Origin of the sequence: Methanoculleus caldifontis (genome assembly GCF_032842345.1) — an archaeon.
GTDB classification, from domain to species: domain Archaea; phylum Halobacteriota; class Methanomicrobia; order Methanomicrobiales; family Methanoculleaceae; genus Methanoculleus; species Methanoculleus caldifontis.
Genome location: NZ_WBKO01000001.1, coordinates 1224121 through 1281567, shown reverse-complemented (window position 1 = coordinate 1281567; position 57447 = coordinate 1224121). Strand labels below are relative to the sequence as shown.

General features: G+C 61.9%; 50 protein-coding genes, 1 tRNA gene and 1 CRISPR repeat array (2 of these 52 cut by a window edge). Of the genes, 27 read left to right on the top strand and 24 right to left on the bottom strand.

The features are described from left to right. Both F8E02_RS06530 and F8E02_RS06525 read left to right on the top strand, forming a co-directional pair. Positions 1-1031: the 3' portion of a CapA family protein gene (locus F8E02_RS06530; protein WP_317064682.1), read on the top strand. Its footprint begins 52 nt before the window's first position; 1031 of the gene's 1083 nt are visible here — the last part of the coding sequence; its start codon lies off the left edge, out of view; it ends in the stop codon at positions 1029-1031. Then, on the top strand, positions 1028-2233 hold the full coding sequence (locus F8E02_RS06525) for a glycosyltransferase (protein WP_317064681.1): 1206 nt from the start codon (positions 1028-1030) through the stop codon (positions 2231-2233). The genes F8E02_RS06530 and F8E02_RS06525 overlap by 4 nt, the downstream gene beginning before the upstream one ends. A 106-nt stretch (positions 2234-2339) precedes the next feature. On the opposite strand, the gene F8E02_RS06520 is transcribed toward F8E02_RS06525, so the two are convergent. After that, positions 2340-3800, bottom strand: a complete 1461-nt coding sequence (locus F8E02_RS06520) for a right-handed parallel beta-helix repeat-containing protein (protein ID WP_317064680.1) — start codon at positions 3798-3800, stop codon at positions 2340-2342. Positions 3801-4341: 541 nt separating this feature from the next. Between F8E02_RS06520 and F8E02_RS06515 the strand changes: the two genes are divergently transcribed. Beyond that, the gene (locus F8E02_RS06515) at positions 4342-5499 is read left to right on the top strand and encodes a glycosyltransferase family 4 protein (RefSeq protein ID WP_317064679.1); all 1158 of its coding nucleotides are present in this window, start codon (positions 4342-4344) and stop codon (positions 5497-5499) included. Between the two features lie 241 nt (positions 5500-5740). Beyond that, positions 5741-7954, top strand: a complete 2214-nt coding sequence (locus F8E02_RS06510; RefSeq protein ID WP_317064678.1) for a DUF2206 domain-containing protein — start codon at positions 5741-5743, stop codon at positions 7952-7954. Between the two features lie 124 nt (positions 7955-8078). Here the strand turns inward: F8E02_RS06510 and F8E02_RS06505 are convergent, their stop codons facing one another. The 4 genes from F8E02_RS06505 to F8E02_RS06490 all read right to left on the bottom strand — a co-directional run bounded on the left by F8E02_RS06505 (position 8079) and on the right by F8E02_RS06490 (position 15590). After that, complete coding sequence (locus F8E02_RS06505) at positions 8079-9320, bottom strand: MATE family efflux transporter (protein ID WP_317064677.1); 1242 nt, start codon at positions 9318-9320, stop codon at positions 8079-8081. A gap of 240 nt (positions 9321-9560) precedes the next feature. After that, entirely contained in the window at positions 9561-11729 is a 2169-nt protein-coding gene (locus tag F8E02_RS06500) for a CARDB domain-containing protein (RefSeq protein ID WP_317064676.1), read from the bottom strand. 421 nt (positions 11730-12150) lie between these two features. Then, positions 12151-13806: a hypothetical protein gene (locus F8E02_RS06495; RefSeq protein ID WP_317064675.1), complete on the bottom strand. Its 1656-nt coding sequence runs from the start codon at positions 13804-13806 to the stop codon at positions 12151-12153. Between the two features lie 230 nt (positions 13807-14036). Beyond that, on the bottom strand, positions 14037-15590 hold the full coding sequence (locus F8E02_RS06490) for a right-handed parallel beta-helix repeat-containing protein (protein WP_317064674.1): 1554 nt from the start codon (positions 15588-15590) through the stop codon (positions 14037-14039). 421 nt (positions 15591-16011) lie between these two features. Here F8E02_RS06490 and F8E02_RS06485 point away from each other — a divergent pair, with 421 nt between their 5' ends. From F8E02_RS06485 to F8E02_RS06470, 4 genes are all read left to right on the top strand, one after another. Continuing rightward, entirely contained in the window at positions 16012-16662 is a 651-nt protein-coding gene (locus F8E02_RS06485) for a hypothetical protein (protein WP_317064673.1), read from the top strand. Between the two features lie 74 nt (positions 16663-16736). Continuing rightward, complete coding sequence (locus tag F8E02_RS06480) at positions 16737-17885, top strand: ORC1-type DNA replication protein (RefSeq protein WP_317064672.1); 1149 nt, start codon at positions 16737-16739, stop codon at positions 17883-17885. A 46-nt stretch (positions 17886-17931) separates the two neighbouring features. Further along, the gene (gene mch / locus F8E02_RS06475) at positions 17932-18879 is read left to right on the top strand and encodes a methenyltetrahydromethanopterin cyclohydrolase (protein ID WP_317064671.1); all 948 of its coding nucleotides are present in this window, start codon (positions 17932-17934) and stop codon (positions 18877-18879) included. A 358-nt stretch (positions 18880-19237) separates the two neighbouring features. Continuing rightward, positions 19238-19311, top strand: a tRNA-Val gene (locus F8E02_RS06470). Between the two features lie 375 nt (positions 19312-19686). On the opposite strand, the gene F8E02_RS06465 is transcribed toward F8E02_RS06470, so the two are convergent. From F8E02_RS06465 to F8E02_RS06425, 9 genes are all read right to left on the bottom strand, one after another. After that, the gene (locus tag F8E02_RS06465; protein WP_317064670.1) at positions 19687-20106 is read right to left on the bottom strand and encodes a HEPN domain-containing protein; all 420 of its coding nucleotides are present in this window, start codon (positions 20104-20106) and stop codon (positions 19687-19689) included. Further along, complete coding sequence (locus F8E02_RS06460) at positions 20103-20648, bottom strand: nucleotidyltransferase domain-containing protein (RefSeq protein ID WP_317064669.1); 546 nt, start codon at positions 20646-20648, stop codon at positions 20103-20105. The genes F8E02_RS06465 and F8E02_RS06460 overlap by 4 nt, the downstream gene beginning before the upstream one ends. Before the next feature lie 365 nt (positions 20649-21013). Next, a complete protein-coding gene (locus F8E02_RS06455; protein WP_317064668.1) occupies positions 21014-21379 on the bottom strand; it encodes a HepT-like ribonuclease domain-containing protein in 366 nt (121 codons plus the stop codon). Further along, complete coding sequence (locus F8E02_RS06450) at positions 21376-21693, bottom strand: nucleotidyltransferase family protein (protein ID WP_317064667.1); 318 nt, start codon at positions 21691-21693, stop codon at positions 21376-21378. Before F8E02_RS06450 ends, F8E02_RS06455 begins: the two co-directional genes overlap by 4 nt. Positions 21694-21786: 93 nt before the next feature. Then, positions 21787-21948 (bottom strand): hypothetical protein, encoded by a 162-nt coding sequence (locus F8E02_RS06445; RefSeq protein ID WP_317064666.1) that lies wholly within the window; start codon positions 21946-21948, stop codon positions 21787-21789. Then, entirely contained in the window at positions 21948-22187 is a 240-nt protein-coding gene (locus tag F8E02_RS06440; protein ID WP_317064665.1) for a hypothetical protein, read from the bottom strand. Before F8E02_RS06440 ends, F8E02_RS06445 begins: the two co-directional genes overlap by 1 nt. 26 nt (positions 22188-22213) lie before the next feature. Beyond that, on the bottom strand, positions 22214-22561 hold the full coding sequence (locus F8E02_RS06435; protein WP_317064664.1) for a HepT-like ribonuclease domain-containing protein: 348 nt from the start codon (positions 22559-22561) through the stop codon (positions 22214-22216). Then, positions 22521-22850 carry a type VII toxin-antitoxin system MntA family adenylyltransferase antitoxin gene (gene mntA, locus F8E02_RS06430; RefSeq protein WP_317064663.1) on the bottom strand — a complete coding sequence of 110 codons (330 nt, stop codon included), beginning with the start codon at positions 22848-22850 and terminating at the stop codon, positions 22521-22523. The genes F8E02_RS06435 and mntA overlap by 41 nt, the downstream gene beginning before the upstream one ends. 274 nt (positions 22851-23124) lie before the next feature. After that, on the bottom strand, positions 23125-23427 hold the full coding sequence (locus F8E02_RS06425) for a nucleotidyltransferase family protein (protein WP_317064662.1): 303 nt from the start codon (positions 23425-23427) through the stop codon (positions 23125-23127). A 79-nt stretch (positions 23428-23506) separates the two neighbouring features. On the opposite strand from F8E02_RS06425, the gene F8E02_RS06420 reads away from it, so the two are divergent. The 8 genes from F8E02_RS06420 (at position 23507) to cas2 (ending at position 31711) form a co-directional block, all read left to right on the top strand. Continuing rightward, positions 23507-23917: a Cdc6/Cdc18 family protein gene (locus F8E02_RS06420; protein WP_317064661.1), complete on the top strand. Its 411-nt coding sequence runs from the start codon at positions 23507-23509 to the stop codon at positions 23915-23917. Between the two features lie 94 nt (positions 23918-24011). Further along, entirely contained in the window at positions 24012-26204 is a 2193-nt protein-coding gene (gene cas3 / locus F8E02_RS06415) for a CRISPR-associated helicase Cas3' (protein WP_317064660.1), read from the top strand. Next, complete coding sequence (gene cas5c / locus F8E02_RS06410) at positions 26197-26877, top strand: type I-C CRISPR-associated protein Cas5c (protein WP_317064659.1); 681 nt, start codon at positions 26197-26199, stop codon at positions 26875-26877. The genes cas3 and cas5c overlap by 8 nt, the downstream gene beginning before the upstream one ends. Then, complete coding sequence (gene cas8c, locus F8E02_RS06405) at positions 26874-28772, top strand: type I-C CRISPR-associated protein Cas8c/Csd1 (protein WP_317064658.1); 1899 nt, start codon at positions 26874-26876, stop codon at positions 28770-28772. Before cas5c ends, cas8c begins: the two co-directional genes overlap by 4 nt. A gap of 2 nt (positions 28773-28774) precedes the next feature. Next, positions 28775-29626, top strand: a complete 852-nt coding sequence (cas7c, locus tag F8E02_RS06400; RefSeq protein ID WP_317064657.1) for a type I-C CRISPR-associated protein Cas7/Csd2 — start codon at positions 28775-28777, stop codon at positions 29624-29626. Beyond that, positions 29623-30309, top strand: a complete 687-nt coding sequence (cas4, locus tag F8E02_RS06395; RefSeq protein WP_317064656.1) for a CRISPR-associated protein Cas4 — start codon at positions 29623-29625, stop codon at positions 30307-30309. Before cas7c ends, cas4 begins: the two co-directional genes overlap by 4 nt. A 68-nt stretch (positions 30310-30377) precedes the next feature. Next, on the top strand, positions 30378-31409 hold the full coding sequence (gene cas1c / locus F8E02_RS06390) for a type I-C CRISPR-associated endonuclease Cas1c (protein WP_317064655.1): 1032 nt from the start codon (positions 30378-30380) through the stop codon (positions 31407-31409). Positions 31410-31420: 11 nt separating this feature from the next. Beyond that, positions 31421-31711, top strand: coding sequence for a CRISPR-associated endonuclease Cas2 (cas2, locus tag F8E02_RS06385; protein WP_317064654.1), 291 nt, complete (start codon positions 31421-31423; stop codon positions 31709-31711). 292 nt (positions 31712-32003) lie between these two features. Then, positions 32004-34624: direct repeats of the CRISPR family, unit length 32 nt; unit sequence GTCACACCCTTCACGGGTGTGTGGATTGAAAT. Between the two features lie 299 nt (positions 34625-34923). On the opposite strand, the gene F8E02_RS06380 is transcribed toward cas2, so the two are convergent. Next, positions 34924-36513 carry a PGF-CTERM sorting domain-containing protein gene (locus F8E02_RS06380; protein WP_317064653.1) on the bottom strand — a complete coding sequence of 530 codons (1590 nt, stop codon included), beginning with the start codon at positions 36511-36513 and terminating at the stop codon, positions 34924-34926. A 320-nt stretch (positions 36514-36833) separates the two neighbouring features. Between F8E02_RS06380 and F8E02_RS06375 the strand changes: the two genes are divergently transcribed. The 3 genes from F8E02_RS06375 (at position 36834) to F8E02_RS06365 (ending at position 38853) form a co-directional block, all read left to right on the top strand. After that, complete coding sequence (locus F8E02_RS06375) at positions 36834-37814, top strand: proline iminopeptidase-family hydrolase (protein WP_317064652.1); 981 nt, start codon at positions 36834-36836, stop codon at positions 37812-37814. Then, positions 37762-38172 (top strand): TOBE domain-containing protein, encoded by a 411-nt coding sequence (locus F8E02_RS06370; protein WP_317064651.1) that lies wholly within the window; start codon positions 37762-37764, stop codon positions 38170-38172. Before F8E02_RS06375 ends, F8E02_RS06370 begins: the two co-directional genes overlap by 53 nt. 183 nt (positions 38173-38355) lie before the next feature. Beyond that, entirely contained in the window at positions 38356-38853 is a 498-nt protein-coding gene (locus F8E02_RS06365) for a hypothetical protein (protein ID WP_317064650.1), read from the top strand. Positions 38854-39210: 357 nt separating this feature from the next. On the opposite strand, the gene F8E02_RS06360 is transcribed toward F8E02_RS06365, so the two are convergent. Next, positions 39211-39654 (bottom strand): SET domain-containing protein, encoded by a 444-nt coding sequence (locus F8E02_RS06360; RefSeq protein WP_317064649.1) that lies wholly within the window; start codon positions 39652-39654, stop codon positions 39211-39213. A 199-nt stretch (positions 39655-39853) separates the two neighbouring features. Between F8E02_RS06360 and F8E02_RS06355 the strand changes: the two genes are divergently transcribed. Together F8E02_RS06355 and F8E02_RS06350 are read left to right on the top strand one after the other, a co-directional pair. Continuing rightward, complete coding sequence (locus tag F8E02_RS06355) at positions 39854-40765, top strand: ABC transporter ATP-binding protein (RefSeq protein ID WP_317065158.1); 912 nt, start codon at positions 39854-39856, stop codon at positions 40763-40765. A 7-nt stretch (positions 40766-40772) separates the two neighbouring features. Further along, positions 40773-41540 (top strand): ABC transporter permease, encoded by a 768-nt coding sequence (locus tag F8E02_RS06350; RefSeq protein WP_317064648.1) that lies wholly within the window; start codon positions 40773-40775, stop codon positions 41538-41540. A gap of 125 nt (positions 41541-41665) precedes the next feature. On the opposite strand, the gene F8E02_RS06345 is transcribed toward F8E02_RS06350, so the two are convergent. Together F8E02_RS06345 and F8E02_RS06340 are read right to left on the bottom strand one after the other, a co-directional pair. After that, complete coding sequence (locus F8E02_RS06345; RefSeq protein WP_317064647.1) at positions 41666-41842, bottom strand: CxxC-x17-CxxC domain-containing protein; 177 nt, start codon at positions 41840-41842, stop codon at positions 41666-41668. Between the two features lie 40 nt (positions 41843-41882). After that, on the bottom strand, positions 41883-42059 hold the full coding sequence (locus F8E02_RS06340) for a CxxC-x17-CxxC domain-containing protein (protein WP_317064646.1): 177 nt from the start codon (positions 42057-42059) through the stop codon (positions 41883-41885). Between the two features lie 328 nt (positions 42060-42387). Here F8E02_RS06340 and F8E02_RS06335 point away from each other — a divergent pair, with 328 nt between their 5' ends. The 3 genes from F8E02_RS06335 to F8E02_RS06325 all read left to right on the top strand — a co-directional run bounded on the left by F8E02_RS06335 (position 42388) and on the right by F8E02_RS06325 (position 46283). Then, entirely contained in the window at positions 42388-44379 is a 1992-nt protein-coding gene (locus tag F8E02_RS06335; RefSeq protein ID WP_317064645.1) for a methyltransferase domain-containing protein, read from the top strand. A gap of 107 nt (positions 44380-44486) precedes the next feature. Beyond that, positions 44487-45401, top strand: coding sequence for a nitrogenase cofactor biosynthesis protein NifB (gene nifB, locus F8E02_RS06330; protein ID WP_317064644.1), 915 nt, complete (start codon positions 44487-44489; stop codon positions 45399-45401). Positions 45402-45425: 24 nt separating this feature from the next. Continuing rightward, a complete protein-coding gene (locus F8E02_RS06325) occupies positions 45426-46283 on the top strand; it encodes a DNA-3-methyladenine glycosylase family protein (RefSeq protein ID WP_317064643.1) in 858 nt (285 codons plus the stop codon). Positions 46284-46286: 3 nt separating this feature from the next. Here F8E02_RS06325 and F8E02_RS06320 read toward each other — a convergent pair whose 3' ends face one another. Both F8E02_RS06320 and F8E02_RS06315 read right to left on the bottom strand, forming a co-directional pair. Next, a complete protein-coding gene (locus F8E02_RS06320) occupies positions 46287-46739 on the bottom strand; it encodes a hypothetical protein (RefSeq protein ID WP_317064642.1) in 453 nt (150 codons plus the stop codon). Between the two features lie 226 nt (positions 46740-46965). Then, positions 46966-48192: an adenosylhomocysteinase gene (locus tag F8E02_RS06315; protein WP_317064641.1), complete on the bottom strand. Its 1227-nt coding sequence runs from the start codon at positions 48190-48192 to the stop codon at positions 46966-46968. A 478-nt stretch (positions 48193-48670) separates the two neighbouring features. On the opposite strand from F8E02_RS06315, the gene hisF reads away from it, so the two are divergent. Further along, positions 48671-49477 (top strand): imidazole glycerol phosphate synthase subunit HisF, encoded by an 807-nt coding sequence (hisF, locus tag F8E02_RS06310; RefSeq protein ID WP_317064640.1) that lies wholly within the window; start codon positions 48671-48673, stop codon positions 49475-49477. Here the strand turns inward: hisF and pheT are convergent. Genes pheT through endA form a run of 4 tightly spaced genes read right to left on the bottom strand, consistent with a single transcriptional unit; the run spans position 49434 to position 54802 of the window. Continuing rightward, on the bottom strand, positions 49434-51074 hold the full coding sequence (gene pheT / locus F8E02_RS06305; RefSeq protein ID WP_317064639.1) for a phenylalanine--tRNA ligase subunit beta: 1641 nt from the start codon (positions 51072-51074) through the stop codon (positions 49434-49436). The two genes, hisF and pheT, sit on opposite strands and share 44 nt — an antisense overlap. Before the next feature lies 1 nt (position 51075). Continuing rightward, on the bottom strand, positions 51076-52521 hold the full coding sequence (gene pheS / locus F8E02_RS06300) for a phenylalanine--tRNA ligase subunit alpha (protein ID WP_317064638.1): 1446 nt from the start codon (positions 52519-52521) through the stop codon (positions 51076-51078). Positions 52522-52524: 3 nt separating this feature from the next. Next, positions 52525-53781, bottom strand: coding sequence for a tryptophan--tRNA ligase (locus F8E02_RS06295; RefSeq protein WP_317064637.1), 1257 nt, complete (start codon positions 53779-53781; stop codon positions 52525-52527). 10 nt (positions 53782-53791) lie between these two features. Next, the gene (gene endA / locus F8E02_RS06290; RefSeq protein ID WP_317064636.1) at positions 53792-54802 is read right to left on the bottom strand and encodes a tRNA-intron lyase; all 1011 of its coding nucleotides are present in this window, start codon (positions 54800-54802) and stop codon (positions 53792-53794) included. Positions 54803-55023: 221 nt separating this feature from the next. On the opposite strand from endA, the gene F8E02_RS06285 reads away from it, so the two are divergent. Further along, a complete protein-coding gene (locus F8E02_RS06285) occupies positions 55024-56211 on the top strand; it encodes an RNA-guided endonuclease InsQ/TnpB family protein (RefSeq protein WP_317064635.1) in 1188 nt (395 codons plus the stop codon). 75 nt (positions 56212-56286) lie between these two features. Continuing rightward, positions 56287-57447, top strand: the 5' portion of a protein-coding gene (locus tag F8E02_RS06280; RefSeq protein ID WP_317064634.1) for a hypothetical protein. 54 nt of this gene lie beyond the right edge of the window; 1161 of the gene's 1215 nt are visible here — the first part of the coding sequence; the start codon lies at positions 56287-56289; its stop codon lies off the right edge, out of view.

Below are 57447 nucleotides of genomic sequence, written 5' to 3'. Positions count from 1 at the left end.
ACGGCAAAAAACCGTTCGCCCGGATCGAGCACGAACTCCGCCGGAAAGACCTGCTCTTCGGGAACCTCGAGACGGTCCTCACCGAGAGCGGTACCGAGAGCAGGAAGCGCTGGATCAATTCAAACCCACCCGAATCGGCCGGGCACCTCAAAGACGCCGGGTTCGATATCCTGAGCCTCGCAAACAACCACACCCTCGACCTGGGACGGGAGGGGTTTGAGAAGACCCTCGACGTCCTCGAGGGCCACGGCATCTCCTACATCGGGGGCGCACGGGGCGACAACCCCCTGCCGGGGCTGATCGTCGAGCGGAACGGGCTCCGGCTCGGCTTCCTTGCCTACACGCGGGGGATGTTCCGGTCGCCGCCGGGGGTCACGGTGGCCAAACTGAAGAAGAAGGCCGTCATCGAGGATATCAGGGTGCTCAAAGAGCACTGCGACCATGTCGTCGTCTCCCTCCACTGGGGGATCGAGAACGTCTACTATCCATCCCCTGACCAAGTCGGGCTCGCCCATGCCTTCATCGACAACGGGGCGACCCTGATCCTCGGCCACCACTCGCACACCGTCCAGGGGCTAGAGGAGTACAACGGCGGCCTGATCGCCTACTCGCTCGGCAACTTCCAGTTCGACACCGAACTCTTCAAGGAGGAGGTCAACAGCACCATGATCCTCTCAGTGGACCTCGACCGGCACGGCATCCAGGGCTACGCGGTCACTCCCTGCGTCATCAACAGCGACTTCCAGCCGGAGGTGGCGGAGGGAAGGACCCGCGAGCAGGTGCAGCGCTGGCTCGCAAAGTGCTCGGACCGGGTGCGAAACGGGAACGTCACCCGGAAGTGGTGGTTTGAGGAGGTCGGCGCGGATTACCTGACATACAACCTCGAGAGTTACCGCTACCGCATCCGGCAGCACGGGTTCGCGCCCCTGGTCGAGTGCGGGGTCTGGCTGCTGACGCCGTTCTGCCTGAACTGTTACGCGGGCCTGATCCGGAAGCGGCTGAAGCAACGGCATACCGGGGGACATGCATGAAGATACTACAGGTTACTCCATTCTTCAAACCGCTCTGGGAGTCCGGAGGGGTGGCACGGGTCGCATACGACATCTCCCACGCCCTTCACGAGAACGGGCATGCGGTCACGGTCTACACGACGAACAGGAGCATCTATCCAAACGACCTGCCGACGAACCGCCTGACCGAGGTCGACGGGATGGGCGTCTACTACTTTGAGAACCTGCGAAAGTACGCCCCGACCGTGGTGACCCCGCCGGTGGTTCCCTACCGCATGCCGGCGGTCGCGAGAAAGGAGATGAAGCAGTTCGATCTGATCCACATCCACGACCACCGGACCCTGCTCACCGTCACCGCCTCGCATTACGCGAGGAGATACGGCATCCCGTACGTGCTCCAGGCGCACGGGGCGCTCCCGCAGGACACGGGTTCCACGCGGATGAAGCGGCTCTTCGACCTGCTCTGGTCGGAGAAGGTGATCCTCGGCGCCGCAGGGGTGATCGCGCTCAACGAGACGGAGGCCGAGCGTTACCGGGCTCTCGGCGTCGACGAGGAGAAGATCGCGATCGTCCCGAACGGCATCGACCTCGCCGAGTATCCCGACCTCCCGGCCCGCGGCGCGTTCCGTGCGGCGTGGGAGATCGACCCCGCCGCAAAGGTCGTGCTCTACCTCGGACGGCTCGACCCCACGAAGGGGATCGACCTCCTGATCCGCTCGTTTAAAGAGGTCGCGCGGAAGTTCGACGACGCCGTCCTGATGCTCGTCGGGGGAGACATGGGCTACAACGACGAGTTCAGGCGGCGGGTCAGCGAGCTCGGCCTTGAGGACCGGGTGATCTTCACGGGGTTCGTGAGCAAGGAAGACAAGATGGCGGCATACACCGACGCCGATGTCTTCGTGACGCCGAGTTTCACCGGCTTTCCCGTCACGTTCCTCGAGGCGTGTCTCTGCGGGACGCCCATCGTGACGACGGGCAAGGGAGACCTGCTCGGCTGGGTCGATAATACCGTCGGGTTCACGGCCGATTACACGCCTGAGGCGCTTGCCGGCGCCATCGGGCGCCTGCTTGCCGACGACGCTCTGCGGGCGGAGTTCGGGAGGCAGGCAAAGGAGCTCGTCCGGACGAAGTACAACTGGCAGGCGATCGTCCACGATATCGAGACGTTCTACGCGAAGGCCGCAGACCGGAGCCCGAAGGGGCGCTCGCCGCCGGGTATCTGAAGGGGTTTTACACCGTGACCGGCAGGGCCGCAGACGGTGCGGAGCCCGATAAGGGTTAAAAAAGATTGGGGCCGGGCCCGGACGGGGCCCGGCGGTATCAACAGGTTCAGGCGCCGTCGGCAGGCACGACCTTCATGCCTGTCGTCCGGACGTCGCCTCCACCCTCAACCACGAAGGCGCGGTCGGAGTCGGAGGTGACCTCTCCTGTGTACTCGACGTTCTGGTTGTTCTTTGCCCAGACCAGAGTCTCGACCAGGTCGCCGGATGCGATGATGTCGACCGACGAGTCGCTGAACTGGCCGTTCGTGCCGCCGAGGCTCGCACCCTTGCCGCCGATCCCGGCCGGGTTGATCATCTGGAAGTTCTTGATCTGGACATTCTTCGCGAGATCGATCTGGATGCCGTAGCCGTGGGAGTCGATGCTCGTGCAGTTCTCCAGGACCAGAGAGGGGTTCACCGAGCGGGTCGGGATGGCGTAGTAGCCGGCCGGCTTGCGGTGGGTGTAGTCGGTCTTCCCGGCGCCGGACTCCTTCTCGACGCAGTTGTAGAGCTTGCCGCCGTTCGTGGCGTAGAAGCCATACAGCGAGTTGCCCTCCGCCGTGCAGTTGATGAACGTCACGTCGCAGTTCGGGGCGTAGTAGCCGCACCCGAAGTAGTGGGTCGACATGTCGCTCTGCTTGTAAGGCACCGTCGGGTAGGGCTTCTGCCCGTTGTTTACACTCGTGCAGTTCTCGAGAACCGCGTTTGTCACCTTGGGGTCGAACTCGAAGTGGAACCCGGACTCAAGATTGCCCTCGGCGTGGCAGTCCTTGACGTAGAGGCCGTCCATATCGTTGAGCTCGGCAAAGTCGAACCCGGTGATCCAGGGGTTGAACGCGCCGAACTTGCCGCAGTTGATCGCGGCGCAGTTCTCGTAGCGGACGTCCTTGATGGTCTTGTTGGTCGTTCCCCAGGCGTTGTGGAGGAACCCGTAGGTCCCGGTGTCCACGGCCTTGCAGTTGACGAACTCGACATCCTCGAGGGTCGGCGCATAGACAGCCGGGTCGTGGATCAGGAGGAAGACCGCCTGGATGGTCGTATCCGCGGTTCCCGTGATGTTGTGGATCTCTGCGTGGCTTGCACGGACGGTCACCACGCCGAGCCACTTGACGCCGCTGCTGTAGCCGCTGCCCTTGACGCTGAACCCGTCGAGGGTCACGTACTCGCGGTCGACGTTGATGCGCCCGTCACGGGTGAACACAAGGTTCGTCGCGTCCGGACCCTGGCCGGAGAGCGTCGTGCCTCCCGCCGGAGCGAGGATGCCCGCACAGTTGAACGTACCTTCCGAGAGGACGACCTTACCGCCTTCGGGCAGCGCGGCGAGCGCCTGCCGGATCTCCACGTGGTCGTCGACGCCGTCACAGACATAGTCTGCCTGGTTCTTCGACAGTTCGGTGCTATCGCTTGCAGCCACGGTGAGCGTGGCTCCTGTTGCAGACTCCGCCGCACTGACCGGCGAGAATGCCGGGATCAGGCAGCATACCAGGAGCACTGCAGCCAGTCTGAATATATTTCGCCTTTCTGTCATGCCATTCAGCCTCTCTGTGAGGTATCACTACCGTCTTTCAATCGCAGTATAAATATTTTATTCAAAAAATAAAATTCATTATTATAATTATTTTAATATATAATTCAATAAATGAGGTCGGCTCACGATGATAGGTCAGGAGAGGAGATATCGAAGTCTGCAAAAACATATTATATCATTTAATGAATTAAAATCGAAGAGTATAAATATTCGCGCTTTCTGCCGTCGGACCCCGGTAACAGCCCCGGCAGAACCGCCTCCTCGCACGGGGGATGAACGCCCGGCTCCATGCGTCGGCAGGCCCCCCGGACCCCGGCCCCCACCGGTGCCCGGCAGCCTGAAGCGTTGCCGGAGCCATCCGGTTTGCCGGGCGGAGGGCCAGGGCAGGCGGGATTCTGCCCTGCCCCGCAGTGACGTCCCCGGTGGCAGGAGCCCCCGGAGAGCGATCTCCCCGACCGCAGGCCCCTGCCCGGAGCCTTCCGGGCCAACGGGGCTTCCGGACGCAATCTCTATATAGAGCATCCCCATACAGAGTGCCCGTATGCGAGTGGCATGCCTGACCTTCTGGTTCTACGACTACACCATCCAGATGGCAAACGAGCTCGCCCGGCACGCCGAGGTGCTGCTGCTGCTGCCGGACTACAGGTCGGAGGAGTACCTGGAGAGCATCGACCCCCGGGTGAAGGTCAGCGTCTTCCCCTACTCCGATACGTCGCGGATCTCGATGCTCCGGGAGATCGTCGCGACGGTCGACGGCTTCAAGCCCGACGTCGTTCACTTCCAGGTGAACAACCCCATGCTCTGCCCGCTCCTCCCCATGCTCCGGAGATACCCGCTGGTGGCGACGTTCCACGACATCGAACCGCACCCCGGCGAAGACCGCCTCCTGGACATCGGCTCCCTCCTCTACCGGCTCACCCTGCTCACGTCCCGGCTCCTCCCCGACCGGATCTTCGTCCACGGCAGAGCGCTCAAAGAGACCCTGGTGCGGGAGTACCGCGTCCCCGGCCGGAAGGTGCATGTCATCCCGATAGGCGAACACGAGGTTACGCCGTTCACGAAGTTCGAGCAGGAGGGGCTGGGGCCCGACGGGCGCCGGATCCTCTTCTTCGGCCGGATTCATCGTTACAAAGGGCTCGAGTGCCTGATCCGGGCCGAACCCCTCATCACCCGCGAGGTCCCCGACGCCCGGATCGTCATCGCCGGGACGGGGGAGGAGTTCGGCAGGTACGAGGCGATGATGGCAGGAAGGGACGCCTTCGAGGTCCGAAACTACAGGATACCCTACGAGGAGGGCGCCCGGCTCTTCCAGCAGGCAAGCCTCGTGGCGCTCCCGTATATCGAAGCGTCCCAGAGCGGCGTCATCCCGACCGCGTACGGGTTCAGGCGGCCGGTCGTCGCCACGGATGTGGGAGGATTACCCGAGATCGTCGACGACGGCAGGACCGGATACGTCGTGCCGCCGCGAGACCCGGAGGCGCTGGCCGCCGCACTCGTGAGCCTGCTCAAAGATCCGGAGGCGTGCCGGCGCATGGGGGAGCAGGGCTACACGAAACTGAAGACGGATATGGCCTGGTCCACGATCGTGAAGTCTCTCCTCGCGGTCTACAACGAACTGGTACCCGTTCCGGGGAGGAGCGACTCCTTCGCAGGCAAGAAGCCTCACGATCCGGTCTCGATCGCCGGAGAAGAGCGATGAGACGGGGGTTGCCGGGCTGAGGGGGATCTTCAGGGCCGGATCTTCCGGCCCACACCGCACCGGGGGCCGGATGGCCGGGGGGGAGGAGCATATCGCCCCCACGGCAGGCGGGCCATGCCAAAAGTTTTTATAGAGTAACCAGATAGTCAGTGCAGATACGGACTTACCGGAGACCACCAGGACAGAGAGACCATTCCCATGTACACAGCCAGCGAACAATTTACAGGAGGTACCGGGACCCATGCACCTGCTCAACCCGTTCAGGATGAACGACTGGGATAACAGGACGTTCTTCTGGGCGTTTCAGGCATTTCAGGTCGCCTTCGTCGCGGTGGTCTGCCTCAGCCTCGTCGGATACCACATACCGATCGCGCGGGAAGTTCTGGCCCTCCTCTACCTCACGTTCCTGCCCGGCCTTCTCGTGTTGAAGGCGCTCAGGCTCCATAACCTCGGCACGGTCGAGACGACGCTCTACTCGGTCGGGCTGAGCCTTGCGGTCCTCATGCTCACCGGCCTTGCCGCAAATGTCGTCTACCCGCTGATCGGGTACGCACGGCCGTTCTCATTCGCGATCCTCTTTATCACGATCGTCGCCGTCGTCCAGGTCCTCTTCTACCTCGCGCTCGTCAGGGACAGGGAATACGCCGGCGCGAGTTCTGCGGGGGCGGAGATCTCCATCCCCCCTCCCGCAGCCCCGCTTCTGGCGCTGCTCCCGTTCTTTGCGATCATCGGGACCCACCTCAGGAACGAGTACCACATGGTGACGCTCCTCTTCCTCCTCCTCGTCCTGCTCGCCGTTATCGGCCTTGCCGTCGGGTTCGACCGCCTCATCCCGCCATCGTGTTATCCGCTCGCGGTCTACGCGATCGCACTCTCGCTTCTCTACCACACCTCGCTGATATCGGAGTATATCTGGGGCTACGACATCCACCACGAGCTCCACCTCATCAACAGCGTGCTGGTGCCGGGACTCTGGGACATGACCATCCCCTACAATACGAACGGGATGCTCTCGATCGTCGCGCTCGTCCCCATCTACTCGCTCATCTGCGACTTAGACCCGGTCTGGGTCCTCAAGATCATCTACCCCCTCATCTTTGCCCTCGTCCCGCTCGGCGTCTACAGGGCCGTCGAGAAACAGACGAACGCGAAGGTCGGGTTTCTCTCCGCCTTCTTCTTCGTCTCGTTCTTTACGTTCTACACGGAGATGATCTCCCTTGCCCGCCAGCAGATCGCGGAACTCTTCCTGGTGCTGACCATCCTCGTGCTGATCGACAAGTCCATGGCCCGGAGCAGCCGGGCGTTCCTCATGGTCACCTTCGGCTTTGCGATGATCGTCTCGCATTACGGCCTCTCGTACATCTACCTCTTCTCGCTCGTTCCGGCATGGCTCCTGCTGATCCTTCCCGAGCACCTGCCGTCCCGCATAAAGGGAATGCTCCGCGGGATTCCGGACGCCCTGGCGCACGACCCGCTGGCCCCGGGGGGAGCCGCTCCCCGGCCGGAAGTCAGGACGCTCGTCCTCCCCTACATCCTGGTCTTTGCCATCCTCACCTACCTCTGGTACTCGACGGTGGCGGAAGGAACGGCGTTCGCCACCATCGCCGGGATCGGGGATAAGATCTGGACCACCCTGTTCATCCAGACCCACAGCGCGACCCCCGCCCAGGGGATGCAGATCCTCACCGGCCAGTCGGCGACGCCCCTGCACAGCCTCGCGAAGGTCGTCCATATCGCGACCCAGGGGCTCATCGCCGTGGGGCTGCTCGCGGCCCTCGCAAAGCGCGGGCGGTGGCGGATCGAGCCCGAGTACCTCGCCGTCTCCCTGGTCTTCCTCCTCATCAACGTGGCCGGGATCGTCGTGCCGTTCTTTGCGAGTTCGCTCAACACCAGCAGGCTGTACCACATCACGCTGCTCCTCCTCGCGCCGTTCGCGATCATCGGCGGCATAACGCTGTACGAGGCAGTGGCCGGGAGGCTACGCGCCATAAGCGCCGTGCCGTTCATGGGGACGGCGTACCAGGCGCTCTCGCTCTTCTTCGTCGTCTTCCTCCTCTTCAACAGCGGGGTCATCTACCAGGTCGTGGGCGACAGCCCGACATCGATGGCGCTCGAGACGACCGGGGACAAGCCGGTCTTCAACGGCAAAGAGGTCCAGGGAGCAAGATGGCTCCTCTCGGAAGGCAACCAGCGCCCCATCTACGTCGACGGTATGCGCTGGTGGCTCCTCCTCGGCTTCGACCCGGGCCATCAGCGATACCTCCCGGCAAATGCGTCGCTGATAGAGCCGAACTCCTACACCTACTTCGGCACCTACAACCTCGTCCGGGAGGACATCCGGCTTGAGGCGCAGAAGAACACGGTCACGACGGCGATGTACGTCGATGCCGGACTCTTCGTAGAGAACCAGAACAGGATCTACGACAACGCCGGTTCAGCCGTCTACTACCGGTGACGGGCGGGCGTCCGGCCCCTGCAGCGGTTCTGACGGCATCATCCGGAGCTGCCCTCCGCGCATATGCCGGAGGCGGGCGCCGGGAGGAGAAGAGCCTCCGGCCGATCGGCCGGGAGAACCTGGCTTATACCCACCCTTTCTTCTTCAGGATCAGGCCCACGAGGAGCGTGCCTGCAAGATACGTGGTAAACCACGCATACCCCATCCCGATGAGGCCGAACCGGTCCATCAGGGTATAGCCGAGGCCGAGCAGGGCGATGCTGACAAAACCGCTCAGGATGATGAGGCTCCGGATATCGTTCCGGACTTTTGCTATGGATATGAAGGTCTGGCAGATCGAGACGAAGAGGGCGGAGACCGCGAGCACCTGGAGCAGGGCTATCCCCTCGACGTAGTCTTTGCCGATCAGGCTGAGGATCTGCTCCCCGAAGAGGGAGAGAACGATGATTGCAGGTATGAGCAGGGCGAACATGCTCGCGAGCGTCCGGAGCACGCTCCCCTTCATCTCCCCGCCGTGGCTCCCCTCGACGAAGAGCGAGGTCGTGAACGCGTAGGGGATCATGAAGAGCACCGAGACGATGGCGTAGGTGATGTAGTAGTTGGCGGTGCTCTCGGCGCCGAGCACGTGGAGCACCATGATCGGGATGACCATGTTCGGTGCCGACATCAGTATCCCGGCGACGTATGCGCCGGCTGAGAACTGCCAGGCCTCCCGCAGGAAGACCCGGTCCACGCCCAGTACCGGGCGCACGGAGGACCGCGAGAGGAGGAAGAGAGCAAGGAAGAGGCCGATGACGAACGAGAGGCCGAAGGCCCCGAAGATACCCGTCGCCCCGAGGAAGACCAGGGGCACCAGGAAGAGGATCCTCGACCCGTAGAGGAGGTTCAAGGCAAAGTAGTGCTCGGATCTCCGCAGGGCGTTGAGCGCGCCCTCAAGGACCCAGGTGACGGAGTATGCTCCGAGGATGATGAGGTAAAGCGGCGCGATCGTCCGGACGATCGCGAGCTCCGGTGAAACTAAGTCGACCGTGGCGATGAAGAGCAGGCCCGCACCGAGCGCGATCGCCGTCGGCACGAGGATGGCGGTCCCGAGCACCCGGTTCTTGTCACGGCTGGGAAAGAACCGGATCACCGACTGGTCCAGGCCGAGCCGGGAGATGAGGATGAGGAGCCCGACAGACGACATCAGGGCAGTTGCGATGCCCACGTCCGCCTGCGAGTAGAACCGGGCCGCGATCATCCAGAAGAAGAACCCGAATCCCGCTGCGACGAACGATGAAGCCATGATGAAGAACGAGTTCCGGATAAGCGGCTCCTGGAACTGCCTTCTCACCTCACTGAAGTTTTTGGGGAGTGCTACTGCCATTGGGCGCCAGTATCGGGCGGCACCTATATAGATGTATCCACCGGTCCGGCTGCTTTCGGGTTGAGGGACCCGTAGGAGAGGCTCTTTGAGGTCCTGCCGACCGGGATAAGCCCCGGCGGTCTTCGTAGAGATAGGAAAGTTTTATCCGCAGGAGCCTGTCGCCGGCTTACGCGGCAGGATGCCGGCGAGAACAAGAATAAAAACGGGGTGGGAGACGGGGGTTCACCCCCGGCTCAGATGTTAGAGCGAGGAGATCCTGCCGAAGAAGAAGTCGGTCAGCAGGGCAACGTCCTTCCAGTCCACGGTGCCGTTCCCGTCAAGGTCGGCAGCCGTCCGGGAGGTGGTCTTCCCCTGCGCCATCTCGGCAGCAATCATCACGTCGGTCCAGTCAACGCTGCCATCTCCGTTGAGGTCTCCCTTGACGGGGGCCGGCTGGGCAACGACGATCTGCTTGCTCATAACATTGTTGTTCTCATTGCTCTCGGAGATCCGGTTGACATCGTCCACGTTGGCCTTCACGGTGTGAGTGCCGAGGGCGGCCTTCCAGGTCGCGCCTGCAGAGCCGCCGGTGGCGGTCAGCGTGACCCAGTGCCCCGGAGCGATCGATGCGGTGTGGGTGTCGGACCAGACGCCCGGCCCGGAGGCACCGTCATTGAACGTGAAGATGACGCCGTGCTTCACGCCCGCAGGCGTGGCGGCGGTCCCCTGGTTCTTGATGGTGGCCTTGAGCGTCACCGCGCTTCCCGGAGCCGGGTTCTTGGGTTCCCAGGAGACATCGGTCACCACGAGGTCCGGCTTCCCGGAGGGAGCGGGCGTGGTGGGGGCCGGTGTCGGCGTGGTGGGCACCGGCGTCGGGGTGGTAACCGGAACGGTCGGGGTCGGTGTCGGCGAACCGGTGGACGTAACCTTCACGTTCTGGAGGGTCACCTGACCGGCCGGGACCGTGCTCACGACGGTCACACCGGAGGAGCCGGCGGGGAGAGTCTTTGAGACGATCTCCATGTTCTTCACGAGGACGTTCTTGGTCCTGTAGCCCTCGATGACGAACGGCTTTGCGGAGTCGGAGACGATCTGGCCGGAGAAGACGGTGTTCACGTTCTCCTTCGCCCAGACAAGCGTCTCGACACGGTTGCCCGACGCGTAGATGCTCACTTCGGAGTTGTCGAACTGGCCGTTCGTGCCGCCGAGGCTGGAACCCTTACCCTTGTACCCGACAGGGTCAATCAGGTGGAAGTTCCGGATCTTCACGTTGTTCGCGAGGTCGACCTGGAGGCCGAACGCACGCGAGGTGATGCTCGTGCAGTTCTCCATCACTGTGGACGGGTTGACCGAACGGGACGGAATGCTGTAGTAGCCGGCAGGCACCCGGTAGGAGAAGTCGGTCCTCCCGATACCGGTGTCCTTCTCGACACAGTTGTAGAGCTTGCCGCCGTTGGTGGTGTAGAACCCGTTCATGGAGTTGCCCACTGCCGTGCAGTTGATGAACGTCACGTCACAGTTCGGGGCGTAGAAGCCGCACCCGAAGTAGTGGGTCGACATGTCGTTCACGTTGTAAGCCTTTGTCGGGAAAGGCTTGATCCCGTTGTTGTTGCTCGTGCAGTTCTCGAGAACCGCGTTTGTCACCTTGGGGTCGAACTCGAAGTGGAACCCGGACTCAAGGGTGCCCTCTGCAATGCAGTCCTTGACGTAGAGGCCGTCCATATCGTTGAGTTCCGCGAAGTTGAACCCGGTCACCCAGGGATTGAACGCGCCGAACTTGCCGCAGTTGATCGCGGCGCAGTTCTCGTAGCGGACGTTCTTGATGGTCTTGTTGGTCGTTCCCCAGGCGTTGTGGAGGAACCCGTAGGTCCCGGTGTCCACGGCTCTGCAGTTGATGAACTCAACATTCTGCAGGGTCGGGGCATACACGGTAGGATCGTGGATCAGGAGGTAGACCGCCTGGATGCTGGCATCTGCGGTTCCCGTGATGTTGTGGATCTTCGCGTGGCTTGCACGGATGTTCATCACGCCGAGCCACTTGACGCCGCTGCTGTAGCCGCTGCCCTTGATGTGGAACCCATCGAGGGTCACATACTCACGGTCGACGTTGATGCGTCCGTCGCGGGTGAACACAAGTTTTGTCTTGTCTGCACCCTCCCCCTTGAGAGTCGAGCCTGCTTTGGGAGCAATGATCCCTGCACAGTTGAATGTGCCGCTTTTCAGGAGGACAACACCGCCGGATGATGGCAGGGCATTCAGTGCTGCCTGAATCTCCACATGATCATTGACCCCATCACAGACGTAGGCAGCCGCTGCTTTATCAGCCGCGCTGCTATCGCTTGCCGCGACGATCGTGGTGGGGGTCGCATCGAGTGCACTGACAATCGGGATGAGCCCGACGATCAGGAACACTGCGATTAAAAGCTTCATTGTCCGTCTATCTCGCATATCTCACCTCTTGGGAGATACTGCATTATCTGACAACCCTGACATAAAATCTTTTTTAATTTAATATAACGACAAATATAATTCTAATTTTTAAATAGGCCAAGAAATTCATGTGAAATCGAATTTTTTTGCAGTTTGCTCAGCAGAGGTGAAAATAGAAAAGTATTTATCAGCAATCAAACTTTAGCGCACACACCCCGCGGCGGGAGCCCCCGGACAGGGAGTGTCCCGGGCAGGCAAACCGGCCACAAATACGGAATTTTATCTCGAGAATCGTATGAATCCCGGGAAGATCCCGGGCCCCCGATCTCCGACCGGCCGGACCGGCAGCCACCCCCCCCTGCCGCACCCCGGAGAAGGAGGAGACCCGGACCCGCCCGCGGCGGGAAGAGGACGAGGAGAACTACGGTGTGCCGGAAGTGACCGCCACGTTCTGAAACGTCACCGCTCCGGCAGGCACCGTATTCGCGAGGGTCACGCCGTTGGTGAACGGCGAACGGCTCGCAGAGACGATCTCCATATCCTTGATCCGGACGTTCCTGGTCTGGTCGCCCTCGATCACGAACGGCTTTGCGGTGTTGGAGATGATCTGCCCGGAGTACTCGACATTCTCGTTATTGCGAGCCCAGATCAGCGTCTCGACCCTGTCGCCCGATGCGTAAATATTGACAACCGAGTTCGCCAGCGGACCGCCCTGCGCTCCGCCGAAGTTGGTCGCCTTCCCATCGATCCCGGCCGGGTTCTCCAGGCGGAAGTTCTGGATCAGGACATAACTCGCGTACTCGATCTGGAGACCGTAGCCGTTCGAATCCACGCTCGAGCAGTTATCGAGCACCAGGGACGGCGATATCGACCGGGTGGGAGCGGCGTAGAACGATGACGGCTGGACGATCCGGTAATCCGTCTTCCCGGCACCGGCGCCTCTATCGATACAGTTGTAGAGTTTCCCACCGTTCGTGGCGTAAAACCCATACCGGCTGTTATCCTCCGAGTAGCAGTTGATAAACGTGATGTCGCCCCTGGGAGCGTAGAAGCCGCACCCGAAGTAGTGGGTCGACATGTCGTCCTCCCGGTAGGCCTTCGTCGGGTAGGCTTTCTGCCCGTTGTTCCGGCTGATACAGTTCTCGAGGATGCAGTCCCGTTTCTGGGGGTCCCACTCGAAGTGGAACCCGGACTCGAGGCAGCCCTCGGCGAGGCAGTTCGTCACCCGGAGACCCTCGATGTCGTTCAGCTCGGCAAAGTCGAACCCGGTCACCCAGGGGTTGAACGCCCCGAACCTGCCGCAGTTGATCGCGGCACAGTTCTCGTAGCGGATGTTCCGAAGCACCTTGTTCTCCGACCCCCAGGCGTTGTGGAGGAACCCGTAGGTCCCGGTGTCCACGGCCCTGCAGTTGACGAACTCGACGTCCTCGAGGATGGGAGCGTAGACGTTCGGGTCGTGCAGCAGGAGAAAGACCGCCTGCGTGCTTGCATCGGCGGTCCCCTCGACGGCGAGGACCTTCGCGTGGCTCGCGTAGATGGTGATCACCCCGAGCCAGCGATCGGTCCTGGTCTGCGGGTAGCCGGTTCCCCTGACATGGAAGTTGTAGAGCGTGACGGATTCCTCAGAGACGTTGAGCCGCCCGTTCCGGGTGAACTCGAGGAACGTGGATTGAGGCCCTTCTCCGCGGAGCAGGGCGTTTGCACCGGGATAGATGCTCCCGGCACAGTTGAACGTACCCGCGGTGAGGGCGACCGTGCCGCCCGACGGCGGCAGGGCGTCAAGTGCAGCCTGGAGCTCCACGTGATCGTCTCTACCGTCACAGACATAGGTAGCCTTCGCCTTATCGGCCGCGCTGCTGCCGTTTGCCGCGACGACGATCGTCGGCCCGCTCGCCTCCGGCGGTACCACCGGCGTTGCGGGGATCAGCGTGATCGGCGGCGGGGGAGGAGGCGGGGAGACCGGCCCCGGCGAATAATAGTGCATGACCAGCATAACGGCAGCGATCACGGCAAGAATTACTGCAACGGCTATGAGGATACGCCGGTCTCCGGCTCCCGGATGTGGTCTCGCTGACATGAACTATGACCTGCCTGTTGTTACCCTGCCGGCGATCGGGAGAGACGACCGTCCCCGATCGGGGAGGACGGCAACGCCTTCTCCCGGCTGATACCCCTATGAGGCGGAGGTACCATTTAAGGGTTTAGTCCGCCCGCTCCCCCACAGCGCCCGCCGGCGCGGGCCCGCAGGCAAGGCGGAGGAGCATAGAGCCCCGGCATCCCCGGGAGGGCCGGCGAACCGGTCCGGGTTCAAACATACCCGTTTCCCCGGAGAACCGGGACCATCGCATCGACCGGCAGCACCTCGAGTCCCTCAAGGTCCACGTCCCCCGCCCGGGTCCCCTCGAGCAGGATCGGCCGGGGGGCATCGGAGTAGATCCTGCCGGAGTATACGACGTTCCAGTTCTCGACGACGTACAGGAGTGTCTGCGGCCGGTTTCCCGACGCCGTCAGGTCGATCGTCGAGTTCGCAATGCCCACGGTGATCGTCGAGTTCGCCGGGAGCTCTGTTGGGGGGCAGCCCAGCAACGCCCCGAAACGCCCGACGCCCGCCGGATTGGTCATGGTGAAGTCCCTGACGAGCAGGTTCTCCGCGCCGCAGGCAAAGAAGCCCCACCCGTTCGTATCGAGGCTCCTGCAGTGCTCCATAACGATAGATGGGTCTCTTGCGGTCCGCTCCGTCTGGAGGATACAGTAGGCGGCGGGTTTTGGAGCGAGGCCCCCGGAACGCCCGGTGCCGCTCTCGGTACAGTTATACAGCAGCATCCCCGCCGGGTTGCTTATGAAGAACCCGAACGCGCTGTTCTCTTCGGCCCGGCAGTTCACCAGGGAGACCTCTCCTCCCGGCAGGTAGAACCCTGCCCCGAAGAGCCCCGGGTCGCCCACGAGGTAGTCGTCGGGGAAGGGTTTGTGTCCGTTGTTCCTGCTCGAACAGTTGACGAAGACGCAGTCCCGCTTATCGGGGTCCCACTCGAAGTGGAACCCGGACTCGAGGCAGCCCTCGGCGAGGCAGTCCGTCACCCGGAGGCCCTCGATGCCGTTCAACTCCGCAAAATCGAACCCGGTCACCCAGGCGTTGAACGCGGCGTCCCTGCCGCAGTTGATCGCGGCGCAGTTCTCATAGCGGATGTTTTTGAGCGTCGTGTTCTCCGACCCCCAGGCGTTGTGGAGGAACCCGTAGGTCCCGGGGTCCACGACCCGACAGTTGACGAGCTCGACGTCTTCGAGGACGGGAGCGTAGACGTTCGGGTCGTGCAGCAGGAGGAAGACCGCCTGAATGCTTGCGTCGGCGGTGCCTGTGATGTTGTGGAGCGTTGCGTGGCTCGCGTAGACGGTGATCACCCCGAGCCACCTGGTGAGGTCGGGCATCGTGTCCGTGCTCAGGTCGGTATAACCGGCCCCGGCGACACGGAATCCGTCCAGGGTGACATACTCAGAGGAGACGTTGAGCGTACCGTTCCGGCTGAACGAGAGCGTCGTCGCCTCCGGGCCGTTGCCGCGGAGCGTCGTTCCCGCGGGAGGGATGATGCTCCCCGAACAGTTGAACGTGCCGCCCGAGAGGACGACCGTGCCGCCTGCCGGCAGCGCGACGAGCGCCTGCTGGATCTCCAGGTGATCGTCGAAGCCGTCGCAGGCGTAGTCTGCCCACGCCTTCGACGCAGGGCCGCTGTCGCCCGCCGCCACAACGACCGTTGTCCCGGGCGATGCGGCAGCAGCGCTCTGGACGAGCAGGATGCCGAAGGCTATGGCAAGCAGGCGGGCAAAACGCGACTTGGCAAACGTATCGGGCAGGCAGGTCGTCATTGCATCACGCAGCGTCCAGACCGGAGACGCTACCCCGGCCGCGAATCAGGCAGTTTCCCGGCGGCTCCGGACTTCCATACGGCATCGGGGGCCACCCGGTGCGAACGAGGCACCGCCGGATATAAGCATTGAGATATAAAAAACAGTAGGTCCTGAAATCGGCATCCATGCCCTGAGCTCCGGGTTTGAGATGCCGCAGGCAACGGACAGGGCAGGGGTCCGTTCTGCACAGGCATCAGATACGCCGGGGGCGGGGCTGGAAACCGGATGAGCCGCATATCTCCCCATGAGCACCCGCCCGGGACCCCGGGCCGCCACGGATCCCGGCGAGGGTTAATCGAGGCCTGAAGGGCCGAATCGGGAGGCTACGTGAGTCGCCGGTGGAATTGTATATAATGGAATACAATATTTATTACAATATATGTCCGGAAAAAGGGAAGTCACCATCGGGATCACCATCAACCTCCAGAACTATGAAAACCTCCGCCTCGAGGTCGAGGGTGATGTAGAGACCCAGGAAGATGTGGACGAACTGATCACGTTTCTCGACGGAGTGCTTGCCCGGCTCGGCCGCGGCGATCCGGCGACCGCCGAACGGGTGGATGCGTATCGCCGGCGCGTCCTGAAGGCCAGGTCTGCAGACCAGGAGAGACCTGCAGAAGAGCCGGTAGAGGCTGAGGCCGAGACCCCCGCCCCGGCAGCGCCCCCTGTCCGCGAGGAAGAGCCGGCAGCGCCCCCTGTCCGGGCAGAAGAACCGGCGGCACCTGCTCTCCGCGAGGAAGAACCGGCACACCCGGAGGAGAAGAGGGCCTGCCCTTCTGTCGAGCTGATCGCGGCAGCAATCCCCCCGGCACCGGAGCAGCCTCCGACCCCCGAGCCGGCCGCAAAACCGGAGGAGCCGGCAGCGGAAGAAGCGCCGCCGCACCAGGAACCGGCTGCAGCACAGCCGCCCGCAGCCTCCGCGGGAGAGGTCTGCGAGATCTGCGGTGCAGCAGTGACGAAATCGCAGGCGAAGCTCTCTCAGCTCTTCATGAGCAAAACGCTCTGCAAGAAGTGCATGGAACAACCGTAAGCTGCGCCAAATCTGCTCGATAGGGAAAATAAAACCTGGAGGTTATTTATACTACAGTATCCGAGGAGTGTATAATGAAGAAGAACCTGCTCATGTGGGACGAGACGCTCTTTCGGGACCCTGAAGTCTTCGAGATCGATTACGTCCCCGAGCAGTTCAACCATCGTGACGCCCAGATCCAGGAGATTGCGTTCCAGGTCAAACCGGGCCTGCGAGGTGTCCGGCCCCTGAACACCATCTGCCGGGGCCTCCCGGGGACGGGAAAGACAACGAGCGTCAAGAAGATCTTCTCCGATATCGAGGAGACCACGAAGAAACTGGTCCCCGTCTACATCAACTGCCAGATCGACAACACCAAGTTCGCCATCTTCTCCCAGATCTACCGCCGGGTCACCGGGCACCTGCCCCCGGCCTCGGGCACGTCGTTCAAGCAGGTCTTCGACGCCATAGCCCGGGTCCTCCTGCGTGAGGAGCAGGTGCTTCTGGTGGCCCTCGACGATGCCAACTACCTCCTCTACGAGAACGAGATCAACCACGTCCTCTACCCGCTCCTCCGGTCGCACGAGGCCTATCCCGGCGTCCGGATAGGCGTGATCGCGATCGTGAGCGATATGTCCGTTCACCTGCAGAGCGAGGTGGACGCACGGGTGGCGTCGGTCTTCCGCCCCACGGAGATCTACTTCCCGCCCTACTCAAAGGAGGAGGTCCACGACATCCTCGAGGAGCGGGTGATGCAGGGCCTCTACCCGAACGTCGTCCGGTCCGAGATGCTCGACCTCGTGGTGGAGCAGACGATGAAGAACGGCGACCTCCGGGTAGGCATCGATCTCCTCAGGCGGGCGACGCTGAACGCCGAAAAGGCGGCACGCCGCTCGATCGAGCGGGAGGATATCTGCAGCGCTTACGAGATCTCCCGGTACCTGCACCTTGCGTTCTCGCTCCGGACGCTCAGGGGCGAGGAGAGGGGGGTTCTTGCCAGGATCGCGGAGATGTCGGGACGCGACGACCAGGAGATGAACGCCGGCGATGTCTACCGGTTCGTCAAGGAGGAGGTGAACGTCAGTTACACCAAATTCTACGAGATTATCGGGAAATTCGACGCGATGCGGCTCTTGAACCTGCATTACCGCCAGGGGAGAGGACGGACCAGGCTGATCAGCCTGCGTTACGATCCGGGGCGTGTCCTCGAGTACCTACGCGAGGAGCAGACATCTCTTTCATAATCCTTATCTGTTCTGGCACCGCTTGTATTCTGATGAGGTTTTCCACATGCTCAGCGTGAACGAACTGGCACTGGATATATTTGAGGAGCTCTTCGAATACGCAGAGGAGTTTCATGCTGTCCCGCACGAGCTCGACAACGGCGCACGCATCGTAGACTGCGGCGTCAGCACCACGGGCGGGTACCTGGCAGGAAGACGGTTCACCGAGATCTGCATGGGCGGGCTCGGCGAGGTCGATATCACGATGGGCCGGATCGGCGAGTTCCCAGTCCCGTTCATCGAGGTCAGCACCGACTTCCCGTCCATCGCGTGCCTCGGCGCCCAGAAAGCGGGCTGGACGATCAACGTCAACAAGTACTTCGCGATGGGCAGCGGCCCGGCACGGGCGCTCTCCCTGAAGCCCAAGCACACCTACGAGGTGATCGAGTACGAGGACGAGTTCGACTACGCCGTCATCTGCCTTGAGAGCGACCACCTCCCGAACGCCGCCGTGATGGAGAAGATCGCCGAGGCCTGCAACGTGGACGTCGCGAACACCTGCGCGGTCGTCGCCCCCACGGCCTCCCTCGTCGGCTCGATCCAGGTCGCCGGCCGCTGCGTCGAGACCGCGGTCTACAAGCTGAACGAGCTCGGCTTTGACACGAAGAAGATCACCGCCGGTATCGGCCACGCCCCGATCGCCCCCGTCAAGAAGGACGGGACGAAGGCGATGGGCAGCACCAACGACGCCACGATCTACCACGGCAGCATCATGTTGACGATGAACGCCCCCGAGATCAAGGACTACCTGGACAAGATCCCGAGCAACACGTCCAAGGGGTACGGAAAACCGTTCTACGATATCTTCAAGGAAGCCAACTTCGACTTCTACCAGATCGACACCTCGCTCTTCTCCCCTGCCGAGGTCGTCATCAACGAGCTCTCCGAGGGTAAGGTCTACCACGTGGGAGCCGTCAACCCCGAAGTGACGCTCAAGTCCTTCGGGTTCATCTGAACCCTTTTTTTTCAGGCCTGATACATACCCTCAACTTTCCAGGAGAGGCATCTCTATCGGGGCATCCGGCGAGCGGTTTCTTATTGGAACGCTGGGGGTCGCATTATACGGCATTCCATGGGACTGCGCACCTAGCGGTGCTCGAACGACGCTCCCGGAGGAGCATCCTCCTGCGCACCTAGCGGTGCTCGAACGACGCTCCCGGAGGAGCGCGAAGCGCGGACGGTGGGGGTTTTTGAGGAGAGGTTTACAAGCGCGAGCCATGAGGGCCGGGAGATGCCGCGCTCGACGGGACGGGAATCCCCGGCGAGGCAACACGTTTATCCGTCACGGTGCAAAATACTGTAAGGCACCCGCAGGGCTTGTGGTCTAGCTGGTCATGACGTCGCCCTTACACGGCGAAGATCGCCGGTTCGAATCCGGCCAGGCCCATCGCAGTGCGTCATTGCCTGAACAATGACGTTTAACCCGCATTTCTGGTTCTCCGCACGGTCATCTGTTGTTCGATTCGCAGTGTAAACGCCGGTCCGTGCGGTACCGTTCTCCTGCACGATGAGGAGCGCCCTCCGTCACGGTGGCATCGTAGTGGCCGATCGCCGGGCACCTCTCCAGGAGGCCGGAGTGGGGTGTCCCCCGGCTGGTGTAACTTGTGTCAATCCGATGCGGCCGCTCCCGCCGGGCAACCAATTGCGCAGACACCGTCTGCACAATTCACCCCCGGTTTGCTCTCAGCGGGTCTCACTCACTGCGTCTTCCTTATGAGAGCCCTCAAAATCGGTAGACAATGAAGTTGAGGCGAACCGCCCTCTACCCGAACCGCTGCCGGGCCAGAACGAGGGCCCGATGAGCCAGCCGGATGCAGAACGCTGCTTCCTCCTCACAGACAAGCGATCCGCTGTACTGGACGTTGTGCCTGGCAACCCGGAGTTTATCAAAGGCGTTCAGGAGATCAGCGAGCTCAGGCTCGTCACCAGAGATATGCCGTACCGCGGTGACGAGACAGGCATGGCTCCGCTCGACGTAGCCTGCAGCGTAGAGAAACGTCCGGACACTATGAAACGCACTGTTGTACGCAGCAAGGTGAGCCATCTCGCACTCTTCGATCGCCACGTTCTTCTCCGCCGCGCGAAGGAACCTCGCCGCGGATGCGAGAGAGCCGGGGACACGCTCCAACGCTCCGGGGTCGGGGCGGATGAGGCCGCGGTCGACGCACTCCCGCCACCTCATAGGCGAGCCCCCCTGACAAGCATGTGGTTTCGCAGGACGCTCGCGACAAACGGGTCGCCTTCCTCTTTCATCTGCTCCCACCGGTAGTAGGGGACAACCGTCAACTGCACCTCTCGATCGGTCTCCGCCTCAAGTGCCGGCACCCGGCCGTGATCGACCCGACTCTCGTCACCGATGATCAGGATGTCGATGTCGCTCTGCTCATCGAAGGTCCCCGCCGCAGTGCTCCCGTAGACCGCGACCGCGATGCTCTCCGGCGCGAGGTCCTCGATGCCGGCCCGGACAAGGAGGAGGGCCATGCAGGCCCGCTTTAACTCCCGGACAGCAAAGGAGTCGTTGTCGAGGGAGAGGAGCCGTGCGGTGCCGAGTCGCGTAATGGTGATCAACCCGTCGCGCTCGAAGGCATCGGCATACGCTTTGACGCTTCCCGGACTGACCCCAATCTCCCGGGCGAGTTTATTGATGTGGATCTCGCCCGTGGGGTGAGTGAGAAACCAGGCGAGGACCCGGAACCCGACAAACGTCTCGAACTCCCGGAGCATGCAGTATATTGAATGATCGTTCAATATATTAAACAAACGTGGAGCACGAACTCCCGGCCCGGGAGGACCAGAGGAGTTCCGGACATTAGGGGGGTGGGGGCGGTCGGAGAGACGAACCGCGGGCTCGAAGACGTCGGGATCTCTGAAAAGGGTCTGGTCGCTGCGGAGGAGAGGGGAATGTGTCATACGTCAGTCTGGAGAAGAGGGTGTTGTTAAACGCGGGCCGTGCGCGGGTTGAAAATGCACGGATAACCGGTGAGCCCACTTACCGGTCTCGCTGGGCCAGGACAGGGTGTGCACCGGAAGCACCGCACTCAACCATCCCGAATCGGTTGCGGACCGGGACCCCCTCGTCGCCGTCCGTGCTACCGGCGGTCGCCGCTCGCAGCCAGGTCATCACGGAGAGCCTGCATCGCAGACCTGAGCGGAGGGATATCATCCCGGATCGTCCTCCAGATGATTGTCCTGTTGATCCCGAAGTAGGCATGGATCAGTTTGTCGCGCATACCGGCCATTTCAGTCCAGGGGTACCCGGGGTAATTCTCCCTGACCGATCGAGGGATGCACTTCGCCGCCTCGCCGATCACTTCCAGCGCTCGCGTGACCGCGTAGACGGTCTTGTCGTCCCCGGAGAACTCCTCATACGACATGCCCCGGGTGAAGATCTCGATCTTCTCGACGGCATCAAGGATATCGTCCAGATAATCGAGCGTGCCGCGCGGGGCCGTCATGCGTAGATGACCTCATTCAGGATGCGGCGGCCGATGCGGGGTTTGAGCGCGCTCTTTTCGACCAGGTCCACAGGTTTGCCGAGGATCTCGGAGAGGTATCGCTCAAGCCTGAGAAACCCGAAGATCCCCGGCACCTCGGAGAACTCGACCAGGATGTCCACGTCGCTTTCCTCGCGCTCCTCGCCGCGCCGGCACGAGCCGAAGATGCCGATGGATCCGACATGATAGGTCTCCTCCAGGTATGCCTTCTTCCCCCGGAGAATGCCGATGATCCTCGCGCACTCCCCGCCGGCCTCGCGTGTGACGGTATCCATTCCTGATCGGGATATGCGCCGTTCTCTTTAGTATAGATATCTCCTGTACGCCGGTACAAAGGTTCGGTCAAAAAAGCGGGGGAAGAGTCCCCCTCACCCCGGTGCGGGGATCGCGTCCGCCCAGGTCTCGACGGCGTTCCGGATGGCGTCGTCCTGGTAGGACGAGATCCGGACGGTCTTCCGGGTGAAGGTGACGTAGGAGTCGCGACTGGCCCTCAGGGAGCGACGGACAATGCCCGGAGCTTGAGAAGCCATCAGGCTTCGAACAGGAGCAGGAGCACCGGCAGGTGCGACACGCCCGACGGGTCGTGGCACCTGAGCTGGGCATAGTAGGTCTCGTGGGCGAAGTTCCGCCCGGCCTCCCCGCCCATCGCGGTCGCGAGGGCCGCGTTATTCATCACCGCGGCGGCGTTCGCCTCGAAGGCGGCGATCGAGGGGGACTGCAGGGAGACGTTCCCGACCCGCTTGCCGGTATCCTCGTTGACGAAGTTCACCTTCGCGGTGTAGTGCTCGCATGGATCTAGCGTCCGGCCTCGCCAAGAACAGCCCTGATCCCCTGCTCGAGGAGCGGGAGATCATCGCGAAGGGTCAGGAAGACTGCTTCGTAATCCACGCCGAAGTAGTGGTGGACGATCTTATCCCGCATCCCGGCTGCCTCCCTCCAGGGAATCTCCGGGTGCTCAGCGCGTAACTCCGGCGATACCATCTTTGCCGCCTCGCCGAGAATGGTCAGCATGCGCTTGATCCCGGCACGCTCCAGCCGGCGGTTTCGGAGATCCTCCGCCGATCCGATACCTTCGGAGAACTCCTCGATGCTCGTTACGGCATCAAGGATGTGATGAAGGTATGCGAGGTCCTCCGGCGTCATAGATCACCACAGCGTCACGGTATATTGCATCGGCAAGGTAGGGGCTGACGGCGTTCTCGGTGACGAGGTCCACCTTCATGCCAAGAGCCCGGGTGAGTTCGTCCTCGATCCGGACAAGCGAAAAGAGGCTTTTTTTGCGGGCGAACCGGACCAGGATATCGATATCGCTCTCCGGGCCGGCAGATCCCCGCGAATACGAGCCGAAGATCGCGATCCACTCGGCATCGTTTCTGGTGAGTATCGCGACGATGGTCTCCCGCGCTGTCCCGGTCAATGTACGTCCTGCCATCTCACCCGACCGTATCTCTGCTGGGTAGTATGACGCTCACCCCGTATCAGTCTTTTGAAGTGCAGGAAGGTTCCCCGGCACGAATAGGCGAGCTGAAACGACAGAGTAAGCGTTCTCGGGCCCCGAACCACGGCAGAGGGGTGATCAGGCGGCCTCGTCATCGAGCATCTGCCTGACTGCAACCTGTAGTTCCGGGATCTTGTTCCGAACAGTGCCCCAGATCGGAGATCTGAGGCAGTTGCACTGAAAGTGCAACCGTCCCATACGATAGAGGTTATACTCCCGGGACATATCGAACACTCCGGAGGATGTGCGGCGCGAGAGCCGGCTTTATGGCATCGCGGTCGACGAGGTCGACTCTCCTCCCCAAGAGATCTTCGAGGAAAAATTTGAGGTCCATGTACGTGTCAAAGGAGCGGCCTCCTTCCTCGAACTCGATGAGGATATCGATATCGCTCTCTTCGCGCTCTTCGCCCCGGGCAAACGACCCGAAGACCCCGATCCGCCGGACGCCCAGGCTCCTGATCCGTTCGCGGTGTTCTGTCAGCGCACCGAGGATGCCATCGGCCGTAAGCATACCGTATCATACTCCTGTTGCCCCCCGTCAGGATAACGCTTTTCCCCCGGGGTTGCCGGTCGCGGGGTTGTAGCAGACGATGGAATCTGGCGACGTCCGGGTGGGGCTTGACCTGGTGAAGCGGGCGGTGCTGAACGCAGAGTGTGCCGTCCGCACCGAGGTTGTCGAGGAGGATGTCTGCACCATCCGGGCGTTCTCTGCAGACGAGCGGTTGCTGCTCCGGCGGATCGCGGAGTTGTCTCAGGAGGAGGCCGGGCCGCTGGTCTCCGGCACGATCTACACCGATGAGGAGGGGAAACCGAAGGTCAGCTATACGGCCTTCTTCAAGCGGCTGCAGAAACTCGACGCCCTGCGGCTGGTCGACCTGATCCGGGGGCAGGCCGGCGGGAGGACGAGCGAGGTCGTCCTGCGGTACGAGCCGGAGAAGGTGGTGCAGATCTGTGGGAAGCGGGGTGCCGCCGGGGGGGAGGGGGCCGGCATCTGCTCGTGATGCAGACGATCCAATCTTTTTTTGGCATAGGGGCGGCCAGGGGAGCGGACATGAATGACTAAATTTATCACCCCTATATTGAATTGTTAGATCGATGACCGACCCTATTTACTATGCTCACTCCACAGATGCCCCCGATAAACAGGACTGGCAACTGCTCAGCGTCCACCTCCAGAATGTTGCCGATATCGCATCGGATTTTGCCAACACATTCCATGCCGGCGATATCGCCTATGCCGGAGGTCTGCTGCACGATATCGGAAAGTACTCGGCCGACTTTCAACGGCGCCTGGAAGGAGCTCGTATCCGGGTCGACCACTCGACCGCCGGTGCACGAGAAGTAGGGGTGCTGTATCCAAAGCAGTTCAGCCGTATTCTCGAGTACATCATCACCGGGCATCACGGCGGCCTGTTGAACTACGGCAGCAGCGAGAGCGGGCTTGAGGAACGCCTGGGGAACAAGTTTCTGCCGGACTACTCGGCCTATCGGGATGAGATCCGGGCCCCAGACCTTGCTGGATTCCGCCCGGCTGTACGGCCGGTGCAGAAGAGAGCAGGGTTTACGATAGCCTTCTTCACGCGGATGCTCTATTCATGCCTCGTCGATGCGGACTCTCTTGATACGGAAGCATTTTCGGATCCTGCTACAGCCTCTGTTCGGGGGAGGTATGAATCGTTTGAAACCCTGTCCAGGAAATTCGACGAACATATGGCCACCCTCCTCTCCGGTGTCGAGGAGACCCCGATCAACAGGCAGAGGAGAGAGATCTACGAGCAGTGCAGAGAGATGGCTGCCCTCCCCCAGCAGATGTTTACCCTGACCGTCCCAACCGGCGGGGGGAAGACGCTCTCGTCGATGGCGTTTGCACTTGAGCACGTACAGCGTCACGGCTTGGAGAGAATCTTCTACGTCATCCCCTACACGAGCATTATCGAGCAGAATGCCGCGATATTCAGGAAGATCTTCGGGAGCCGGAACGTGCTGGAGCACCACAGCAACTTCGACCCCAATACCCTATCCGACGACGACATCGAATCTCTGGAACAGTTCCTTAAACTCTCAGCCGAGAACTGGGACATGCCGATCACCGTGACGACGAACGTCCAGTTTTTTGAATCGCTCTTCTCGAATAAGCGGTCGAGATGCCGGAAGATCCATAACCTCGCTCGAAGCGTGATCATACTCGACGAGGCCCAGATGCTACCGACGGACTACCTGAGGCCCTGTCTTCAGGCACTCTCGGAACTCGTTCGAAACTACGGTTCTACGGTTGTCATCTGCACGGCAACCCAGCCGAAACTCGGCGAACTTCTGGATGAATGCCTCAGGCCCATCGAGATCATGCGTTCGCCACGAGACCTCTACAAAATGTTCCAGCGGGTGAACGTGAACGATCTTGGACCGTTGAGCGATGAAGAACTCACTGCCAGGCTGCAGGGGCATCGCCAGGTGCTGTGTATCGTCAATACGAGAGCCCACGCGCAGCACCTGCACGATGCACTCTCAGAACATGGCAGGTGCTACCACCTGAGCGCCCGGATGTGCCCCGCTCACAGGAGAAAACAGCTTAAGGAGATTAAAGATCTGCTCAAGGAAGGTGCTGACTGCCGTGTCGTTTCGACGCAGCTGATCGAGGCCGGGGTGGATATCGATTTTCCCATCGTCTACCGGGCGACGGCCGGTATCGACTCCGTCGCCCAGGCCGCCGGGCGGTGCAACCGTGAGGGGAAGGCAGAACGGGGGGAGGTCTACGTCTTCCGATCGACCGAGAGATACGGCCAGGCCACCAGCTGGCAGCGGTTGACAGCGGAGGTCGGCAGGATGGTCATGGATACCTATGACGACCCACTCTCCCTTCCGGCCGTCGAGAGTTACTTCCAGAAACTCTACTCGTACAAGGGTGACGGGGGGCTTGACCAGGAAGAGATACTGCCGTCATTCGAGAGAGGAGCCGGGGACCTTGCATTCCCATTTGAGGATGTCGGCTGGAAGTTCAGCATCATTGAGCAGGGTACGAAGGACCTCGTCATTCCCTACGGCAAAGAGGGGAGAAGACTCGTCGACGAACTCCGGACCAGCGAATCACCGTGGAAGTACGCACGGCGCCTGCAGGGATATACGATCGCCATCTATCCCAACGAATTCAGGGAACTGGAACGCGCGGGTGAAATCGACCTTTTCGGCGATAGGTTCTACGTGCTGAACGATATAAGCAAATACTCCGAGGAAACCGGGCTGATAAATAGAAAGGGTAATGGTGGGGAGGGATCACTACTGATTGTTTAGGGAGGTGACGGCGATAGGGTATGGAATACGACTGAAAGTCTGGGGCGATTACGCCTGTTTCACCCGACCGGAGATGAAGACGGAGCGGGTGAGTTACGATGTGATGACCCCGTCGGCTGCACGGGGCATCCTCGAAGCGATTCACTGGAAGCCCGCCATCCGCTGGAAGATCGACAGAATTCATGTATTAAACCCGGTAAAGTTCGACAATATCCGCCGGAACGAGAGGGCGGGTAAGATCCCCGCGGGGAAAGTAAAGAGCGCACTCCGCGGAGGGGACGTTGCTCTTTTCCAGGATTCGAGCCAGGACGCCGTTCAACGGGCATCCCTGGTGCTCCGCGATGTCTGTTACGGCATCGAGGCGCACTTCGAGTTGACCGATCAGGCCGGTCCCGAGGATACCGTCGAGAAGCACTACAACATCGTGCTTCGCAGGATACGGAAAGGGCAGTGTTTCTCCCACCCCTACTTCGGCTGCCGCGAGTTCCCGGTCAGGTTCGAGCTCGTCGAGGAGGAGATGCCGGCCTCCTGCTACACGGGGGAGAAGGATCTCGGGTTCATGCTCTATGATATCGATTTCGCTGATGAGATGAAGGCCATCTTTTACCGGGCGGTTATGGTAGACGGTATCATCGACGTTCAGAGGTGCCTCGCCTTCGGGGGCGTCTCATGATCATCCAGTCCCTCTGCCGCTACTACGACATACTGGTGGAGGACGAGGACGTAACGATCTCCCGGCCGGGATACAGCAGCGGAAAGGTCTCGTTTGCGCTGGTCCTCAGCCCCGACGGTGAACTGTCTTACATCGCCGATCTCAGGAGCGACGACAAGAAACCCCGGCCTAAGAGTATGGATGTGCCCCTGCAGGAGGTTCGCTCGTCGGGTATAGCGCCCTACGTTCTGTGCGACAACGCGAAGTACGTCTTTGGCGTCGAGAAACTCAAGAGAGACAAGTTTGAGGAGAAGTTCCCAAACCCTTCCGGCAAGGATACATCTCCAGATTACACGATCCTCGCCGGGAATGAGAAAGAGGTCGTTTTAGTTCATCAACGGTCACGGGACTGTTTTGAGGCATTCAGAGAACGCCAGCATGCGATATTCGATGCCCTTGACGATCCCGGGATCCGGGCATTACTCACATTTCTGGACTCCTGGAGCCCTGAAAACTTCAGCAAGCACTCCAAGCTTGTGGAGTACATGGACGATCTTCTTGCCGGAGGAAATCTTGTCTTTGAGTGCGAAGGGGTCCTTCTGCACAGGAAACCATCTGTGCGGAAGACCTGGGAAAGGTATTCCTCAGACGGCCGTGGAGACCGGGATACGTTCACCGCCCAGTGCCTCGTGACCGGAGAAATGGATACAGTAGCGCGGATTCATCAGAACCTCAAGGGAGTGGCCGGCGCCCAGATGTCGGGTGCTTCGCTCGTCAGTTTCAACGACGACTCCTTCTGCTCTTACGGCAAAACGGGAAAACAGCAGGGTCTCAATGCACCTATCAGCGAATCGGCGATGTTCAAGTACACCACTGTCCTGAACTATCTCCTTGCCCGCCCGGACTACCGCATGCGCATCGCTGATACGACGGTTGTCTTCTGGGCGGAGACGAACGGAACCGCCTGCGAGGACCTTGCAAGCCTCTTCTTCGATCCCCGCGAGGAGACGGAGGAGGATAGCGATGCCGCGCCCTCCGATCCGGCGAGGGTACAGGACCTGCGGCGAATCGAACTGATCGGGGCTATCCTCGATAAGGTCAGGAAGGGCCAGAAGATCCACACCGAAGATATCGGGGCTGACCCAGAGGCAAATTTCTACATGCTCGGTCTCTCCCCCAATAACGCAAGACTTGCGGTGCGGTTCTGGCACGTTGACACCTTTGGCAACTTCATCGTGAGGGCCGCACGCCACCACCTGGACATGGAGATCGTCAGGGACGGCGGTCCGCGGTACGTATCGATGTACCGCCTGCTGAGAGAGACCGTTGCTCCGAGTTCAGATAACAAGGCCGCGTCCCCGCTCCTTGGCGGCCTCGTTATGCGGTCGATACTGAACGGCGGACCATACCCGGTCCAGATGTACAGCGCAATCCTCAACCGGACAAAGGTAGACCGGTCGATTAACCCTATCCGGGCGGGCTTTATCAAAGCCTACCTGCTACGGCTCGCGAGAGCCGGCCTGACAAATTTACAGGAGGATATGATTACCGTGAGTCTAAACGAAGAGAACCCGAGCGTGCCGTATCGCCTTGGAAGGCTGTTTGCAGTGCTTGAGAAGGCGCAGGCCGATACGAACAGAGAGATGAAGAGCACGATTAACAGCAAGTACTTCAGCAGCGCGTCGACGACCCCTGCCGTCGTCTTCCCGGTTCTGCTGAAACTTGCGCAGCACCACATAGCGAAGTCCGACTGGGGGTTCAGGACGACCCAGGCGATCGAAGAGACGTTGACGGGGGTTGACGAGTTCCCGGCATACCTGAGCCTTGAGGAGCAGGGGATGTTCATGCTCGGTTACTACCACCAGCGGAAGGCGAATTACAAGAAGAAAGAGGAAGTTGCAGGCGAGGTTGAGTGATCATGAGCGAACCTATCAAAAACCGGTATGAGTTTGTACTGCTGTTTGATGTTGAGAACGGGAACCCGAACGGCGACCCGGACATGGGGAACATGCCGCGGGTCGACCCGCAAACCGGGCATGGGATCGTCACTGACGTCTGTCTCAAGCGGAAGGTCAGGGATTACGTCGATCTCGTAAAGGCCGGCACGCCGGGCTACGGGATCTACGTCACATCAGGCGTGGTCTTAAACGACCAGCACAAGAAGGCGTATGACTATCTTGGCATCGAACCTTCCAGCAAAAAGCCAAAGGATAGCCAGTTGACCGCATTCATGTGCCAGAATTTCTTTGATATCCGGACGTTCGGGGCCGTAATGACCACGGAAGTGAACTGTGGACAGGTCAGGGGGCCGGTGCAGTTCAACTTCGCCCGCAGCATCGACCCGATCTTCCAGCAGGAGGTCACCATCACCCGCCAGGCGGTCGCGAACGAGCGGGACAGCGAGAAAGGCCAGACGATGGGTAAGAAGCAGATCGTTCCTTATGCGCTTTACCGCGCCGAGGGCTATGTCTCTGCTAACTTAGCTCAGAAGACAACAGGGTTTTCCGAGGGCGACCTGGAACTCTTCTGGGAGGGCCTCGTCAATATGTTCGAGCACGACCACTCGGCCTCACGGGGCAAGTTGTCCGCCCGGAAACTGATCGTCTTCAAGCACGACACGGCACTGGGGTGCTGCCAGTCCCATCTCCTGTTCGACAAGGTCAGGGTGGAACGCGTCTCCGGGGATATGCCCCCGCGATCATTCGGCGATTACCGGGTTGCCGTTGACAAAGATGTGCCCGCCGGGGTTGAGGTCATCGAAAAGTTATGAGGAATGTAAGGTATCCCGATGACGAACTGCTTGCGTTGTCGGGCATCCAGCACATCTGTTTTTGCCCGCGGCAGTGGGCACTCATCCATGTCGAGCGCCAGTGGGAGGAGAACCTCCGGACGGCGGAGGGCCACCTGATCCACCAGCGGGTAGATGACCCGTTCTTCACCGAGAGCCGCGGGGATATCGTCATCTCGCGGGCGTTTCCCCTCGTCTCGCATACACTCGGCCTCTACGGCGTGGCCGACGTGGTCGAGTACATCCGCTCCGGGGACGGCATATCCCTTCCGGGCCACGAAGGCCTCTGGACGATGAGACCGGTGGAGTACAAGCGAGGGAAACCGAAGACCGATGAGCGTGACGAGGTCCAGCTGTGCGCTCAGGCGATCTGCCTTGAGGAGATGTTCGGCGTTCGGGTTGGGCGGGGCGACTTCTACTACAACGAGATCCGGCGGAGAGTGCCGCTCTCGTTATCCGCCGAACTGAGAGAGCGGGTCCGCTCGTTGTCGGAGGAGATGCACGATCTATTCAAAAAGGGCGTAACGCCCCCTGCCGATGTCTCCCGGAAGTGCAATCTCTGTTCCCTTCAGAACATCTGCATGCCGAAGCTGACGAAGAAGACCCTCTCCGTCGGCAAATATGTGCGAAAACATGTGAAAGAGGCCTGCTCAAAGGACGTTTGAGCATTGAGGAGAGTATAGCGGCACGAATATCGCAGAAGGTCGATCTCTTTCGTCAGGAAACGCTGTACATGAGGAAACTACTGAACACGCTGTACGTGACCACGCCGGAATCCTACCTCACCCGCGAGGGGGAGAACGTCATCGTCAGGGTCGAGAACGAGGAGAGATTCCGCATCCCGATTCACAACCTTGAGGGGATCGTCTGTTTTGGGTATATGGGGGCGAGCCCCCACCTGATGCGGCTTTGTTCGGATAACAACGTCGGCCTGTCGTTTTTAACGCCGTCCGGAAAGTTCCTGGCACGGGTCAACGGGAGGGTACGCGGCAATGTTCTGCTGCGGCGGACTCAGTACCGGAGAGCGGATTGTTGCGACGCGTCACTGGAGATCGCAAAGTCCTTTATCATCGGCAAGATCGTGAACTGCCGGACGGTGCTTGGCCGTGGCGCCCGCGACCACGGCGCCGTCATCGATTGCGACAGGGTCCGAACAGTGGATGCCCTGCTGATCGAGAACCTCTTAAAGATAGAAGGGTGTGACTCTGCCGATACCCTTCGCGGGATTGAAGGGAACTGTGCAAAATTCTACTTCATCACGCTTGACGAGTTGATCCTCAAGCAGAAGGATGATTTCTACCTGATCGAGCGGAACCGGAGGCCGCCGCTGGACAACATGAACGCATTGCTCTCCTTCCTGTATACGCTCCTTGCTCACGATGTCGAGTCTGCCCTGGAGACAGTGGGGCTCGACCCTTACGTCGGGTTCTTTCATACCGACAGGCCTGGTCGGGCGAGCCTGGCGCTTGACATGATGGAAGAACTGCGGCCGTTTCTGGCCGACCGGCTTGCGCTGAACCTCGTGAATATGAAACAGGTCAGTGCTGGCGATTTCCTCAAAAAAGAGAACGGGGGTGTCATCCTGACCGAGAACGGACGCAAAGCGGTCATTGGAGCCTGGCAGAAGCGGAAGCAGGATACGATTACACACCCATACCTGAACGAGAAGATATCCATCGGGCTGCTTCCGTATGTTCAGGCAATGCTGATGGCTCGTTTCCTGCGGGGGGATATCGACGGCTATCCGCCATACTTTATGAACTGAGGTGTTTTCTGATGATGGTCCTGGTCACTTACGATGTCAACACGGAGACCCCTGAAGGGAAGAAGCGTCTCCGCAGAGTAGCGAAAGAGTGCGTAAACTACGGACAGCGGGTGCAGAACTCCGTCTTTGAGTGTCTCGTCGATCCTGCCCGGTTTGCAAAGCTTAAACATGATCTCTGTGATATAATCGACGAGGACAAGGACAGCCTCCGGTTCTACTATCTGGGGAAGAACTGGAAAAACAGGGTGGAGCACTTCGGTGCAAAAGAGGGATACGATCCGGAGGGATTATTAGTCGCATGACCCTGCGAACCCCCGGCGCACAGTGATTCCCCGGGAGGTTCGCGGGGAATTTTTGAAAGTCCTTTATTATCTTTACGAGTATGGCAACCCCGATATGCATAGTGAGTGTTCGCCCAGGAATGGGACCGACCTTTGTGGGAACATGCATGAATTAATTTGGTTCAGTTGAAATTGCACCAGACGCGTTCATTTCGGTGAAAACAACATTTATTTGCCATCTGGTTGAATACCGATAGATTCGGTTCAGCCTCCCGATCGTCGAAGGGTCTGGCGTGGTCCGGATCGTTTTGCGGTCACACCCTTCACGGGTGTGTGGATTGAAATCGGCACGCAAACGTCGTCGAATTCACCGCATCTCGTCACACCCTTCACGGGTGTGTGGATTGAAATCGCTGCGCGAACGCCCGCACCATGAACGCGGCAGTCACACCCTTCACGGGTGTGTGGATTGAAATCTCACTCACGATCTGCCGGTAGTCGGGGATGCCCTGTCACACCCTTCACGGGTGTGTGGATTGAAATACTCCATCTGGTCCCACCCGGGCAAGGGCCTCCCGTCACACCCTTCACGGGTGTGTGGATTGAAATACGGTGCCTCCGTTGGCGAGCGTCACGGCTCCGAGCGTCACACCCTTCACGGGTGTGTGGATTGAAATTTCACCGCGCTCGCCTCCGGAGGCTGGCTCCGATGTCACACCCTTCACGGGTGTGTGGATTGAAATATCGAGGCCCGGACCCAGGAGACCGCCGATCGCGTCACACCCTTCACGGGTGTGTGGATTGAAATGCTCTGGAGGTCTCCCTTTGCCTTGTGGGGCATCGTGTCACACCCTTCACGGGTGTGTGGATTGAAATCTCGCTTACGATCTGGTGATAGTCGGGGATGCCCGTCACACCCTTCACGGGTGTGTGGATTGAAATCTTGACTTCGCGGGCGACGACGATCCCCCGCGGCCGTCACACCCTTCACGGGTGTGTGGATTGAAATCTCGATAACACAATACGCGCCCCGGGTGCCGTCGTCACACCCTTCACGGGTGTGTGGATTGAAATAACGTGCTTGCCTTCGTGTAGGGCGTCGCGCCCTGTCACACCCTTCACGGGTGTGTGGATTGAAATTGAAATTCTTTCAGAAAGAGGAGGAACGCACCTGTCACACCCTTCACGGGTGTGTGGATTGAAATTGCCAGATGTCCGCCATGCGGCTGATGGTCTCGAAGGTCACACCCTTCACGGGTGTGTGGATTGAAATCCGCAGTGATTCGTTAATAATGACATTCGCCGAACGTCACACCCTTCACGGGTGTGTGGATTGAAATGTCATCGGCAGCCCGGACGAGGCCCTGGCGCTCGAGAGTCACACCCTTCACGGGTGTGTGGATTGAAATTAACATAACTTTACACACTCCTTGCCGAGGTATGTCACACCCTTCACGGGTGTGTGGATTGAAATTGATATCTACGTAGCTGCTCTTCACGCCGAGCGGTCACACCCTTCACGGGTGTGTGGATTGAAATCAGGTGGACAGGAGGTGTAAGCACGGACATGGCAGTCACACCCTTCACGGGTGTGTGGATTGAAATCGACTCCTCCAGCAGCGGGCGGCGCGGAATATGCGTCACACCCTTCACGGGTGTGTGGATTGAAATTGCAATGGCGCCGCCGCGGCCGGGCACGGTCACGGTCACACCCTTCACGGGTGTGTGGATTGAAATTCCTGATACTGCTGGCGCGTCCTCTCGGCCGCTTGTCACACCCTTCACGGGTGTGTGGATTGAAATACGCGCAGGGCCTTGACGACCGCCGCGAGGGCGACCGGTCACACCCTTCACGGGTGTGTGGATTGAAATACGGAGGCGAACCTCAACAACATCCGGTGCGGCGTCACACCCTTCACGGGTGTGTGGATTGAAATTTGTATATCGCCTATTGTCTGTTCGGTTAACACGTCACACCCTTCACGGGTGTGTGGATTGAAATTTCAGCGGAGGGATGGGGATGGGGCTCTTAGCTGTCACACCCTTCACGGGTGTGTGGATTGAAATCAGGCGTTTCAGGCGGGGGTCGTTGCCGGCTACGGTCACACCCTTCACGGGTGTGTGGATTGAAATACTGATCGCGGCGTTCATGTCCTCAATAGGCACGTCACACCCTTCACGGGTGTGTGGATTGAAATCCAAGGCGCACGTAGTCGAGTAATCTGCAAGGACGTCACACCCTTCACGGGTGTGTGGATTGAAATCCGTCCGCCCCGACCGGGACCACCTCGGCGCTCCCGTCACACCCTTCACGGGTGTGTGGATTGAAATGCGCCTGCCTTCCCCCGGTGGCCCCGGTGGGCCTGGTCACACCCTTCACGGGTGTGTGGATTGAAATGAGAGGGCGTCGGTGATTGTGACCCACTTTTCGAGTCACACCCTTCACGGGTGTGTGGATTGAAATTCCTCCGCCGGGCTGGGGAGTCTGCTCGCGGCGCTCAAGTCACACCCTTCACGGGTGTGTGGATTGAAATAAGGAGCAGCAGATCCTCTACGGAGACCACGCGGTCACACCCTTCACGGGTGTGTGGATTGAAATTATCTCCTCGATGACCTCACACCCGGCGCATACTAGTCACACCCTTCACGGGTGTGTGGATTGAAATTCGATCGCCCTGCAGGGTCACTACCCCGACGTCGTCGTCACACCCTTCACGGGTGTGTGGATTGAAATGCCTCTCTGGCTGACGACATCCGGGGGCCGGCGCGTCACACCCTTCACGGGTGTGTGGATTGAAATCGTATTGCTCGCTCTATGACGAGGGCCGGAAGCGGAGTCACACCCTTCACGGGTGTGTGGATTGAAATCACGAGCGTCCTGGTCCTCGACCCCGCGACGACAGTCACACCCTTCACGAGTGTGTGGATTGAAATATCAAAAGAGCCCGATTGACTGATCATGCAGCATCTTGAGATTGGTGCCGAGGTTCGGAGCCTGCTCCGCACCAGGGGCTTTACGTGGGATGACGCCAACCAGGATCATGAGTAGGAAGCCAATTACGTCAGAAGCAGCCCGGCAAGTGCATGAGGATGCTCGATAGGCCCTTTCAGAGACCTGATACACTACGGAGCCGCCCAAAAGCCCCCCATAGTTCTCCGTCCAGCTCATCCAGCGTTGCTCCGGATACTCCCGGCCCCCTTCCCGGAAAGACAAAAAGAAGGGCCCCACCCCCTCACCCCCGCCGGACCCCGGCCGCCACCAGAAGCCCCGCGAGCGCCAGGACAACCCCGAACCCCGGCGCCTCCGCCGGCGCCCTCGTCGATGCAGGCGCCGCCACCGCAGCAACCCCCGCCGTGGGCGGAGGAATCTCCGGCGACGGTGCCGTCATCTCGAGTTCGATCGTCCCGTTCGTCCTCTCCACGAAGGCCCCGGTCGTGTTGTAGGCGCTCACCGCGAGCAGCCATCTCCCCACGGGCATCGCCGCGGTCTCCGTAAACGCATGCCCGAACTCGTAGTTGGCATACCCGAGATACCCGCCGTCGAACTCGCGCACCAGGCAGCCGGTGAACGTGAACGCCCCAAGCGTCTCGTTCTCGTAGACGTAGGTGGCGATCCGGTCGTCGGGGATGTAGCGGCAGGCGCTCCCGGCGCCCGTCAGCGTCGTTGCAATCGGCCGCGTCACCCCGTAGAAGGTCAGGTTCTCCCCCTGCACGACCGTCACCTGCATCGGCGTCGTATCGACGGTCTTCCGGGTATCGTTTATCACCGTATTGAAGTAGTTCTCCCGCACCGGCCCGTCCGTGATCTCCGCACGGGTGTAGACGACCCGGGTCCCGGCAGGGTAGACCGCCGGCCTCCCCGTCGCCGACGCGGCCGTGCCGGTCGCCCGGTCGGTCCACGCCATCGAGGGCTCGCCGATATCGTAGTGCGTGAACGTCATACCACCGGAGTCCTCAAGGCCGTTCTTGAGGATTGCGGCAAGTTCGACCTGGAGGGTCGCGGAGGTGTTGCCGATGTTGTAGACGAGGCAGTCGTTCTCTGCGGCGGCGACGGTATCGATCGTCGTCCCCGCGAGATCGTTTGCCACCTCGACGGCGTTGTTCGCCTGCCACCGGTCCGGGATCTCGTACCCGGCCTCGCCGAGCCGGAAGTATCCCGGGAACCAGTTGAGGTATACACGCAGCGGGGGTGCCTTCTCCTCCGCCCAGCCGATCACGTTCTGCTTATTCGCATCGGGGCGGAACGAGCCAAGCGACGCATGGGTCGTGCCGAAGACGATCTCCTTCTCCGCCCTCTCGCCGGCCAGATCCCCGTCCAGCCCCTCGACGACCAGCGTGTAGGCTCCGGCGGTCAGGTCCCGCGTGATCGGCGCGAGCGTCCCGCCGCTGATATCGGTGTAGCTCCCCATCTCCCGGGTCGCGCCGCCCTGCACCAGGGCGAGGTAGTAGGTATCGGTCACCAGCACCTTGTTGCTGCCGTTCGTAACTCCCCCGGGCTCCGTGACGGCGTCGGGAGCGAGGATGTCTCCCCAGCTACTCGGAACAAGGCTCATATCCACCGAGGTCTCCGGCGTAACGCCGCTCTCGTTGACGCAGCTCATCACCGTCCGGACAACCGCGCCGCTCTCGTCTTTGAGGACGACGCGGATGTTGCCGGGGTGCGCCAGGGGCTCCGGAAAGACCCCGTAGACATAGAAGTCCCGCATCTCGGCGAAAGCGGTCTCGTTCTCCGAAGGCTCCGTAATGGCAAGGTTTCCGGCGGCCACGGCAGGCACGCTCAGGATTACGCAGAAGAGGAAGATACCAATGCGCAGGAAGTTCATCACACTCACAGAAGAGTGAGGATCGGATCGAATATCTAAATGTGCCGGATTCAACCCGGGGCCGGGGCGGCGAATGTCCGGAATGTGTCCGGAATCCGCGGCCGGACAGGGGATCCGCGGCCGCTGCACCGGATCAGGCCCGGCCGCACGAACCCGAAGGTGAAGGGGCGCCGGAGAACCGTCGGGGACTCTGGTTCGTTTCGGAACTTTTGTAGAGATGCCCCGACAAACAATCTTCAGAGCACATACCGGAAAGGCGGCCGGGATCAGGCCGGGCATACCGGGGTTCGACCATGCCAGACAGGTACCGGGGATATCTCATGCTGCTACTCTTTTTTACGGCTGCAGCGGCGCTGCTCGCGCTCTGCATCACGACAGACGGAACGGACGACCGATCGAACGTCTCCATAACGAAGTCCGGGGGCGACACCCATGAAGGCTACATCGACGTCACCGGCGGCCGCGTCTGGTTCAGGGTCGTCGGCAGGAGCAGCGCCGGAACGCCCCTCCTGGTCCTCCACGGGGGGCCGGGGGCATCGCACGACTACCTTGAGCCGCTCGAGGCCCTCGCGGACGAGAGGCCGGTCGTCTTCTACGACCAGCTCGGCTGCGGGAACTCCGACCGGCCCGACGACCCCTCCCTCCTGACGGTGGAGCGCTACGTCGCGGAGGTCGGCGAGGTCCGCGACGCGCTCGGCCTTCGCCGGGTGCACCTCCTCGGCCAGTCCTGGGGAGGAGGGCTCGCAGCCGCATACGCGCTCTCCCCGGAGTCCGACGGCGTGGAGAGCCTGATCCTCTCCGCGCCCCTCCTGGATACCGGCCGGTGGATCGCCGACCAGCAGGCGTACCTGGCGGCGTTCCCCGAAGAGATCCAGGAGACCGTCCGAAAAGCCGAGTCGACCGGGAACTTCGACACCCCAAAATACCAGGAGGCGATGGGGGCATACTACGCCCGGCACGTCTGCAGGCTCCCCGCCTGGCCCGACTGCCTGAACAGGACGTTTGAGAAACTCTCCCTCCCGGTCTATCTCGGCATGTGGGGGCCGAGCGAGTTCACCTGTACCGGAACGCTCCGGACGTTCAACGTCACCGGCCGGCTCGCCGATATCCCGGTCCCGGTGCTCTTCACCTGCGGGGAGCACGACGAAGCGCCGCCCGCGACCCTGGCATATTTCCAGAGTCTGGTGCCGGGATCGGAACTGGCGGTCTTTGAAGACGCCTCGCACGAGCACCATCTCGAAGCCACCGATGCCTACCTCGCCGCCGTGCGGGAGTTCATGCGCCGGATCGATGCGGCATGACCCGGGGCGCGTACGGCCCCGCCAATTTTTACACCCCCATCAAGGGGAGAGAGCAGATCACAGTAATCGGCCCTCGTTCACCACGGTCTCCTGCACGGTTTCGGAGATCGAAACTTATATGGTTCAGGCTGCCGGACCGCGGTGCGCCATGAAATTGAGCGCAAGAAACCAGCTCCCGGGAAGAGTAAAGGCTGTGAATGAAGGCGTCGTCACCGCGGAGGTCGTCATTGCTCTGGACGGCGGCGGGGAACTCACTGCGGTCATCACAAAGAAGTCCGTGGAGGAACTCGGGCTTGCCGCCGGTAAAGCGGTCTACGCCGTGGTGAAGTCGACAGAGGTGATGGTTGCCGTCGACTGAGAGACCCGTTCACCCGGCAGAAGCGGCGAGCCCCGGCCCGCATAGAACATTGAGAAGTCTCGTCCCGTACAGGCAGCCACGGATCGGCCTGTGCGGCTCATGGATCCAGAGAGCGGCAACGCATAAATATCCCGGCAACGCTCCCCGGCGTAAGTTCCCCGGGAGCGCCGGGGCACCGGCATTATGGCACGAGAATACTCCCCCCTCCTGGTCGCGGCCCTCCTCTGCGTCGCGCTCACCGGCACCGTCGTCCTCTACGGACTCCTCATGGACGAGGTCGCACCCCGCGGACAGCCGGAACCGGTGCAGGAGGGACCCGGAAGACCGGTCATGACGGGAAGACCGGTGACGGGCGCGTCCGGCTCGTTCTCGATCAGCGTGACGCCCGCAACCGCCACGGCCCGGTCCGGCGACGCGATCAGGTTCACGCTCACGGTGCTGCCCGAGAACGGCTTCTCCGAGCCCGTACAGGTCAGGGTCTCCGCTACGGCGCTCGGGGGCGTATACCGCGACACCCGTGACCTTGCCATGGTCTCCCCGCCCTACCCTCCGCTCAGGTACGAGTTCGCAGCCCCCGATCTCCCGCCCCTCGTCTCCACGGCGAGGGTGGACGCCACGGTGACCGCGAGCGGCGGCGGTCTCGTGCGGACCGAGCAGGTGCAGCTGGTCATCAGGAGGTAGACACCGGCTGCGGCCGGGTCGGGCTACGGGGTGAGAGAGAGCCGGGATATCCACCCGTACGGCCGGAATCCCCGCTGCCGCCGCAGGTCTTCCTCCGGCCCCGAAGATCTCCTCGAGATAAAGGAAGTTCCCCGAGGGTTCAATCCGGCGGCAGGACCTCCCCGGGAGACGGCAGGCGGCAGGAGAACTATAGAGGCGCCCCCGGACCACCGGTGATCCCCGGATACCCCCGGGATTCCACTGGAGATCCCGGCACCCTCCCTGTAGTAACCGGGAGGTCATCCCCATGAGCCGATCTACGGTTCAGGCAACCCCCGGCATGGGAGGGCCGGGATCTCCGTGAAAACCGGGCGGGGGTTATTCACCCTCGTCCGCCACGTCGAACCAGACCGGGTCGGGGCAGTCGGGCCGGCCGCCGTAGTTGATGGTGATCTCCTCGCCCCGCCGGATACCGCGGTGAGCGTAGATACGGATCTGGCCCCTCGCGACGTCGCAGACGTGATCCGCGTTTGCATGGTAGGAGTGATTGAAGAGCGACCCGTAGCCGAGCGCAACGGCGGCCAGTTCCTGGTGCTCTCCCCACGCGAAGTAGTAATCGAAGAGATGCGTCTTATCAAGGAGTTCCTGTTCGTCCGCCCCGCCGAGCACGATCACCGGGCAGACCTCGATCAACTCGCCGGCCGCAAGATCCCTGCGGGCGAAGATCCCGCGGCCGCGGTTGTCCGTCGAACCGACATATATCGCGTCGGACGGGTAGATGGCCCTGCCCGCCCCGGCGTATCCCTCAGCACCGTCGATCATGGTATCATCGCATCCAGATGAATTACAATACTCGGTTCTCTCCGGGCAAAAAGAGTGCGGGACGCAGGGCGGGGCGGAGAGAATTCCGGCCCGGCCCTCCGGGATCGGCGTGCATGCACGCGGGGGAGGGCCGGGTAGCAGGCAGGCGAAAGAATGTTCTATCGGCACGACCTCATGACCTCCCAGGGAGGAAGAAACAATCGGAGACATCATCGTAGCCCGCGACCTCTTCAAGCGGTTTGAGGATCTCACCGCGGTCGACCGCATCAACTTTCACGTCAGGAAGGGAGAGGTATTCGGATTTCTCGGCCCGAACGGGGCAGGAAAGACGACGACCATGAAGATGATCCAGTGCATCTCCCCGAAATCCAGCGGCACCCTGCAGGTCTTTGGGCTGGATACGGATACGCACCCGCGGGAGATCAAGAACCGCCTCGGCGTGGTGCCCCAGGAGACCAATCTCGACCCCGACTTCTCGGCCTACCGGAACCTGCTCGTGTACGCCCGCTACTTCGGCATCGAGAAGCAGGAGGCGGAACGCCGGGCGGAAGAACTCCTCACGTTCATGCAGCTTGAGGAGAAGCGGGACGTCCTGATCGAGAAGCTCTCCGGCGGGATGAAACGGCGGCTGATCATCGCCCGGGCCCTGATCAACGCACCCGAACTGCTCATCCTCGACGAGCCCACCATCGGCCTCGACCCGCAGGCGCGGCACCTGATCTGGGAGAAACTCCGGAGCCTTCAGGCGCAGGGGAACACCCTCGTCCTCACCACGCACTACCTGGACGAAGCCGAGCGGCTCTGCGACCGGCTTGTGATCATGGACCACGGGAAGATCCTCGTCGAAGGGCCCCCGGCAGACCTCATCAGGGAGCATGCGGGGGGCGAGGTCGTCGAAGTCGAGCGGACGGAGAAGGTGGTCGCCCGCTTGAACGACCTCGGCGTGGACTACGACCCTGCCGGCGATCAGCTCCAGATCTTCACGGACCGCCCCCACGACGTGGCACGCGACCTCCTCGAGGTCTGCCGGCACGAGGCGGCGGTGACCGTCCGCCCTGCGACCCTTGAGGACGTCTTCCTGCGGCTGACAGGCCGCACCCTGCGGGAGTGAGCGGACCATGATCGATATCTCCGGCAGGGTGCAAAGCGTCTGGCGGAGGAACTGGGACGCCTTCATCAGGACCTACCGGGTGAACTTCATCCCCCCGTTCGTCGAGCCGGTCCTCTACCTCCTGGCGCTGGGGTTCGGCCTCGGCACCTACGTCGAGGCGGTCGACGGGATACCCTATCCGGTCTTCATCGCGCCGGCGCTCGTCTCGATATCGGTGATGTACTCATCCTTCTTCGAGTGCACCTACTCGTCGTTCGTCCGGATGTACTACCAGAAGACGTTTGACGCCATCATCGCCACACCGGTCAGCATCGACGAGGTGATCGCGGGGGAGATGTTCTGGGGCGCCACCCGGGGCGCGATCTACGCAACACTGATGCTCCCGGTCCTCCTCCTCTTCGACGTCGTGGCCATGCCGTCGTCCCTCCTCCTCATCCCCTTCGCCTGCCTGGCCGGCCTCCTCTTCGCAGCCATCGGGATGTGCTTCACGGCGATCACGCCGGGCATCGACGCGCTGAACTACCCCTCGTTCCTCTTCATCACCCCGATGTTCCTCTTCTCGGGGACGTTCTTCCCTCTGGAACTGCTCCCGGAGCCGATCCGGTACTTCGCCCTCGCCGTGCTCCCGCTCACGCACGTCGTCAGCATCAACCGGGCAATCACCCTCGCGGCGTTTGCGCCGGCAAACCTCCTCAACCTCGCCTGGATAGCAGTCGCGACCGTGGTCTTCTTCGTCCTTGCCATCAGGCTGATGCGGAGGCGGCTGATCGTCTAGACGCAGGGCGGGGAGGCGAACCGGCCTATCGGTCGCGGGAAGGGGCAGCAAGCGTCAGGCATGGACTACGGCAGGAGAACTCTTAAAGGCGGCACCCGGAAGATGCAGCCGGAAAAAGAATAGGGTTAGAATCTGGGCTTTCTGTGCTTCGGGAGGCAGTCGCGGCAGTAGACGGGCCGACCCTCCGTGGGCTTGAAAGGAACTTCGCACGCTTTGCCGCAGTCGGCGCAGACTGCCTTATGGAACTCGCGGGGGCCGTCCTGGAACGAGCGCGGACCCCGGCTCGGATATCTCTCATCCATTGGAATATCACTCACATTGAGAAATTTTATTCACAGACACTCAGTACCGGGGCTTCCTGTGCTTCGGGAGGCAGTCGCGGCAGTAGACGGGCCGGCCTTCCGTGGGCTTGAAAGGAACTTCGCACTCTTTGCTGCAGTCGGAACAGACTGCTTTATGGAACTCGCGGGGGCCGTCCTGGAACGAGCGGGGACCCCGGCTCGGATATCTCTCATCCATATTATTCAACCATGCAGATAGGTCTGCACATATACAACTACCTGCCTCCATATATATGTGCGTCTCCCCGATCCGGCCGGGTCTGATGGCACAGGATCGCCCATCAGCCCGGCCCCGGTCACCCCGGTGCGTGATGACGTTTCACGGAGACAAAAGCCCCCGCTAACGTGGCTGATTACTCCGGTAGAGAGAAATATGACACAATGCTTTTATCGCTACTATCCTACCGATTGATCACCCAAGTATGGCAGACTTTGACCAAACTCTTCTGCAGTCCGGCGATATGTCGGTTCCATCCCGGAGATGGGGCTAGGGTGAGTGGCTCAGCATGACCGACGATATCCGCACGGACGAACCCCCCGATAGCAAGCGCAAAGGAAAACACCAGGACAGACGGACGATCGGTCCGGTCCCGAACCTTGAGGAGCATGTCAAATCCGACTGGTGGAGAGGTATCTTCAACCACCTCTACCTGAAGACCGACGGCGACGTCGTCGACGACCAGCGGATCACTGAAAAAGAGATCGACAGGTTCGCGCAGGTCCTGCACCTCCAGCCGGAGGAGAAGGTCCTCGACCTCTGCTGCGGCCAGGGCAGGCACACGCTCGAACTCGTCCGCAGGGGTTACAACGCCGAGGGCCTCGACCAGTCGCACTACCTGATCCAGCGGGCCCGCTCGACCGCAAAGCGGGAGGGGCTCTCGGTCCGGTTCAGAGAGGGAGACGCGCGCCGGCTGCCCTACCGTACCGACACCTACGACACCGTCCTCATCCTCGGAAACAGCTTCGGCTACTTCGACTCGGTCGAGGAAGACCTGAGGATCCTCGCCGAGATCCGGCGCATCCTCAAACCCCGGGGGAGAGTGCTCCTCGACGTGGCCGACGGCGAGTACTTAAAAGAGCGCTTCCAGGCGAGGTCGTGGGAGTGGATCGACGGGAAGATGTTCGTCTGCAGGGAGCGGTCCCTCTCCCTCGACGGACAGCGCCTGATCTCGAGGGAGGTGATCACCGACGTCGAGAAGGGCGTCGTGGCCGACCAGTTCTACGCCGAACGCCTCTACACTCCCGACGCACTCCGGCACCTCCTTGAGAAGGCGGGGTTCTCCGGCATCACCTTCCACGAGATCGCCACTGAGTCGCAGCGCAACCAGGACCTCGGCATGATGGAGCGGCGCCACATCGTCACCGCGGTCGTCAGGAAGGAGTGGTCGTCGGCGAAAGCGAAAGGCCAGGAGAGGGCAAAGCACGTCGCGGTCGTCCTCGGCGACCCGGCAAAGCCCGATGCCCTGAAACCCTCCTGCACCTTCGACGACGACGACTTCTACACCATCGACCAGATGAAGGCCGCCCTCCGGGAACTCGCGGGCTACCGGTTCTCCTTCATCTCCAGGCACGACAGCATGATCCAGGACTTCGGGAAGCTGAAGGGGAAGGTGGACTACGTCTTCAACCTCTGCGACGAGGGGTTCAACAACGACCCGAGAAAGGAACTCCACGTGCCGGCGCTCCTCGAGATGCTCGATATCCCCTACACGGGGTCAGGGCCGCAGTCGCTTGCGTTCTGCTACGACAAGTCGCTCGTCCGCGGCGTGGCAAAAGAGATGGGGATCCCGGTGCCGGACGCCTGCTTCGTCACCCCCGGCGACCGCACCTACGACGTCGGGATGAAACTCCCCGTGATCGTCAAGCCGAACGCGGGAGACTCCTCCTTCGGCATCACCCGGAAGAGTATCGCCCATACCATCGAAGAGCTCTCCGACGTCATAGGATCGCTCAGAAAGACGCTCGGATACGACTGTTCGCTCCTGGTCGAGGAGTTCCTCACGGGGAAAGACATCAGCGTCGGGATCATCGGGAACCCTTCGGGGTACTGTACGGTGCTTCCCATCACCGAGGAGGACTACTCCGCGCTGCCCCCGGAACTTCCGCGGATCTGCGGGTATGAGGCGAAGTGGCTTCCGGACTCGCCGTACTGGAAGATCGTGTCGAGGCCGGCGGATCTCCCCGAGCAGACCGAGAAACTGGTCGTGCAGTGCTGCCTCGCCCTCTTCAGGCGCCTCGAGTGCCGCGACTACTGCCGGTTCGACTGGCGCCTCGACGAGCACGGCAACCCGAAGCTCCTCGAGGTCAACCCGAACCCCGGCTGGTGCTGGGACGGGCACCTCGCGAAGATGGCGAAGTACGCGGACCTCTCCTACTCCGCGATGCTTGCCCGTATCCTGAAAGCCGCGGAAGACCGGTTCGGCATGGAGCAGGAGAGGGGTCTGCGGGAGGCCGAACGCGGGACCTCCCTCCCCGACCTCACCCGCGAGACGGCCTGACCCACCCCATTTTTTTGTAACGGAGCCGGAGCAGTCAAAGCGGGCACGGGACCGGCCCGCCGGCACCCATCAGTATATAATATCCTCCGACGCATAGATCACATAATATGGCCGACGAATCGTACCGGACCGCGACGGTCCAGGGGAGGGAGGTCCCCTACGATCCGGAGCAGCTGCGCAAGATCAGCGAGCACCCCTGCTACTCGGATAAAGCGTGCCACTCCTTCGGGCGGTGTCACCTCCCTGTCGCTCCGAAGTGCAACATCCAGTGCAACTACTGCGTGCGGGACTTCGACTGCGTGAACGAGAGCCGGCCGGGCGTGACGAGCCGGGTCCTCCCGCCGGAGGAGGCGCTCGACCTTGTCCGGAAGGTCATGAAGGAGCACCCCTACGTGAAGGTTATCGGCATCGCAGGGCCGGGCGAGCCGCTCGCGAACCCCGAGACCTTCGAGGCGCTCCGGCTGGTCCACGAGGAGTTCCCGGACCTGATCATGTGCATCAGCACGAACGGTCTCATGCTCCCCGAGTCGATCGAGGAGCTTGCGAAGTACGATGTCGGGAACGTCACGGTCACGCTCAACGCCATCGACCCTGCGATCGGGGAGAAGATCTACTCCTGGGTCGATTACAAGGGGAAGAAGTACCACGGGCGCGAGGCGGCGGAGCTCCTCCTCTCCCAGCAGATGAAGGGGATCGAGATGGCGGTTGCAAAGAAGATGTTCGTCAAGATCAACACCGTCTACATCCCCGGGATCAACGACGAGCATATCCCCGAGATCGCAAAGAAGGCCGGTGAGATGGGAGCGTTCACCTTCAACGTCATACCGCTCATCCCGCAGTACAAGTTCGCCGGGGTCACCCCGCCCACGCCTGCGGAGAAGCGGGAGATGCAGGACCGGTGCGCCCAGTACATCAAGCAGATGCGCCACTGCGCGCGTTGCCGGTCGGACGCGATCGGGAAGCTCGGCCAGGACGTCCAGTCCTGCGTGTACCAGCAGATGAAGGATGAGAAGGCAGAGTAACCGACCCTTTTTTTCCGGCCGGCCATGACGGCGATAACGCTCCGGCCGGATCAGCCGTTTGACCTCGACCTGACGCTCTCCTGCGGGCAGGCCTTCCGCTGGGAGAAGGCGGAGGGGTGGTGGCAGGGGGTCGCCTGCGGCCGGGCTCTCCGGATACGGCAGGATGCAGACCGGCTCACGTTTGAGGGAGCGGATGCAGGCTTCGTCCGCGACTACTTCCGGCTCGACCAGGACCTCCCCGCCGTCCTCGCATCCATCGACCGCGACCCGGCGATCGGTGCCGCCATCAGAGAGTGCCGCGGTCTCCGGCTTGTGAAGCAGCAGCCGTGGGAGTGCCTGGTCTCCTACATCTGCGCCACGAACACGAACATCCCGGCGGTGAAGCGGCGGGTCGGGCTGATGGCGGAGCGCTACGGAGAGCCGATAGACGGGCCCTTCGGCACGGCACACGCCTTTCCGGAGCCGCAAGCGCTCGCGGAGGTCACCTGCGCGGACCTGTGGGACTGCAAGCTCGGCTACCGGACGGAGTCCGTCCGGAGAGCCGCCGCCTTCGCGACAGAGAACCCGGACTGGGCGGAGCGGGTCGCCGCCATCCCATTCGAGGAGGCACGGGAAGCGCTGATGGAGTTCCGGGGGGTCGGGCCGAAGGCGGCAGACTGCGTTCTGCTCTTTGCGTTCGGGTTCTTTGAGGCGTTCCCGGTCGACGTCTGGATACGCCGGATCGTAGGGGAGGCGTATCTCCCCGGCCTCACGGGGAAGAACTGCACCCCGGCGGAGTACGACCGGATCCGGCGATTTGCCCGGGAGCACTTCGGAGAGTACGCCGGATACGCGCAGGAGTACCTCTACTGCGCGCGGGGTCCGGCGCGGCGAGCGGCCTGAGGCTCACTTCTTCCGGCGGATCCGCTCCCGGACGAGGCAGGCCGCCGCGAGCAGGACGAGGATAGCGAGACCGATGAGGCCGATATGCACCCCGGTCACCGAGAAGACGGACGGTGCTGTGGCGAGAGCGACCCTGCCCGTTGCCAGGGGCGGGACGAATACCCTGCCGCTGCCGGGAGGCTCGTGCCGGAGCATCGTCGTGTTGTAGAGATGCGACCTCACCTCAGGAGGCATGTCCTCCAGGAACCCGGGGCAGACCTGCTCGTAGTACTCGCCTACGGATGCGTTCTGCTCGAGCATCTGCCGGTATATCAGTGAGTGCGACTCGTTGAACGGGCACTCGATCGGGATCTCCCCGCCCACGGTCTCCCCTGCGACCGATAACGGCAGGAGAGCGGCAATCGCGAGCAGCGCCGGGAGCAGTACGTATCCTTGCTTCTTCATGATCGTTCTCATACAGGAGTGTCCCCTCCCGGCGGCACGAGAGCCGCAACCCGTGATGATGGTACGGCGAACCGGCTATTTCCGGGCCAGTCAGCCAGGGGTCAGGCATCCGGACGATAGTTCGTTATGAATGCCCGGCGTATAAAGCCGTTCCGGAACACCCGCCCGCCGCAGACGGCGTATCGATCCCGCGGGTCTATGCAGGGATTCCTGCGTCAAAAAAGAGAAGGAGGGCGAATTACGTCCCGATGGTCCAGCTGCCCATATATGTTTCCTGTTCGGGCGTCAGCCGGTCGATCGAGATGCCGAGCGTGGCAAGTTTCAGCCGCGCTATCCCCTCGTCGATGGCGGACGGGACGTCGTGGACGCCCGGAGCGAGCTCGCGGCCATGCTTCGCGATATACTCCGCGGAGAGTGCCTGGACGGCGAAACTCAGGTCCATCACCTCGACGGGGTGGCCCATCCCCTTCGGCGTCGCGAGGTTCACGAGCCTCCCTTCGGCGAGGACGTGGACGGCCTTACCGCCGAGGAGGTAGGTGTCGATGCCGTCGCGGCGGACGGTCGAGTCAGCGTGCGCTGCGAGCCACTCGACGTCGATCTCGACGTTGAAGTGGCCGGCGTTCGCGAGGATCGCGCCCTCCTTCAGGTTCGGGAAGTGGCGCTCCGTGATGATGCTCGCGTTGCCGGTGGTGGTGACGAAGATGTCGCCGAGGGGCGCCGCATCGTCCATCGTCATGACGTCGAACCCGTCCATGTGCGCCTGGAGCGCCCGCCGGGGGTCCACCTCGGTCACGATGACGCGGGCGCCGAGGCTCCGCGCCTTCTGCGCAAGCCCACGGCCGCAGTAGCCGTAGCCGGCGACGACGAACCGCTTGCCCGCGATGAGGATGTTGGTGGTGATCATGATCGAGGAGAGTGCGCTCTCCCCGGTGCCGTGGACGTTGTCGAAGAAGTGCTTCATCGGGGTGTCGTTGACGGCCATGACCGGGAACTTGAGCGCCCCGTCCCGCGCCATCGCGCGGAGCCGGTGGATGCCGGTCGTGGTCTCCTCGCACCCGCCGATGACCGCATCGAGCACCTCCTGCCGCTCGGTGTGGATGCGGAAGATCAGGTCCATACCGTCGTCGATGGTGATCGCCGGCCGGGCATCGAGCACCCGGTCGATGGCCCCGTAATACTCCTCGACGCCGGCCCCGCGGCGGGCATACGAATGGATCCCCTCGCGGGTGTTGAGCGCCGCCGAGACGTCGTCCTGGGTCGAGAGGGGGTTGCATCCCGTGATATGCACCTCTGCACCGCCCGCCGCCAGGGTCTCGACCAGCACCGCCGTCTTTGCCTCGACATGGAGGGCCATGCCGATAGTCATGCCGGCAAAGGGCTTCTCCTCGACAAAACGCTTCCGAATGGACGAGAGTACCGGCATGTACTGCCGCGCCCACGCTATTTTAAGATCTCCAGACTCCATGAAACCACCAGACCGGTAATCTGCCCGGATATTTCTCCGGATTGCGTGTAAAGGTATCTTTCGGGATTACTTAAACGTGAGGGATGCGACGGGCGGGAGCGTAGCGAGCGGCCGGAGCAGGAGCGCCGCCAGGTGCGACTTGCGGCGTTCCTTCAGGAGCGGAGCAGGAGCACCGCCAGGTGCGACTTGCGACGGGCGGGAGTATGAGCACTAAAAATGCAGAGTGCGACGGCCCGTCAGAACCAGAGCCCGACAGATCATCGAGCGCGAGACACGAACCTGCGGGACTGATGTGGGTGCTGACAGTCCCTTTCGCGCCCTTCGCGGCTTCGCGTGAGGCACTGGTGCAAGAGACAGCAAACGTCTCACGCGAAGACGCGAAGTCCATTGCTGACAACGATCTATGCTCCGCTCCTGGCGGAGCATCGCAAGTCGCACCTCGAAACCCTCATCACCTCCCGCTCCAAAACCACTACCCATGGTTCTGACCAAGCGGATCATCCCCTGTCTCGACCTCAAGGACGGGCGGGTAGTCAAAGGCACGCACTTCGTCGGGCTGCGCGACGCGGGCGATCCCGTCGAGCTCGCCCAGCGCTACAACGAGCAGGGTGCCGACGAGGTGGTCTTCCTCGACATCACCGCGACCCGGGAGAACCGGGGCACCATCATCGACGTCGTGCAGCGGGCCGCCGACCAGCTCTTCCTCCCGCTCACCGTCGGGGGCGGCATCCGGACGATCGACGACATGAAGCAGATCCTCCGGGCAGGCGCCGACAAGGTGAGCATCAACTCAAGCGCCGTTCAGGACCCCGAACTGATCTCGCGAGGGGCGGAGCGGTTCGGCACCCAGTGCATCGTCGTCGCGATCGATGTCCGGCGGAACTACGAGATGGCGCCGGGCCTGACCCCGGTCGCTCTCGGCGACGGCCGGGAGTGCTGGTACGAGGTCGTGACCCACGGCGGGAGCAGGCCGACAGGCATCGACGCCGTCGCCTGGGCGATAGAGGCCGAGGAGCGCGGGGCCGGCGAAGTCCTGCTCACCAGCATGGAGACGGACGGGACGAAAGAGGGGTTCGATATCCCGATCACGCGGGCGATCTCTGAGGGAGTCGGGATCCCGGTGGTCGCGAGCGGCGGTGTCGGGACGCTCGAGCACTTCTACGGCGGGTTCACAGAAGGAAAGGCCGACGCCTGCCTCGCGGCAAGCGTCTTCCACTACGGCGAGTTCACCGTCCGCCAGGTCAAGGAGTACCTGGCAGGACGGGGTATCCCGGTACGGCTCTGAGGTCGAGCGCGAACGCCGCGACCGGGTGCTCGAGCTCGAAGGCGTTCAGGACGGCGGGGTGAATCTCTCCAAACACCCCGACGATCTTTCCGTCGACGATGATATCTCCGCGGCGGCCGTCGAGGAACGCCGGATCCTCCGATTCACTGACCGTATAGGAGAGCGAGAGCTCCCGGCAGAGGACGTCCGCCGCCGCATACGCCTCGGAGAAGTCGGCGGCGGGGTGGATGCTCGCGGCTGCGACCATCTGGGAGGTGACGCAGTCCCTGACGACGTCGCCCGTCGCAAAGAGCCGTTGCGGGAGCTCGCGGTGCTTGTTCGCCTGGAGCATCTCCATCAGCAGCGCCAGGAGGTCGGTCCGGACCACCGTCTGCTCCTCGCTGATCGGGTGGAGCACCCGCAGGGTCCCCGGAGAGGGCTCCCGTTGCATCTTCGCATACAGCACCCGCTCGTTTGAGAGGGTGAACGGGATCACCTCGAGGTATCCAAGACCGGTCATCACCGACCGGATGGCCCTCGCCACGACGTTGATAGGGTGCTCCTTCCCGACCGTGGAGGTCGCCGGGAGGGCGGCATCGAAGTTCTCGAAGCCGTAGGCGATCGCCACGTCCTCAAAGACGTCCCAGTCGTGGAGGATGTCCGCCCGGTAGCAGGGGACGAGGACCCGGACTCTTCCGTCGCCGTCGGGCTCGGCCCCAAAGCGCATCCGGCGAAGAAGCCCGGCCATCTCCTCTGCCGTCAGGGAGAGGCCGAGGAGGGAGGCGCACTCCTCAAGCGAGACCGTCCGCTCCACGGGGGCAAGCGAGGGCATCTCCTCACCCTCGACGGTGACCGACTCGATCGTCGCCCCGGCCTCCGCAAGCGCCGTGCAGATGATGTTCACCGCCGTCATCACCGCCCTCCTGTCGGTGCCGGTGCAGTCGAGCAGGATGTTCTTCGTCGCCGTCGTCACCCTCGTCAACTCGCCGTTGATGATCGGCGGGAAGGAGAGCACCCGGTCTTTTGCATCGACGATCAGCGGGAACCTGTCGAACTTCTCCACCAGGTGAGCGTAGTCGCGGCCCTTCGGGTGGTCGGCGAGGATCTCCTCCATCGTCATCTCCTGCTCGAAATCGAGCGGGACGAAGGAGCGGTTCCGGGGCGAGGCGATGTAGCGGAACGGCGGCGTGACCGTATCGAGGTCGTGGACGCCGATCGCCACCTTGCCCCGTCCACGCCCGACCGCCCAGTGGAGGGCTTCCTGGAGGCCCATCAGGCTCTCGATGGATTCCTCGTCGAGGTTGACGTTCCGGATCACCGCCGAGCCGAGGTAGGGCCGGATCTCTGCGAGGCCCGGGTCGACCGCGAAGGTGATACCGGAGGGACGAATATCATAGGCCGGGAGACCCTCCTCGATACCGAGGAAACCCCGCATCGCGCGGGCGACGCCCTCGGGCGAGTAGAGGTCAGGCCGGTCGGGGAAGAGCTCGACGTCCACGTGGTCCTCCTCGATCCGTTCGATATCGGCCCCGATCATCGGGATGCGGTCGATGACCGTCTGCCGGTCGGCCCCGGTCAATCGTTCCAGGTACCGGTAGGGTAACGTAATAATTGCCATCTCACCGCCTCCCGCCGTAGGTGGGCATCTCCCGGATCCACTCGACGTCGCTCCGGTAGAGCTGCCGGAGATCCCGCAGGCCGAGCCGGAGCATCGCCACACGGCTGATGCCGAGGCCCCACGCGAGGACCGGGTGCTCGATCCCGAAGGGCGCGGTCACTTCCTGCCGGAAGATCCCCGCCCCGCCGAGTTCCACCCAGCCGAGCCCCTCGACGTAGACCTCCGGCTCCACGGAGGGCTCGGTGTAGGGGAAGTAGCCCGGCCGGAACCGGACCTTCTCAAAGCCCATCTTGGCGTAGAACTCTTTTAAGAAGCCGAGGAGGTGGCGGAAGTTGACCCCTTCGTCCATGACGATGCCCTCGAGCTGCTCGAACTCCGCAAGGTGCGTCGGGTCGATCGCCTCCCGCCGGTAGACCCGGCCGATGCAGAAGGCCCGCACCGGGGGGTTCGGGTTGCTCGCCAGGTGCTGGATGGAGAGGCTCGTCGTGTGGGTCCGGAGCACGCACTGTTCGGCCTTTGCCGCGCTCCAGGCGCCCCCCCATCCGGTCGAGGAGGTCTCGCCGCCGTGCTCGTGCATATCGCGGACGCGCTCGAATCCCTTCGGGAGCGGCCAGCGCTCGCCGAGGAAGAAGGTGTCCTGCATCTCCCGCGCCGGGTGGTCCTGCGGCTGGAAGAGGGCGTCGAAGTTCCAGAACGAACTCTGCACGATCCCGCCCGCCATCTCCTCAAATCCCATATCGAGGAGGATGCGGCGCATCTCTTCGATGAGGTGCTGGTAGGGGTGGACTTTTCCCGGGTAGGCGCGTTTCGGGAGTTTCGTGACGTCGTAACGCCGGAGGGGGACGTCCTTCCACGAACCGGAGAGGATCTGGTCGCGGGTGAGCGTGCCCGCCTCCTCCTGCAGGTCGAGCCCGCCGGCGAGGACCTCGCGGCCGAGAGGCGTGATCGCAACGGTGTAGGCGACGGTCTCGTCCTCCTCGACGAGGCCGCGCTTTGCGAGGTCGGCGACCCCGTCGCTATCCTCGATCGCACCGGTCTCGCCGAGCCGGGCAAACGCGACTTCGTCTGCCCCTGCGCCGGTGGCGCCGGTCTTCTGGACGATCCCGTCGCGGATGGCGATCCAGCCCTTCTTCCGCATCCAGCCGATCGCGATCTTTGCGAGCGGGTGGCTCTGGAGGTCCCGCATCGGGATGGTCTCTCCGAAACTCTCAAGCACCTGCCGCTCGGGAAGCCCCTGCCCCAGGTAGGCCCGTCCCTCTTCGGTCGGGACATACCGCCGGGAGACCTGTTTCTCCACGTCCACGAGCCCCCGCTCGCCGGCGAGGTTTGCATACTGCACCACCGCTTCCCGGCGCGAGTCCATGAGATCGGCGAGGGTGCCGGCATCGGCCGACCCTATAGATCCCAAGGCGACCAGGAGCCTCTTCTCGTTCAGCGTCAGTTCCACTCTTCACACCTCCTCTGCAAGGTGCTCGACCGCATCCATCTTCTCCCGCAGATCCACAAGGAACGCCTGGACACGCTCATACGTCTCTTTCTTGCACTGCCCGCAGGTGAGCTCCCCGCTCTCGCACCGCCGCGCGAGGTCGGCGAGTTCCACGTCGTCCTCGAGCATGTGGAAGAGGTTTAAGAGGTAGACCGAACAGACGTCGGGTTCGCCCCCAAGGCGCCGCTGCTCCTCGAGCGTCATCCGCCCGCCCGTCAGCGCACCCATGACCTTCTTCTTGACCGACTTCTCGGGCTCGTAGAAGCCGAACGAACTCTCGGGGACGCTGCTTGACATCTTCCCGCCCTGGAGACCCTGCATGAAGATGTGGTAGGTCGACGAGGGAGGATAGAACCCGAACCCGCCGTGGGCGATCTCGATCTTTCTCGCGGCCTCCTCGACGTGCCCCATCGCCACGCCGGTGACGTCCACGTGGCCCGCGTACTTCTTCGAGCCACGGAATGTACGGGCCACGGCCTCAAGTGCCGCCTCGGGGGCGTTCTTCGACCGGACGCTGATGTGGTCGCCGCGGTCCTCGACCGTGAACATTCTCAGTTTGTAGGCCACGTCGCGGGTGAGCCGGATGTGCGGGTCCTGGTCGAGGCCGACCGGGACGATCGTGGGGGCCGGGCCGGCGTCGAGCTGCGGGTAGAGGATGTCGGCCACCTGGGTGACGACGCTCATCGCGTGGGAGAGCGAGGTTTCGGGCCCGAATCCGTAGATCGCCGCGAGATCCGAGAAGTTCACCTTGATGGACGCCTCGAACGCGAGGTCTTTCAAGCGGTCGTTCTTGCTCTGGTAGTAGGTCGTGCCCTCGAACCCGAGGGCGTAGAGAGCCTTGAGATACTCCTTCCCGTACTCGCGGCACTTCTCCCACGACATGCCGCGGACCGCGTGCGCCTCCCGGTCGGCGATGGCGACATAACCGTTCCCGCCCTGCCGGACATGCCAGACGACCTCCTTCATCACCATCAGGTGCCCCAGATGCGGGAGGCCTGAGGGCATGAACCCGGTCAGCACGTGAAACGGGGTACGGTTCCGGATGGCGTCGACGATCAGGCCGTAGTCCCGGTGTCCGACGACGACACCCCTGCGCATAAACGGCGGTACCTCGGGAAGCCTTCGCGCGACCTCACCGACAGGCTCGATGCCGAACTCGGCAAAGAGTCGATCCACATCGACGGTCTGATTACTCGACCACGGGTTCATTCCGGATTGCATGGATTGACGCTCACAGTTTGATTCGGGCAAATTCGACGTACCTGATATCGGTATTGTATATGCAGGCAAACAACATCTTCTTTTTGACGCTGTGGGCAAGCCTGACCGAACGGGAGACGACGCTCATCGGCGTGGATGTCCCCGACGGAACGGCATGGACGAGCATCTCGGAGTGGGTCTTCTTCCCGGAGTAGACGCGGAAATGATGGCCGAACTTGTATCCCGTCCTTGGGATGTAGCCCTTCGCCCTGAGGTCGGAGAAGACCCGCTCTTTCTCGCGGATCTCGACGTCCTTCTCCGCTGCAGCATCGAGGAACTGCTCCGCGGCCATCAACTCCCCGTCCCGCACGACCGAGAGGCAGTTTTTGCGCATGAGGTAGATCGACTCGACGGGGCGGAGGAGCAGCCGCTCGGAGTCGAGCCGCTTCCCATACCAGTCCTCCTCGAGCGGGGTTCCCGGAGGCAGGTGCGCCAGCGCGTAGGTGCCGAAGAGAGAGGCCTGCACGGGCGTTCCGCACTCCGCCGGCTCCCCGACGCCGGGGAGGTCCTGCACCCGCACCTCGTAGTAGGTCAGCTCGTCCTCGTCGTCGACGACCGCAAGGAGGTACTGCTTGCGCATGTTGGCCGCGGCAAGCACGTCCTGGCTCAACTGGTCGTAGTCGATGAGGTCACGCTCGGAGAGGACCCGGATCAGGTACTGCGACTTCCCGACCCCGGGCTTGTGGCCGCGGCGGAAGACACGGAAGTCGTGCGGGCCGGGCTGGACCACGTATCCCCGCTCGCGGATGTCGCGGTAGACGAGGTACCTGCGGACAAAGTTCGGCTGGCCGGCAAAGAAGCCGAGCAGGGTGTCGAAGCCAAACTCCCGGACGTCGATCTTGTTACGCTCCATGAGGTAGAGCGCCTCTTCGGGAGAGAGGCGGAGACCGGTCCCCTCCGGCCTTCCGTAGCCGCCCTGCTCGTAGAACGTGCGCCCTTCACTCTTGAGACGCACCCAGGTTCCGTCGAATGTCGCCAACACGTGATAGAGCTATAGGGAGTTCACGCTCTTTAACTTGCGGGGGTGAAGGGGGCGGAGCGGGAAGTCCCCGGTCTTCAGGCCGGGGATGACACGGCACAACCCAGAAAGTTGTGCCTGTCAGGCAAATTTTCAATTTGCCGTGAAGCGGCGTCCACTTCCCAATTCACTTTCACCCCGCATGGATAACGTCTATCTCGCCATCCAACGAAGTTACAGCGTCGATGCTCCTCTCCTACAAGTACCGGGCATATCCTGACGCATCCACTGAGACACGGCTGAACAGTGCGCTCGATACCTGTCGGTGGCTCTACAACACACTTCTTGAAGAATGCAACACAGCTCGGGAGAACAGGATCACTCCGACGATGCGAGAAACACAGGCACGGATTGTCACGCTGAAAGATGAGAATCCATCTCTAAAGGGCGTTTACTCCAAAGTACTCCAGATGGTGAACTATGCTCTCTGGGGCAACATCGCTGCTCTCGCCCAGTCGAAGAAGAGAGGACGGAAGATCGGCAAACTCCGGTTCAAGAGCGCATTCCGGTATCGGACGCTCAACTACAACCAGTCCGGGTTCAAGATCGACCGGGAACACAGTATGATCACGTTCTCGAAGATCGGAGCGATCCCGTTCACCATGCACCGCCCGTATACCGGGAAGGTGAAGGGCGTCCTGCTCACCCGTCACGGGGATCGATGGTTTGTGATCGTTCAGGCAGAGCAAGAGTTTACCGGGTCAAAACGGGAAGGAAGGTCTGTTGGGATTGATGTCGGTCTGACCTTTTTTGCAGTCGATAGTGACGGTGCAATGGTCGAGAATCCCCGGTTCTATGAGTGTTCACTGTATACGATCAAGAAGTTGCAACAGAGCATTGCCCGAAAGAAACGGCTCTCGCAAAACTGGAAGAAGGCAAAGTGCAGGCTGGAGAAGGCCTATGATCATATCACAAACCAGAAAAAAGATTTCCTGCATAAACTCTCCCATCGGTACGTTGACACCTATGCAACGATCTGCGTCGAAAACCTGGATATCAAAGGTCTGAAGGAGAAAGGTAACTCTCCGAGACTACACAGGGGTATCCATGATGCTTCATGGGGACGATTCTATTCTTACCTTGCGTACAAGGCTGAAAGTGCTGGTACGAAATTTGTCAAAGTCGATCCCCGGAATACATCACAGATATGCGCAAACTGCGGAAGCATCGTGAAAAAAACACTCTCTGAGAGAGTTCACGAATGCCCATACTGTAGGTTTGTTGCTGATCGAGATTACAATGCTGCGGTGAATATTCACCGCGTGGGGATGGAACAGCCCTTCGAGCCGGTGGAGACAATACCGCTACATCACATCCCTGTGATGCAAGTGTTGTCCATGAAGCAGGAAGCCCCGCCCTTCAGGGCGTGGTAGTTCACTGGATTGCCGCCACAGCCATGACGAACCACTACGTTTTTCGCATGCCGGACCTCACCAGTGATCGATTCCATGACGAAAAGTTACCGATACGTCCGGCTGCCGGGGTCGATCGCAGCGGCACTGCTCATCGCGGTGATCCTGTCGGCCGCGGTTGTCTCTACAGCAGGAGCCGCCACGACGGTCGCCTGGAACGCGACGTTCTCGCCGGAGAACAACAGCAAGTTCGATGCCGTTGCACCGACCGCAGACGGCGGCTACATCGCTCTCGGCTCGACCCTCGCCGGGGCCGACGGGGGCAGGGAAGACCTGCTGCTCGTCAAGGCCGACGGCCGGGGCAATGAGGTCTGGGCCGGCAGGTTCCCCGGCATGGCGGCGGCCTCGGTTGCAGAGAGACCCGATGGCGGTTATATCGCCGGTGCCTACAACGTCTCGAGAGACTGGACCGCTGAAGTCTCCACCTACCAGGGCACCTCGTTCCTGATCTGGACCGATGCCGCCGGAGAGGAGATCCGGCGGCAGGTCCTGCCGAACGAAAAGGTCTCGGCAGTCAGGCCGACCGCCGACGGCGGCTACGTCGTCGTCGGGTGGCTCTGGAACCCGCCCGGAGCGGAAAACGACACGACGGCGATCATCACGAAGATCGACGGTGACGGGGCGCCGGTCTGGAACCGGACGTTCCCCGGCACCTCGGCAAACGCCGGCATCGTGACCGCCGACGGCGGATACGTCATCGGCGGCACGTCGTCGCCCTTCAACAACGATATCGGGGACGCCTTCCTCCTCCGCCTCGACGCCGACGGCAACACGCTCTGGCACAGGAACTATCAGGCCCCGGTCGTCCTCGATATCGCAGAGACCGGTGAGGGCGGGTTCGTGTATTCAGGAAACTACTGGTACGGACTCGTCGACTCGCAGGGCGAGGAGGTCTGGCTCAGGAACATGGAGGGTCTCACCGGCTACGCCGTCGCTCTGCGGCCCGCCGGAGGCTACATGATCGCCGGCACGGATCTCAGGAGCGGGGAAGCCTTCGCGTTCGGGACCGATCCGGAAGGGACGGTCCGGTGGAACACGACGTTCCCGGCCGCCGGCGCCTACACGGCCGAGAGTGTGCCGGGCGGCTACGTCCTCGCGGGCGTCCGGTACCTCTCGCCGACGACCAGCGCCGCCTGGCTGACCGGCCTTGAGGATGCCGGGGAACCCACGCAGGCAGCACCGGGATTCGGTGCGATC

What these genes read in the sequence shown, in the direction of transcription:
- hisF (WP_317064640.1), top strand. Translation starts at nt 48,671, where the DNA reads ATGGTTCTGACCAAGCGGATCATCCCCTGTCTCGACCTCAAGGACGGG.
- pheT (WP_317064639.1), bottom strand. Translation starts at nt 51,074, where the DNA reads ATGGCAATTATTACGTTACCCTACCGGTACCTGGAACGATTGACCGGG.
- F8E02_RS06340 (WP_317064646.1), bottom strand. Translation starts at nt 42,059, where the DNA reads ATGGATGAGAGATATCCGAGCCGGGGTCCCCGCTCGTTCCAGGACGGC.
- F8E02_RS06490 (WP_317064674.1), bottom strand. Translation starts at nt 15,590, where the DNA reads ATGACGACCTGCCTGCCCGATACGTTTGCCAAGTCGCGTTTTGCCCGC.
- cas4 (WP_317064656.1), top strand. Translation starts at nt 29,623, where the DNA reads ATGAGGAATGTAAGGTATCCCGATGACGAACTGCTTGCGTTGTCGGGC.
- cas2 (WP_317064654.1), top strand. Translation starts at nt 31,421, where the DNA reads ATGATGGTCCTGGTCACTTACGATGTCAACACGGAGACCCCTGAAGGG.
- mch (WP_317064671.1), top strand. Translation starts at nt 17,932, where the DNA reads ATGCTCAGCGTGAACGAACTGGCACTGGATATATTTGAGGAGCTCTTC.
- F8E02_RS06495 (WP_317064675.1), bottom strand. Translation starts at nt 13,806, where the DNA reads ATGTCAGCGAGACCACATCCGGGAGCCGGAGACCGGCGTATCCTCATA.
- F8E02_RS06450 (WP_317064667.1), bottom strand. Translation starts at nt 21,693, where the DNA reads ATGGATACCGTCACACGCGAGGCCGGCGGGGAGTGCGCGAGGATCATC.
- F8E02_RS06500 (WP_317064676.1), bottom strand. Translation starts at nt 11,729, where the DNA reads ATGAAGCTTTTAATCGCAGTGTTCCTGATCGTCGGGCTCATCCCGATT.
- F8E02_RS06335 (WP_317064645.1), top strand. Translation starts at nt 42,388, where the DNA reads ATGACCGACGATATCCGCACGGACGAACCCCCCGATAGCAAGCGCAAA.
- F8E02_RS06445 (WP_317064666.1), bottom strand. Translation starts at nt 21,948, where the DNA reads ATGGCTTCTCAAGCTCCGGGCATTGTCCGTCGCTCCCTGAGGGCCAGT.
- F8E02_RS06455 (WP_317064668.1), bottom strand. Translation starts at nt 21,379, where the DNA reads ATGACGGCCCCGCGCGGCACGCTCGATTATCTGGACGATATCCTTGAT.
- F8E02_RS06360 (WP_317064649.1), bottom strand. Translation starts at nt 39,654, where the DNA reads ATGATCGACGGTGCTGAGGGATACGCCGGGGCGGGCAGGGCCATCTAC.
- F8E02_RS06480 (WP_317064672.1), top strand. Translation starts at nt 16,737, where the DNA reads ATGAAGAAGAACCTGCTCATGTGGGACGAGACGCTCTTTCGGGACCCT.
- F8E02_RS06420 (WP_317064661.1), top strand. Translation starts at nt 23,507, where the DNA reads ATGGAATCTGGCGACGTCCGGGTGGGGCTTGACCTGGTGAAGCGGGCG.
- F8E02_RS06485 (WP_317064673.1), top strand. Translation starts at nt 16,012, where the DNA reads ATGTCCGGAAAAAGGGAAGTCACCATCGGGATCACCATCAACCTCCAG.
- F8E02_RS06435 (WP_317064664.1), bottom strand. Translation starts at nt 22,561, where the DNA reads ATGACGCCGGAGGACCTCGCATACCTTCATCACATCCTTGATGCCGTA.
- F8E02_RS06320 (WP_317064642.1), bottom strand. Translation starts at nt 46,739, where the DNA reads ATGAGAACGATCATGAAGAAGCAAGGATACGTACTGCTCCCGGCGCTG.
- F8E02_RS06375 (WP_317064652.1), top strand. Translation starts at nt 36,834, where the DNA reads ATGCTGCTACTCTTTTTTACGGCTGCAGCGGCGCTGCTCGCGCTCTGC.
- F8E02_RS06370 (WP_317064651.1), top strand. Translation starts at nt 37,762, where the DNA reads ATGCCTACCTCGCCGCCGTGCGGGAGTTCATGCGCCGGATCGATGCGG.
- cas7c (WP_317064657.1), top strand. Translation starts at nt 28,775, where the DNA reads ATGAGCGAACCTATCAAAAACCGGTATGAGTTTGTACTGCTGTTTGAT.
- cas3 (WP_317064660.1), top strand. Translation starts at nt 24,012, where the DNA reads ATGACCGACCCTATTTACTATGCTCACTCCACAGATGCCCCCGATAAA.
- F8E02_RS06365 (WP_317064650.1), top strand. Translation starts at nt 38,356, where the DNA reads ATGGCACGAGAATACTCCCCCCTCCTGGTCGCGGCCCTCCTCTGCGTC.
- mntA (WP_317064663.1), bottom strand. Translation starts at nt 22,850, where the DNA reads ATGGCAGGACGTACATTGACCGGGACAGCGCGGGAGACCATCGTCGCG.
- F8E02_RS06520 (WP_317064680.1), bottom strand. Translation starts at nt 3,800, where the DNA reads ATGACAGAAAGGCGAAATATATTCAGACTGGCTGCAGTGCTCCTGGTA.
- F8E02_RS06425 (WP_317064662.1), bottom strand. Translation starts at nt 23,427, where the DNA reads ATGCTTACGGCCGATGGCATCCTCGGTGCGCTGACAGAACACCGCGAA.
- F8E02_RS06315 (WP_317064641.1), bottom strand. Translation starts at nt 48,192, where the DNA reads ATGGAGTCTGGAGATCTTAAAATAGCGTGGGCGCGGCAGTACATGCCG.
- F8E02_RS06465 (WP_317064670.1), bottom strand. Translation starts at nt 20,106, where the DNA reads ATGAGGTGGCGGGAGTGCGTCGACCGCGGCCTCATCCGCCCCGACCCC.
- F8E02_RS06510 (WP_317064678.1), top strand. Translation starts at nt 5,741, where the DNA reads ATGCACCTGCTCAACCCGTTCAGGATGAACGACTGGGATAACAGGACG.
- F8E02_RS06525 (WP_317064681.1), top strand. Translation starts at nt 1,028, where the DNA reads ATGAAGATACTACAGGTTACTCCATTCTTCAAACCGCTCTGGGAGTCC.
- F8E02_RS06295 (WP_317064637.1), bottom strand. Translation starts at nt 53,781, where the DNA reads ATGCAATCCGGAATGAACCCGTGGTCGAGTAATCAGACCGTCGATGTG.
- F8E02_RS06505 (WP_317064677.1), bottom strand. Translation starts at nt 9,320, where the DNA reads ATGGCAGTAGCACTCCCCAAAAACTTCAGTGAGGTGAGAAGGCAGTTC.
- cas1c (WP_317064655.1), top strand. Translation starts at nt 30,378, where the DNA reads ATGAGGAAACTACTGAACACGCTGTACGTGACCACGCCGGAATCCTAC.
- nifB (WP_317064644.1), top strand. Translation starts at nt 44,487, where the DNA reads ATGGCCGACGAATCGTACCGGACCGCGACGGTCCAGGGGAGGGAGGTC.
- F8E02_RS06460 (WP_317064669.1), bottom strand. Translation starts at nt 20,648, where the DNA reads ATGCTCCGGGAGTTCGAGACGTTTGTCGGGTTCCGGGTCCTCGCCTGG.
- F8E02_RS06285 (WP_317064635.1), top strand. Translation starts at nt 55,024, where the DNA reads ATGCTCCTCTCCTACAAGTACCGGGCATATCCTGACGCATCCACTGAG.
- F8E02_RS06345 (WP_317064647.1), bottom strand. Translation starts at nt 41,842, where the DNA reads ATGGATGAGAGATATCCGAGCCGGGGTCCGCGCTCGTTCCAGGACGGC.
- F8E02_RS06325 (WP_317064643.1), top strand. Translation starts at nt 45,426, where the DNA reads ATGACGGCGATAACGCTCCGGCCGGATCAGCCGTTTGACCTCGACCTG.
- F8E02_RS06350 (WP_317064648.1), top strand. Translation starts at nt 40,773, where the DNA reads ATGATCGATATCTCCGGCAGGGTGCAAAGCGTCTGGCGGAGGAACTGG.
- F8E02_RS06380 (WP_317064653.1), bottom strand. Translation starts at nt 36,513, where the DNA reads ATGAACTTCCTGCGCATTGGTATCTTCCTCTTCTGCGTAATCCTGAGC.
- F8E02_RS06515 (WP_317064679.1), top strand. Translation starts at nt 4,342, where the DNA reads ATGCGAGTGGCATGCCTGACCTTCTGGTTCTACGACTACACCATCCAG.
- cas8c (WP_317064658.1), top strand. Translation starts at nt 26,874, where the DNA reads ATGATCATCCAGTCCCTCTGCCGCTACTACGACATACTGGTGGAGGAC.